Origin of the sequence: Actinomadura luzonensis (genome assembly GCF_022664455.2) — a bacterium.
In the GTDB taxonomy this organism is placed as follows: Bacteria; Actinomycetota; Actinomycetes; order Streptosporangiales; family Streptosporangiaceae; genus Nonomuraea; species Nonomuraea luzonensis.
In genome coordinates, this window is the sequence record NZ_JAKRKC020000001.1 from 5,423,132 (window position 1) to 5,480,802 (window position 57,671).

Genomic DNA, 57,671 nt, shown 5'->3' on the forward strand with positions numbered 1-57,671 from the left:
GGGATGGGGTCGAACCACTGGCAGGGCAGGTCGTGGTGGAGCGGCGCGGCCAGGACGGGCGCGATGTGGGAAGGTGCCCAGATCTGGGTGCCCTCGACCTCGCGCAGCAGCGGCATGCCGGCCACGTGGTCGTCGTGGTAGTGGGTGGGCACGGCCACCTCGACGTCGGTGACGCCGTAGCGCTCGCGCAGTGCGGGCAGCGAGGCCAGCCAGGGACGGCGGGCGGCCCGGGAGGTGTTGCCGACCAGGCCGGTGGACATGTCGTAGCCGAAGTCGAAGACCATGGCTGCGCCCGACTCCGACAGCAGCACGTAGCTGTAGGACTGGGCGCTGCGGTTCATCAGCAGGTGGGTGGTGACCTCGACGAACGGGTTCTCCAGCAGGCCCTTGACGTCCCACGGGTGGGGGCGGCGGAAGTCGACGTAGCGCTGCATCGCCGCCGACAGCTCGCCGAGCGCACCGGCCGGGTCGGTCATCGGGTCGCCGTGCGAGGGCAGCAGCAGGGCGAGGTCCTCGCGCCGCAGCAGCTCGCAGCTCAGGACGACCATGGCCGGGCCCTCGTTCTCGGTGTAGGACCACTGGGTGGCGGCCAGCGACCACACCTTGCCTGGGGCGTAGATGAGGTCGCCGGTGAACGCCGTCCGGCCGACCACGTACGTCACCGAGCCCATGGTGTGACCGGGGGTGGGCAGCACGCGCACCTCGACGCCGCCGAAGTCCGCGGTGCGGTACTCGGGGACCGTGCCCGCCACCGGCACCGGGTCGAGCAGCGAGAAGCGGTCGTCGCGCAGGTCGTAGTCGTTGCCGAGCTGCCGGCCCGACCACATCTCGCCGACGTCGTCGAACAGCTCGCGCTCGACCGGCGGCACGTGGATGGGGATGCCCGCCGCGGCCGCCCGCGCCAGGCCCTGCGCCTGGTCGCGGTGGTGGTGCGTCATGAGGACGTGGGTGAGCCGGTCGACGCCGATCTCGCCGAGCAGGTCGAGCACGCGGCCCGAGCCGAAGTCGATCGCTATCCCCGTGCGCTCCGCCCCGTCGCGCGCGGGGGCCGTCACGACATAGACGTGACAGGTGTCCTCCACGCGGAAGACGCCGGGCGCAACTTCGGCCACATCCTCACTCACAAGGCTCTATTCTATCCGGTATCGTTCCCACAATGGATGTCCTCCAGTGGATCGTTCCCTGTCCCAAGAAGGCCGCCATCGGGTCTTCCCACGTCGAGCTGGGCCACTGCCTGCCGCAAGGCGACGTGCCGGCCGCCTTGGCCCCTCTCCTCGCAGAGCGGCCGGCCGGCGGCCCGGATACCACGGTCGAGGTGCGCGTCGACGCCGCCGCCGGGCTGCCGGCCGAGGGCTACACGCTGAGCGCCGGGCAGGGCCTCGTGGTCATCGTCGGGGCCGACGCGGCGGGGGCGTTCTACGGGGCGCAGACGCTGCTCGCGCTGGCCGCCGCCCCCTGCCCCGAGCACGCCAGGTGCGTGCCGGAGTGCGAGGTGCGCGACTGGCCCGACCTGCCGCTGCGGGGCACCATCGAGGGCTTCTACGGCACCCCGTGGAGCCACGCCGCCCGGCTGGACCACCTGCGCTTCTCCGCCCGGCACAAGCTCAACGCCTACGTGTACGCCCCCAAGGACGACCCCTTCCACCGGGAGCGGTGGCGGGAGCCGTACCCGGAGGAGGAGCTGGCCCGGCTGGCCGAGCTGGTGGCCGAGGCGGCCCGGCAGCACGTGCGGTTCGTCTTCGCGCTCAGCCCCGGCCTGTCGATGGTCTGCAGCGACCCCGCCGAGCGGGCGGCGCTGCGGGCCAAGGCCGGGCAGGTGTGGGAGGCGGGGGTGCGGGAGTTCGCGCTGCTGTTCGACGACATCCCGCCGGAGCTGCGGCACGAGGCCGACCGGGAGGCGTACGGCACGGCGGAGGGCGCGAGCGCGAGCGCGCACGCGGCCGTCTGCCGCGACTTCGCCGCGGAGTTCCTGGCCCGGCGCGGCGCCGAACGCCCGCTGACCATGGTCCCCACCGACTACGCGGGCACCGCCCGCTCCGCCTACCGCGACCGGCTGGCCGACGAGCTGCCGCCGGACGTGCTCGTCTGGTGGACCGGCCCGGACATCGTCGTGGGCGCGATCCCGGCCTACGACATGACGGCCGCCGCCGCCTCCTACGGCCACCGCCTGGCGCTGTGGGACAACTTCCCGGTCAACGACTTCGACTTCTCCCGCGTCTTCCTCGGCCCGCTGGTGGGCCGGGCGACCGACCTCGCCCACGTGCCGCTGGCGGGCATCACGGCCAACCCGATGGTCGAGGCCACCGCCTCCCGGCTGGCGCTGACGACGGTCGCCGACTACGCCTGGCACCTGGCGGCCTACGACCCGGCGCGCTCGCACCGCGCGGCGGTGCGGCTGCTGCCGGGGGCGGCGGAGCTGCTGCCGCTGGTGGAGGCGTGCTCGTCCTGGCCGCCCGGCGACGACCAGAGCCCGGCCCTGACCGCCCTGTGCGCCTCCGTCCTGCTGGGCGAGGGCGCGGCGCGGCTCAGGGCCGAGCTGGAGCGGCTGGCGGGGCTGCCGGTGGACGTGCCGGGGCCCTTCGCCGCGGAGCTGGCCCCGTGGGTGGCCGCCGCGAGGGACATGGGCGCCGCGGGTCTGGCGGCGCTCGACCTGCTCGCCGGCGGCGACCCGCAGGCCGCGCGGCAGGCGCTCGAACGGGCCGAGGCGCACGAGAAGAACGTGCTGCGCGGCGTGATCCCGCCGTTCGCCCGCGCCGTCCTGGAACGCGCCAACGCGCAGGACGCACCCCAGGAGTAGCGCGGCGTTCAGAGCGACAGCACCTGGCCGGCGGCGGCCAGCTCCTCCTGGAGGGCCGCCACGTCCACGTCCTGCACCGCCTGGCCGCCGGCCGCCGCCCGCGCGGCGGCGAGCCCGGCGGCGTGGCCCAGCATCTGGTACTGCACCTCCATCCGGATCGACGAGAACGCCACGTGCGAGGCCGACACGCAGACCGGCACCAGCAGGTTCGCGCACTCCTCGCGCCGCGGCACGATCGCCCGGTAGGGGATCTGGTACGGCGGCACCCGCACCGACAGGTAGCCCTCGGTGACCACCATCGGCACCGGGTCCGGGTGCTCGTACACCCAGCGCCAGGTGCGCTGCACCTCCCGGACGTCCAGGTGGTAGGAGCCCATCGCGACGGCGTCCGGCCAGGGCCGCGCGCCGCGCAGGTCGTGCTCGGTCAGGTGCGCCTCCCCCAGCATCCGGCGCGCCTCGCGCACGTAGAGCTGGTGCGGCAGGTGCCCGGTGCCGGCGAACTCGTCGGCCGGCAGCCCCCACCGTCCCAGCTCGGCCCGCACCCGCGCGGGCACCTCGGGGTCGGTGGCGAGGAAGTACAGCAGGTCCTGGGCGTGGTGCAGGTGGTGCAGCCGGATCCGCTCGCGCTCCTCGGGGCCGGCGTCGGGGTAGGCCCAGGCGGAGCGGTCGAGCACGCTGAGCGAGAACGGGCCGAGCGAGTTGCCGTCGCACTTGCCGTTCGGCAGGTTGGGCTCCAGGCCGACGAGCCGCCCGGCCGGCACCTCGGCGCCCTGGTCGCGCCAGTGCCGGAACAGCCGCCGGCCCAGCTCCCAGTGCTCCTCGTCGTAGCCGGGCCGCCGCTCGAACGGGACGCGGTCAGGGGCGGTGGACAGGCACACGCGGTAGCCGTACGACATGACGCCGCCGTCGCCCGCGCCGACCTCGGCCATCGGCCCGTCGGCGACCTGCGGCAGCAGGCCGCCGTCCGCCCGGAACGGGGAGATCCACGGCGGGAAGTTGTGCCTGCCGGGCACCACCTCGCGCCGCCCGGCGAAGCTCTCCCCGTGCAGCGCGCGGTCCTCCCGCCCGACCCGGTAGCCGACGCCGGCGGCGGCCATGAGGTCGCCCTCGTAGCTCGCGTCCACGAAGACGGCGGCGGCGTGCCGCCCGGCGGAGACGATCCGCCCGCCGGCCGTGACCACCTCGCCGAGCGGGGCCTCGAACACCACCTCCACCCCGGCCCGCTCCAGCCAGCCGGTGAGGATCCGCTCGGCGACGTGCGGCTCGGGGCCGGCGTAGTGGCCGGGCGCGACCCCGTAGGCGTCGGCGACGGCCTGGCGGAACCCGGCCGCCATGCCGCCCAGCACGCGCGGGTCGCCGATGTCGGTGTAGCCGAGCCCGCCCGAGGTCATGCCGCCGACGTGCCGGCCCGGCTCCAGCAGGACGGTGTCGAGGCCGCGGCGGGCGGCCGCGACGGCGGCGCACACCCCGGCGGACGTCGCGCCGTGCACGACGACCTCCGCCTGCCTCATCCCCTGCGCCCCTCGCGCCGCCGCGCGGACCACCAGGCGGCGACCCGGCGCAGGTCGTCGCCGGTGATCTCCTCCAGGGAGCCGTCCACGCGCTCGGCGTAGTAGAGCGCGGGCACCCCGAGCGCGGGTTGCGCCGCCGAGTAGGCGAGCCAGTCGGCGCGGGTCGGCATCGGCCACTGGTCGGTGTCGATGAGGTGCCGGGGCATGGCGTGCGCGGCGACGGCGTGGCGGTAGCGGAGCTGGTCGGCGGCGGGCACCCGCTCGCCGCGGGCGTCGTACTCCAGCACGTCGTTGAGCCGGATCATGTCGGTGACGCCGCCGAACGCCGGGTGCGGGGTGTGGGTGATCATCAGGGCGTCCGGCTTGACGGCCTTGGCGGCCTCGTACAGGGTGGCCAGCAGCTCGTGCAGCAGCGCGAAGCCCCACGTGGAGCCGTGCGCCTTGAGGTGCGAGCCGCTGGGCGACCACTGCGTGAAGTCGACCTTGAAGCCGTCCGCGTCCAGTTCGCCGAGCAGCCGCTCCATGACGGCCCGCACCCGCCGCCGGTAGGCCGGGTTGGACGGGTCGGCGGCCACCGCGTTCCCGCCCGCGTCCAGCACGCACTCCTCGACCGGCAGCCCGTCGGCCGACCAGGCCCGCCACCACAGCAGCACCCGCTGCCCGCGCGCGTGCCGGGCGGCGACCCAGCCGCGCAGGTCGGGCCACTTGTCCGGGTCCGGCTCCGGGTCGCCGTAGGTGAGCTGCCAGCGGTCGTCCACGACGATCGTGCCGGGCACGACGCCGTGCCGCTCCAGCCGGTCCAGCCACTCGTCGTAGAGGTCCTGCCGGGAGAGCTGGACGGGGCTGACCCGGCCGTTGGCGCGGGCGCACTGGGCGCCCCAGCCGCAGAAGATGGGCTCGCTCCACCAGGCGTGCCGCTCGCGGGACGGGCCGGCCGGGGCGAGGTTGCGGGTGAGCAGGTCCTGGCGGTGCTGGGTGATGGCCTCCCAGGGCGAGCCGGCCAGCCAGAGCACGAGGGCGGGCGAGGTCCACGAGCCGCGCACCTCGGTGTGGCACTCGTAGTCGAGGCGCAGCAGCGCGCCGCCGTCCACCGGCTCGTAGGTCAGCTCGGTGAAGGTCAGCTCGGCGATCCCGGCGCGCACGGCCGCCGCCAGCCAGGTGCCCTCGGGCACGTCGGCGGGCCCGGCCGGCTCCTGCTTGGTGAAGGCCAGCAGCAGCGGCGGCGGCGAGAAGACCGCGTGCAGCCGCCCCGGCGAGGCGTCGCCGACGACGGTGAGCGCGACCGCCGCCGACAGCGGCCGGACGACCTGCACGGGGTGCGCGGGCGTGGGGCTGAAGACGCCCTGGGCGTGCAGGCCGCTGCGGAACGTTCCCGCGGCCCGGGAGTTGAGCACGGCCCGGCCGCCGAGCAGCGTCACGTCGGACAGCACGCCGTCGCCCTCGACCCGCACCTCGACGGCCAGCGTCTCGGGGGTGCAGGTCAGCCGGACGGTCTTGGCCTCCCACGCGGTGCTGCGCTGCGGGAAGTCGAAGATCACCTCCCCCTCGCGCTCGGCGAGCACGGGCGGCAGGGTCTCGTAGGTCTCGTCGCGCCCGGCCGCGGTGCCCACCGAGGCGAGGAGGCTGAGGCTCGCCCAGCCTTCCAGCTCGGCGCTGGCGTCGGTGCGCGAGACGGTCAGCCGGTAGTGGCCGGTGTCCAGGTGGTACGCCTGGTCGGTGGTGGTGATGCGCATGGTCTAGCCGAATGCCTCGATCCTCGGCGGGCCGGGAGGCGTGCCGCCTCCCGCGATGAGCCGGGCGTGGAACCGCCCGGAATCCTTGATCACGCGCCTTCCGGTCGCGTGGTCGACGTGGACGAGCCCGAACCGGGGCCGGTGCCCCAGGGCCCACTCGAAATTGTCCATCAGCGACCAGTGGAGGTAGCCGCGCACGTCGGCGCCCGCCTCCAGGGCCTGCCGGACGGCCTCGACGTGGTCACCCGGGTGGCCGGCGCGCCCGGCCGGGCCGGAGACGCGCCAGGGGGACGGGCCGGGGGGCGCGGCCGCCATGACCCGGCGCGTGTAGGAGTCGACGCCGAGGAAGTCGCCGCGCCCGCCGATGGCGGCCTCGTCGCCCTCCTCGTTGACGCCGAGGCCGGCGCCGAGCGCCCGTTCCCAGTGCCCGCGCATGCCGGCCGGGTAGCCGTCGCCGAGCGGCGCGATGATCCGATCCGGTACGCGGAGGCGCCCGCGCCCCACAGGAAGCCCGCCGGGAAGCTCATCCCTTGCTCCCGGTGGTGGCGATGCCCCTGACGAAGTGCTTCTGCCCGAGGAAGAACAGGATGATCATCGGGACGGTGGTGATGACGCTGGCCGTCATGACGATCTCCCAGTGCCACTCGCCGCCGAAGCCGAACTGGTCGAGCAGCGCCTTCAGGCCGCGCGGCACGGTGAAGGTGCTGGAGTCCCGCAGGTAGATGAGCGGCCGCATGAGGTCGGTCCAGGCGGCCTGGAACTCGAACAGCAGCGTCACCACGACGGCCGGCTTGCACAGCGGCAGCGCGATCCTGGTGAAGATCTTCCAGTTGTTCGCGCCGTCGATCTTGGCGGCCTCGAACGGCTCGCGCGGCAGCCCGAGGAAGAACTGCCGCAGCAGGAAGATGTAGAAGGCGCTGCCGAACAGGTTCTGCGCCCACAGCGGCGTGAGCGTGCCGACCATGCCGAGGGAGTTCCAGATGAGGAACACCGGCACCATCGTGACCACGCCCGGCAGCATCATCGTGGCCAGCACCACCCCGAACAGCGCGTTCCTGCCGGGGAAGCGGAAGTAGGCGAACCCCCAGGCCACCATGGCGCTGGTGATCGTCACCGCGACCGCCGCCAGCACGGTGACGAACAGCGTGTTCGCCATCCACAGCGCGAGCGGCGCCTCGTTCCACACCTTGATGTAGTTCTCGAAGGTGAAGGTCTCGGGGATGATCCGGTGGTCGAACACCTCGCTGCGCGGCTTGAAGGAGGCGCTGAGCAGCCAGACGAACGGGTAGATGAAGGCGATCGCGAAGCCGCTGAGCGCCGCCCAGGTCAGGATCAGCCGGATGCGCCGCCTCACGGCTGCCCCCCTTCGTAGTGCACGAACCGCCGGGTGACCAGCATCTGCACGCCGGTGATGGCCATGATGACGAGGAACAGCAGCCAGGCCAGCGCCGAGGCGTACCCCATGTGCAGGAACTCGAAGGCCTGCTGGAAAAGGTAGATCGCGTAGAACAGCGCGGCGTCGTTGCTGTAGGTGGTGTTGCCGGAGCCGAAGAAGGCCGTGTACGCCTCGGTGAACGACTGCAGCGCGTTGATGGTGTTGACGATGAACAGGAAGAACAGCGTGGGGCTGATCATCGGCACGGTGATGCGCAGCGTGCGCCGCCACCAGCCGGCGCCGTCCACGAGCGCGGAGTCGTAGAGCTCCTGCGGGACGGCGCGCAGCGCGGCCAGGATGATCACCACGGAGGAGCCGACGGTCCACAGGCTCATCAGCACCAGGCCGGGCTTGACCCAGGCCGGGTCGGTGGTCCAGGCGGGCCCGTCGATGCCGAAGACGCCGAGGAAGCCGTTGATGAGGCCGTTCTGGCCGTTGAAGAGCAGCAGCAGCAGGATGCCGACGGCGACCGGCGGGGTCATCTTCGGCAGGAAGAACGCGGTGCGGAAGAACCCGGTCGCCCGGGTGGCGCCGTTGAGCAGCAGCGCCAGCCCGAGCGAGACGATGATGTGGGCGGGCACCGACAACACCGTGAAGACGAAGGTGTTGCGGAGCGCCAGCCCGACCTTCGGGTCCTCGAAGAGCTGCGCGTAGTTGTCGAAGCCGACGAAGTTCGGGTCGTTGATGACGTCGTAGTCGGTCAGCGACAGGTACGCGCTGTTGATCACGGGCCAGGCGGTGAAGACCAGGAACCCGATGATCCAGGGGCTGATGAACAGCAGGGCCGCGCGGGTCTCGATCCACTGCGCGCGCCGCCGGCGCGGCGCCTTCGTGCGGGACGCGGACATGTCAGTTCGTGCGCTTCGTCCAGCCGGCCCACGCCTTGTCGAGCGCCGCCTGGGCCTCCTGCTGGGCCTTGTCCATGGAGGACTGCGGCTTGTCCTGGCCGTTCAGCACCCGGTTCACGCCGTCCTGCCAGGCCTTCTTGAACTCGTTGTCGGCGGGGTTGGCCGGGAGGCTGAAGGTGTGGTCGTTGGCCTCGTAGAAGGCCTTGACACCGGAGTCCCAGGGCTCGCCGCCGGAGGTCAGCATGGCCTTGATCTCCTCGTCGGCCTTGACGTTGCCGGTGAGGATGCCGGTGAACGGCTTCTTGTCGGCGTTGCGCTTGTCCAGGCGGGCCTGGGCGGCGGCCTTCCAGGTGTCGACCAGCGTCATGGTCTTGGCGAAGCGGCAGGCCGCGCCGGGGTTCTTGGCGCCCTTCGGGATGGCCCAGGCCGAGCCGGAGGAGTAGGCGAGCGGCTCGCCCTGCGGGGTGCGGAAGGTGTCGAAGGCGAGCGGCGCCTTGGGCGAGACGTCGTTGAGCACGTTGACGTACCACTGCTCCATCGGCATCGCGCCGAGCGCGTCCGTGGCGAACTGGTTGCCCTTGCCGAAGAAGTCGGCCGAGTCGCGCAGGGCCTTGACCTTGGCGAAGCCGCCCTGGGCGTCGTAGATGCCGACCGCGAACTCCAGGGCCTTGACCACCTGCGGGCTGTTGAGCTGGGCGGTCCTGCCGTCGGCGGACAGCAGGTCGGCGCCGTTGGCCTTGGCCCACAGGGGCAGGAACTCCGGCAGCTTGCTGTCGTAGCCGATGACCTTGAGCTTGCCGCCGGGGGCGCTGAAGAGCTTCTTCGTCGCGGCGGTCACCTTGTCCCAGTTCGAGCCGTTGACGTCCTCGATGGTCAGGCCGGCCTTCTTGAGCAGGGCGGCGTTGGCCATGGTGATCTGCACCTGGTTGAACTCGGGGATGCCCCACACCTCGTCGCCGAAGGTGACCTGGGCCAGCGCGTTCTTGTTGTACATGGAGGTGTCGATCTGCTCGCCCTGGACGCAGGCGGTGAGCGGGATGATGGCGCCGCGCGAGGCGAACGTGCCGATCTGGTCGCGGTTGGCGTAGATGATGTCCGGCGGGTCGCCGGCCGCGACCGCCGACAGGAACTGCTGGATGTCGAGGTCGCCCTCGATGAGCTTGACGTCCGCCCCGCCGAGGGCCGCCTTGGCCTTGTCCACCCGGGTGGTGCCGATCTCGTCGGTCGCGCCGAAGCCCATGACGGAGATGGCGCCCTGGTACTTGGCGCCCGGGTCGAACTGGCCTGGCGACTGTGAGGGAGCCGCCGCGCCGCCGCCGGTGCCCTTGGCGCACGACGTGAGCGCGAGAGCCAGCGACACCGAGACGACGGACCAACGAACGAGGGGGGACTTCATGGGATATCTCGCCTCCACACTGAAAAAGCGGGCATCAGGCATGCTGATGACGGCCACGCGGCGCCAAGGCAGTGTGGCAACGTTCACACATCTGAGAACGTACCCATACCGCTGAAAGCCCGTCAACCACTCATTTCACTGCGTTTCCCTGTCGTTAAGATCCCCAGCGGTGTGGGACGCGCCGGGTCTTCTTCCCAGGTAGGCGCTTCCAAACCTGCGCCGGACGCGAAGAAGGGCCCGGCCTCGCGGACGAGACCGGGCCCTTCGGCGCGGAAGGCGCCCGGGCGGGGGTGGGCGCCTCCGGCGGGGAGGCGCCCTCAGGGCAGGTGGCGCCTCGGCTTCTGCGTGCGGTGCTGGAGAGCTAGTGCTGGGGGTCTAGTGCTGGGTGGCCTTCTCCGCCCCGACTCCGGTCAGCGAGCGGACCTCGATCTCGGCGTACTTGGCCTCGTTGTGCTCCTTGCTGAGGATCGTGCCGAGCCAGCCGCACAGGAAGCCGACCGGGATCGACACGATGCCCGGGTTGCTCAGCGGGAACCAGTGGAAGTCGGCCGTGGTGAACAGCGCCGTCGGCGCGCCGGACACGACCGGCGAGAAGATCACCAGCACCAGGGCGGAGATCAGGCCGCCGTAGATGGCCGCGACCGCGCCGGCGGTGTTGAAGCGCCGCCAGAACAGGCTGTAGAGGATCGCGGGCAGGTTGCCCGAGGCCGCCACCGCGAAGGCCAGCGCCACCAGGAACGCCACGTTCTGGCCCTGGGCGAGGATGCCGAGGCCGATCGCGACCGCGCCGATGATCAGCGCGGAGACCCGGGCCACCACGACCTCCTGCCGCTCGGTGGCCTGGCCGCGCTTGAAGACGTGCGCGTACAGGTCGTGCGAGAAGCTGGAGGAGGAGGCCAGGGTGAGGCCGGCGACCACGGCGAGGATCGTGGCGAAGGCCACCGCGCCGATGAGCGCGAGCAGGATCGTGCCGCCGACCGAGCCGAAGATCTCCTCACCGATCTTCTGCGCCAGCAGCGGCGCGGCCGTGTTGCCCGCCTTGTCGCCCTTGGTGATCGCGTCCTTGCCGACCAGCGCCGCCGCGCCGAAGCCGAGGACCAGGGTGAGCAGGTAGAACACGCCGATGATGCCGATGCCCCAAAGGACCGACTTGCGGGCCTCCTTGGCGGTCGGGACGGTGTAGAAGCGGATGAGGATGTGCGGCAGGCCGGCCGTGCCCAGCACCAGGGCGAGGCCCAGGCTGATGAGGTCGATCTTGCCGGCCAGGCCCTGCGCCTCGGTGCCGTACTTCAGGCCGGGGCTGAGGAAGCTCTCGGGGTTGGCCTTGGGGCCGCTGACCGTGGCGGCCTGCCCGAGCAGCCCCGACAGGTTGAAGCCGAACTTGCCGAGCACCAGCAGCGTCACCAGCGCCGCGCCGCTCATGAGCAGCACGGCCTTGACGATCTGCACCCAGGTGGTGCCCTTCATGCCGCCGAACACCACGTAGATGATCATCAGCGCGCCGACGCCGACGATCGTCCACGCCTTGCCGGCCGGGCTGGTGATGCCGAGCAGCAGGCCGACCAGCGCGCCCGCGCCGACCATCTGGGCCAGCAGGTAGAAGATGCTGACCACGATCGTGGAGACGCCGGCGGCGGTGCGGACCGGGCGCGGGCTCATCCGGAAGGCCAGCACGTCGGCCATGGTGAACTTGCCGGAGTTGCGCATCAGCTCGGCCACCAGCAGCAGCGCGACCAGCCAGGCCACCAGGAACCCGATCGAGTACAGGAACCCGTCGTAGCCGGACAGCGCGATGATGCCCGCGATGCCGAGGAAGGACGCGGCCGACATGTAGTCGCCGCCGATGGCCAGGCCGTTCTGCACGCCGCTGAACGAGCGGCCGCCCGCGTAGTAGTCGGCGGCCGTCTTGGTCTGACGGCTCGCCCAGAAGGTGATCCCCAGCGTGGCGGCGACGAAGGTGAGGAAGAGGATCATCCCCAGGGTGGTGGAGCTCACTGGGTCTTCTCCTCGACCTCGTGGCGGAGCTTGTCGGCGATGGGGTCCAGCTTCTTCTCGGCGTGCCGGGCGTAGGCCCAGGCGATGAGGAAGGTGGACACGAACTGCAGCAACCCGAAGATCAGCCCGACGTTGATGTCGCCGAGCACCTTCGTCGCCATGAACCCGCGTGCCCAGCCCGACATCACCACGTAGAGCAGGTACCACACGAGGAACGCCACGGTCATGGGGAACGTCCAGGCCCGGAAGCGGCGTTTCAGCTCCTGGAACTCGCTGCTTCCCTGCACGGTTTCATAGACCGAAGCGTCATGTTCTTGAGTCGTCACGAGACCTCCACTGTGATGCGGATCACGCTCAACGTAAGAGCGCAACCTACCCCGCGTGGAGGTCCCTGGAGGGGTTCTTCGCCGAGCCGCCGCCGGGCGGCGATTAGTTGGGACGGGCCTGCGGTGAAAGGTCCTTCTTGCGCGACGAGCGGTAGGTCATCCCGTTCATCCCTTGACGGCTCCGGCGGTCAGCCCCTCGGCGAGATCCTTGATCAACGTGTCCGCCGGCTCCAGGCCGACCGACAGGCGGACCAGGCCGGCCGGGATGCCCATCGTGGCGCGGACGCTCTCCTCGGTGGACAGGGCCGGGGCGTTGACCAGGCTCTCGAAGCCGCCCCAGGAGACGCCGATCCGAAAGTGCCGCAGCTTGTCCAGAAATTTCGCGACTTGGCGGGTGTCGTCCGTCGCCAGCTCGATGCTGAACAGACTGGAGAACCCCGACATCTGCCGCGACGCGATCCCGTGCCCCGGATGCGACGGCAACCCCGGATGGTTGACCGCCCGCACCCCCGGATGCCCGGCCAGGAAGCGCGCCACCGCCAGCCCCCGCTCCTGGTGCGCAGCCATCCGCACCGGCAGCGTCCGCAGGCCCTTGATCACCTTGGCCGCGTCGTGCGGCGACATCGCCGCCCCGTAGAGCTGGTACTCGGTGCGGGCGAGCGGCCTGATCAGCCGGGCCGGCCCGGCGACCACGCCGCCGACCAGGTCGCTGTGGCCGCCGACGTACTTCGACAACGAGTGCACGACCAGGTCCACGCCCAGGGTGAGCGGCTTCTGGAACAGCGGCGTCGACCACGTGTTGTCCATCACCGTCACGAGCCCGCGCGCCCGCGCCCAGGCGGCGACCCCGGCGATGTCCACCACCTCGTACGCCATGTAGGACGGCGACTCGAAGTACAGTAGGCGGGTCTCCTCCCTGATAGCGCTGTCACACTCCGCGAGGTCGCCGGCATGCGTGTGCGTGACCCCGAACTTCTCCAGGTAGCGCAGGAACTGCGTGGTCGGCCCGTACACCGCGCCCAGCACCAGCACGTGGTCGCCCGCCGACACCAAAGACGAGATCGTCGCCGAGATCGCGCCCATCCCGGAGCCGAAGCACTTGGCCCGCTCCGCCCGCTCCAGCGCGGCGAGCTTGCGCTGGGCGAGGTCCACCGTCGGGTTGGTGCCCCGCCAGTAGACGTAGCGCTCGTCCTCGTTCCTGATGGCCTCGCCCAGCTCCTCCGCGGTCGCGAACGTGAACAGCGAGTTCTCGAACACCGGCGGGTTGACCGCGCCCAGCGCCCACGGCTCGTCCTCGCCCAGCCGGCCGCAGATCCAATCGTCATCCATGGGGGCAGACTATGACAGCGCGTAAGCCCACCATGGCGGACGTGGCCCGGCACGCGGGCGTCAGCCTGAAGACCGTCTCGCGGGTGGTCAACCAGGAGCCGCACGTGCGGGCGTCGCTGCAGCGGCGGGTGCAGGCGGCCATCAGCGCGCTCGGCTACCGCCGCAACGAGGCCGCCGCCCGGCTCGCGCGCGGCGCGAGCATGCTCACGCTCGGCCTGGTGATGGAGAACATCTCCAACGAGTTCTACGCGCGGCTCGCCGCGGCGGTCGAGGCCGCGGCCGCCGAGCACGAGGCGCTGGTGGTGTTCGGCTCGTACGAGGAGAGCCCGGACAAGGAGCGCATGCTCATCGAGTCGATGGCGGCGCGGGGCGTGGACTCGCTGATCGTCGTCCCGTCGGCGGCCGACCACGCCTGGCTGGCCGAGCACGCGAGCCTCCGCCTGGTCTTCGTCGACCGGGTGCCGCGCGGCCTCGCCGCGGCCGACGTGGTGATGCTCGACGACGAGCGGGGCGGGCGGGATGCCACCGGGCACCTGCTGGCGGGCGGGCACCGGCGGATCGCGCTCATCTCCGACGACGACGGGCTCAGCTCCGTCCACGACCGCGCCACCGGCTACCGCGCCGCCCTCGCCGCGGCCGGACTGCCGGTGGACGACGGCCTCGTGGTGCGCGGCGTCTTCGACCCGGGGCTGGTGGCGCGGGAGGTCACGCGCCTGCTGGGCCTCGCCGACCCGCCGACCGCGTTCTTCGCCACCAACAACCGGGCGGCGATCGGCATCCTGCAGGCGCTGCGGGAGCGGGCGGCGCGGCCGGAGCGGGCGGCGTACGCAGGACCGGCGGACGTGGGGCCGGCGTACGTGGGGTTCGACGACTTCGCGCTGGCGGACGTCTTCAGCCCGGGGGTGACGGTGGTGCGCTACGACGTCTCGGCGCTGGCGCGGAGCGCGGTGGAGCTGCTGCTGCGTCCGCAGGAGGGGGCCCGGCGGGTCCGCGTCCCGGTCGAGCTGGTCCCCCGCGGCTCCGGCGAGCTCCCCCCGCCTCTCTCCCCCTGACCCGCCCCCTGCCGGTCTCCGTTCGGCCTGCTCGTTGTCGGCGGCGCTCGCTAAGCTCGGGCCGTGCTCCGCACTGCCGCCGAACTCGCCGCGCTCATCGAGCACCGCCCGGAGCTGGCCATGGCTCCCTCCGTCGCGGTGGTCGAGCGCCTGCTGGCCCGGCCCGAGCTGGCCGTCCCCGCCCTGCTCGACCTCGACGCCGACTGCCACGTGGTCAGCCAGGCCGTCCAGGCGGCGGGCGGCGCCACCACCCGCCCCGCGCTCGCCGCCGCCCTCGACGACCCGAAAGGCCGCCTCGGCGAGGTGCTGGCGACGCTCGCCTCCCGCGGCCTGCTCCTCCTCGACGGCGAGTCCGTACGCTCCCCGCACCGCCCCGGCCTGTGGGAGCACCCGCTGGCCCTGGGCCGGCCGCTGCGGGAGCTGGCCGAGGAGCTGACCGCCGACGCGCTGCGGGCGCTGGTGGTCTCGCTCGGCGGCCGTCCGCGCCGGCGCAAGGCCGAGCTGGCGTCCCAGGCCGAGGAGCTGCTGCGCGACGGCGCGGCCGTCCGGGCCCGCGCCGCCCGCCTCCCCCGTCAGGCCGCCGACCTGCTGCGCCTGATGGCGACCGAGCAGCCGGTGCTGGAGAGCGAGCAGATCCATCACGGCGGCCCCTGGGCCCGCGCGCACCCGCTGCGGCGGCTGGTCGAGGACGGGTTCGTCGTCTCCGACGGGTGGGCGTACGAGATGCCGCGCGAGGTCGCACTCGCGTTGCGCGGCGACGGGTGGAAGCCCGCCCTGACCGGCCCGCCCGACGTCACCACCCGCCCCCTGCACACCGCCGTCCCCCTCCCGTCCGCCCCCAGGACCGGCGCCGGTGGGACGAAAGCCGACGAAACGAAAGCCGAGGAAACGGAAGCCGACGGGACGGAAGCCGACGGGACGGGGGCCGCGCTGGTCGCGCTCGATCGGGTCGAGGCCCTGGTCGAGCTGGCCACGACCGCGCCCGTCAGCGAGCTCAAGGCGGGCGGCGTGGGCACGCGCGAGCTGCGCCGGGTGGCCAAGGCGCTGGGCGTCACCGACCAGGAGGCGACCCTGTGGCTGGACGTCGCGCACGCCGCCGGTCTCCTCGCCTCCGACGGGGGCGAGCGCCTGACCGGCACCACCCTGGCCGACGACTGGCTGTCCCGCTCCCCCGCCGCCCGCTGGCGGGCGCTGGCCGCGGCCTGGCACCGGCTTGCGCAGGCTCCCACGTTCCGGGTGGTGGGGTGCTGCGAGGGGCACATGGACGCGCTGGCTCCTCCGTACCCGTTCGACAGCGGCGCGGGGGCGATCCGCCGTGCCGTCCTCGACACGCTGCGCACCCTGCCGCCGGGCGTGGCGACGGACGCGCCGGGCGTGATGGCGGCCGTGCGCTGGCGCACCCGCGCGGCCGCCGAGTCGCCGCCGGCCGCCGAGTCCTTCGCGGCGGCGGCCCTGCGCGAGGGCGACCTGCTCGGTCTCACGGCCGGCGGCGCCCTGACCCTCCTCGGCCGCACCTACCTGACCCTCACCGACACCCCCGACCGTGACGCCCCCGACCGTGACGGCGGCGATCCGCTGGACGGCCTGTTCCCGGTCCCCACCCGCACCGCCACCCTCCAGAACGACCTCACCGCCATCGTCCCCGGCCTGCCCTCCCCCGGCCTGGCCGCCCTGCTCAACGCCTGCGCCGACCTGGAGTCGCGCGACCGGGCGAGCGTGTGGCGCTTCTCCGAGCGCTCCGTCCGGCGCGCCCTCGACACCGGCCTCGACGCCGAGGCGCTGCTCGACGGGCTGGCCAGGCACAGCACGAAGGCGGTCCCCCAGCCCCTGCGCTACCTCGTCACCGACACGGCGCGCAAGCACGGCACGCTGCGGGTGGCCGCCGCCCCGTCCGTGGTGGTCGCCGCCGACCCGGCCACCCTCGCCGGGCTGTGCCGCGCGAAGGCCCTCCGCAAGCTGGCCCTGCACCAGGTCGCCCCGACGGTCGCGCTGTCCGCGCTGCCGCCGGAGGAGACCCTGCGGCTGCTCCGGCAGGCGGGGCACGCGCCGGTGGGGATGGCCGCCGACGGCACGATCAGGGCCGAGGCGGCCCGGCGGCACCGGCTCCCGGTGGACGCCGAGCCCGTCCCCGACCCGGCGGCGACGGCGGCCGCGATCCTGCGGGGCGACGCCGCGCCCGACGGCACCGCCGAGGCGCTGGCCCTGGCGGCGGCGACCGGCGGGTTCGTCGTCGTCACCTGGCAGCGCCGCGAGCACGTCATGGACGCCGTGACGGTGACGGGCGGCACGGGCACGGGCGGCACGGTCTCCGGCTTCTGCCACGACTGCGGCCGCGGCCACACCTTCGACCGGGCCCGCGTCAGGCGGGCGTACCTGCCCTAGCGGGCTCAGGAGGAGCGGGGCCGCCAGTCGCCGCGGTCGAGGTCCAGGTTCTCGGGGGTGTGGAGGCGCACCATGATGCGGGCGACGCCGGCCGGCACCCGGTGCGGCGTCAGGAACGACACCGACACCATCACCACGAACGCGATGGGCACCGTCCAGGCCGCCGGCTGGGCCAGCAGCGCGGCGGTGAAGCCGTCGTACGGCGCCCCGGTGATCGTGGCGAGCACCGCGCCGCAGGCGAGGCCGCCGCCGACGAGCAGCCCCGCGAGGGCTCCCGTCGTCGTCAGGCGGCGCCACCAGATGCCGAGCACCAGCAGCGGGCAGAACGACGAGGCCGCCACGGCGAAGGCGAGCCCCACGACGTCCGCCACGGGCAGCTCGCGGGCCCACAGCGCCAGGCCCAGCGGCACCGCCACGGCCATGAGGGTGGCGATCCGGAACGAGCGGACCGACCCCTTCAGCAGGTCCTGGGCGATCACCCCGGCCACGGAGACGGTCAGCCCGGACGAGGTGGACAGGAACGCCGCGAACGCCCCGGCCGTGAGCAGCGCCGTCAGCAGGTCGCCGAGGGTGCCGCCGATCATGCGGGCGGGCAGGGTGAGCACGACCGTGTCGGTGCGGGTCAGGTCGGGGGCGTAGAGCCGGCCGAGCCAGCCGTACGCGGCGGGCAGCAGGTAGAACGCGCCGAGCAGGGACAGCACGACGAGCGTGGTGCGGCGGGCGGCCCGCCCGTCGGGGTTGGTGTAGAAGCGCACGAGCACGTGCGGCAGCCCCATGGTGCCGAGGAACGTGGCCAGGATCAGCGAGTACGTCGAGTACAGCCCGTACTCCTTGCCGCCGGACAGCGGCACCTGCCAGGTGGCGGCGTCCGCCGGGCTGATCCCGGGGGCGCCGCCGGAGCGCCAGGCCATGAGCAGGAACACCAGCGGCACGGCCAGCGCCGTCAGCTTCAGCCAGTACTGGAACGCCTGCACGAACGTGATCGACCGCATGCCGCCGGACAGCACGTTCACCGCCACGACCAGCGCCACCAGCAGCCCGCCGGTCCAGCCGGGCGCGCCGGTGATCTCCCGCAGCACCAGCCCGGCGCTCTGGAACTGCGGCATCAGGTAGAGCCAGCCGATGAGCACGACCAGCACGCTCGCCGTGCGGCGCACGGCCATGGACTCCAGCCGGGCCTCGGCGAAGTCCGGCAGCGTGTACGCCCCGGAGCGGCGCAGCGGTGCGGACACCAGCACCAGCAGCACCAGGTAGCCGCCGGTCCACCCGACGGGCAGCCAGAGCATGTCCACGCCGAAGGACAGGATGAGCCCGGCGATGCCGAGGAAGGACGCCGCCGACAGGTACTCGCCGCCGATGGCGGAGGCGTTCCAGAGCGGGCTGACCGTGCGGGAGGCGACGTAGAAGTCGGAGGTGGTGCGCGAGACCCGGATGCCGAACGCGCCGATGAGGACGGCCGCCACCACGACGACCAGCACCGCTGTCAGGCTCATCGGCGCTCGACCAGCTCGGCGAAGTGGCGTTCGTTGCGCTCGGCCTGGCGCACGTACAGCCAGGCCCCGAGGACGAAGGCGGGGTAGATGAGCCCGGCGAGCACCGCCCACGGCAGCGGCACGCCGAGCAGGTCCACCTCGCGCAGCTCGGGGATGAGCAGGAACAGCAGCGGCAGGCCGCCCACCACGCAGGCCAGCACCGTGCAGACGAACAGCGCCAGCCGGAACTGGGTGCGCAGCAGGGAGCGCATGTACACCTCGCCGAGCCCGGTCTGCTCGTCGATCTCGCGGGTGGCGGGGTAGCGGGGGCGGCGCGCGGCGGTGGCGCGGGGGCTGGTCACGGCGACCCGCCGCGGCGCCTCGGCCGCCCGGCCGTCGCGGGCGGCTCCGCGCGGGGCGCGCCGGGCCGGACGGGACGGTTCGGCGGTCATTCGGGCCTTCCCTTGCGCGCGCGCCGCACCAGCAGGTCGCGCAGCTCCCTGGTGTGCCGGCGGCTGACCGGGATCTCGGTGCCGCCGACCCGCACCGTGCACCGGCCGGAGTCGATGTGCAGCTCGTCGATGTGCTTGACGGCCACGAGGTGGCTGCGGTGCACCCGGACGAACCCGGCCGGGGCCCACCGCTCCTCCAGCGTGGCCAGCGGGATGCGGACGAGGTGGGAGCCGGCCGCGGTGTGCAGCCGGGCGTAGTCGCCGTGCGCCTCGACGTAGACGACGTCGGCGCTGGAGACGAACCGGGTCACCCCGCCCAGCTCGACCGGGATCGTGTCGCTCTCGCCGCCCTCGGCCGGGACGTCCGCCGAGACCGCGACCCGCCGGATCGCCTCGGCCAGCCGCTCCGGCCTGACCGGTTTCAGCAGGTAGTCCTCGGCCTTGATCTCGAAGGCGTCCACGGCGTGCTCCTCGTACGCCGTCACGAACACCACCCGGGGCGGGTTGGCGAACTGCGACAGCAGCCGGCCGAGCACCACCCCGTCCAGGCCGCGCATGCGGATGTCGAGGAAGACCGCGTCGATGGGCCGGCCGTCGGCGATGGCCCGGTCCAGCAGCCGCAGCGCCTGGGAGCCGTCGCGGGCGGTCGCCACCTCGCCGATGCGGGGGTCGGCGCGCAGCAGGTACGACAGGTCTTCGAGCGCGGGCAGCTCGTCGTCCACCGCGAGGACCCGGAGTTGTGCCATAGACAGTGATGAAACCGACAACAAAGATCGAGGTCAACGGGCAGAGACGCCCGGGTGATATTTCGGCAACCTGATGTTGACCTTCGTGCCCGCGCCCTGGCCGGTCTCGACCACCAGGCCGTACTCGTCGCCGTAGACCTGGCGCAGCCGCTCGTCCACGTTGGCGAGCCCGACGCCGCCCTCGGGGACGATCTCACCTGCGAGGATGCGCCGCAGCCGCTCGGGGTCCATGCCGAGGCCGTCGTCCTCGACGCTGATGCGGCACTCGGCGCCGGCGTCCTCGGCGACGATCGTGATGCGGCCGACGCCGTTGCGGCTCTCCAGGCCGTGCCGGACGGCGTTCTCGACCAGCGGCTGCAGGCACAGGAACGGCACCGCGACGGGCAGCACCTCGGGCGCGATGCGGAGGGTGACCTGGAGCTGGTCGCCGAACCTGGCCCGCTCCAGGATCAGGTAGCGGTCGATGGAGCGCAGCTCCTCGGCGAGCGTGGTGTACTCGCCGTGCCGCCGGAAGGAGTAGCGGGTGAAGTCGGCGAACTCCAGCAGCAGCTCCCGGGCCCGCTCCGGGTCCGTGCGGACGAAGGAGGCGATCGTGGTGAGCGAGTTGTAGATGAAGTGCGGCGAGATCTGCGCCCGCAGCGCCCGCACCTCGGCCTCCATGAGCCGGGTGCGGGAGCGGTCGAGCTCGGCCAGCTCCAGCTGGGAGTCCACCCAGCCGGCGACCTCCTGCGCGGCCCGCACCAGCCCGGCCGACGCGCTCTGGCTGTAGGCGATGAGCGCGCCGACGACCCGGTCGTCGGTGGTGAGCGGCACCACGACGGCCGTCCTGATGGGGCATTCGAGCAGGTCGCAGTCGAGGGTGAGGACCTGGGTGCGGCCGTCCTCCAGAGTGGCGGCGGCGTGCTGGAAGGCCTGGTCGGCGTGGTGGTCGTCGCCCTCGCCGTCGTAGACGAGCAGCCGTTCGGCGTCGGCGACGGCCACGGCGGGCGCGTTGAGCAGGGCGCGCAGGTGCCGCGAGGCGCGCTCGGCGCCCTCGCCGGTGAGCCCGGCGCGCAGCGGCGGCCCGGCCAGCGAGGCGGTGTGCAGGGTCTCGAACGTGGCGCGCTCGGCCGGGCCGGTGCCCAGCTCGCGGCGGCCGCGCATGACGCGCCAGAGCACGATCGCGGGCACGCCGACGAGCACCGCGACGACGGCGCTGCCGACTACGTACTCCACGGGCACCTCACGCGGCCGAAGCCTAGCCTCCCGGGGCGAGTGCGCTCAAAGGCCGCCGTTCACACGCTGGAGAGGGCCGCGGCGATCCTGGCCGCGTACGAGCCGGCCTCCTCGGCGGAGTCGTACGTGGTGCGCGGCCAGAAGAAGCCGCGCAGCCCGTCCTTGCGGTGCCGGGGCACCACGTGCACGTGCAGGTGCGGGACGCTCTGGCTGATCCGGTTGTTCATGGCGACGAACGTGCCGCCCGCCTCCAGCCCTTCCTCCACGGCCCGCGCCATGGCCTGCACCCGGGCGAAGAACGGCCCGACGTCGCCGAGGTCGGTCAGCGTCTCGGCGTGGGCGCGGGGCACGACCAGCACGTGCCCCTTGAACACCGGCCGGGTGTCGAGGAACGAGACCGCCACGTCGTCGGAGTGCACGAGGTGCGCGGGCCGCTCGCCCGCGACGATCTCGCAGAACAGGTCTGTGCTCACCCGTCCGACCCTATCGGCCCGACATTTGGCGACATGTTGTTGCTATGTTGGAGACATGGTGTCGCTAAACGAGCGGACCCGGCAGAGCTGGCTCCCCCTCTTCGTGCTCGGCGTCGGCATGTCGATGATCATCATCGACGCGACCATCGTGAACGTGGCCGTCCCCTCGATCATGGGCGACCTGCGGCTGTCGGCCACCGACGTCGAATGGGTGAACTCGATCTACTCCCTCACCTTCGCCGCCCTGCTGGTGCCGCTCAGCCGCATGGGCGACCTGCGCGGCCGGCGGCGGACGTTCACCGCCGGCCTCGTGGTCTTCCTCGCGGCCAGCGTCCTCGCCGCGCTGGCGGGCACCGGCGCGCTGCTCATCGGCGCCCGCGTGCTCCAGGGCGTCGGCGCCTCGATGGTCGTGCCGATGACGCTGGCGATCATCAACGCGCTCTACGCCGGGCCGCGCCGCACGGTCGCCTTCGCCGTCTGGGGCTCGATCATCGGCGGCATGGCCGCGCTCGGCCCGCTGCTCGGCGGCTGGCTGGTCACCGGGCACGGCTGGCGCTGGGCGTTCTGGGTGAACCTGCCCATCGGCCTGCTCGTCCTGCTCGGCACGGCCAAGGTGCCCGAGTCGCGCGACCCGCACGCCCGCGGCTCCGACCTGCCCGGCGTGCTGCTGTCCGTCATCGGCACCTCGGCGCTGGTGTTCGGGCTCATCGAGGGCCAGCGGTACGGGTGGTTCACCCCGGTGGGGGACCACGCGCTCTCGCCGATCCCGTTCGCGTTCGCGCTGGCGGCGCTGGCGCTCACCGCGTTCACGCTGGCCGAGCGGGCCCGGGCGCGGGCGGGCCGGCCGGTGATCCTGGACCTGTCGCTGCTCCGCATCCCCTCCTTCCGTTACGGCTGCCTGACCGCGATGATCGTCACGCTCGGCGAGTTCGGCATGATCCTGGTGCTGCCGCTGTTCCTGCAGTCCGCCATGCGGTTCACCGCCTTCGAGGCGGGGCTGGTCATCGCCGCGCTGGCGGCCGGGACGTTCCTCGCCGGCGGCGTGGTGCCGAAGCTCCGGCTGGCCCCGCGCCTCATCGTCCGGCTCGGCCTCGGGCTGGAGGCCGCCGGCGCGGTCGCCGTGGGCCTGTCGGTCACCCCGTCGCTCGGCCACTGGACGCTGGTGCCCTGGCTCGTCCTCTACGGCGTCGGCGTCGGCTTCGCCTCCGCCCAGCTCCCGAACCTCACGCTGGCCGACGTGCCGCCCCGCCAGTCCGGCGTCGCCTCCGGGCTGCAGAGCGCGATCCGGCAGCTCGGCGCGGCCGTCGGCATCGCCGTGCTCGGCTCCGTCCTGGTGACCGGCCTGGACGCGGCCATGGCCCACCGCCTGCCCGCCGACCGCGCGCTCGGGCAGGCCGTGCGCGACAGCGCGGGCGCGGCCGTCGCCGGGATCAGGGACCCGGTCAGGCACGCCGCCGCGGTGGCCGCCGCCGCCGACGCCACCCGCCGGGTGACCGTCTTCACCGGCCTCGTGCTGCTCGGCGGCGTCGGGGTGACGCTGCTGCTGCCCGATACTGGGGTGGGACGACGCGAGGAGGAGTGAGGTTCCGGTGCCGAGGATCAGCGCGGCCACGGTGGCCGACCACCGCGCCGGCCAGCACGCGGCCCTGCTGGCGGCGGCGATGGAGATCCTGGTCGCCGAGGGCGCGGCCGGGCTCACCCCGGCCGCCGTCGGGGCGCGCGTGGGGCTGGCCCGCTCCAGCGTCTACCGCTACTTCTCCTCCACCGCCGACATCCTCGCCCAGCTCGTCGAGGCCGCCATCCCGCGCTGGGCCGCTCGCCTGGCCGGCGCGGCGGCGGCCGACGGCGGGGCCGAGGCGCGGGTGCGGGCCTTCGGCGAGGTGACGCTGTCGTTCGCCGCGCACCCCGACTACGCGCTGCTGCGCGCGCTGAGCGCGGTGGACCTGCCGCCGAGCTGCCGCGACCGGCTCGACCAGCTCCACGAGACGATGATCGGCCCGCTGCGCGGCATCCTCGCCGACGCCGGGCACGACGACCCCGACCTCGTGGCCCATCTCGGGTGGAGCCTGCTCGGCGAGGGCCACCGCCGGCTCGCCGCCGGGCCGCCCGACCCGGCCGCCGTCAGCCGCACGGTGCTGGACGTGCTGGTCCGCGCCGTGCTCCCGCGCGGCACGCCGTCCTGACGGGCTCCCTCAGGACGGCGGCTGATCACGGCCGAGGCTGGTCCGTCACGACGGCGGCTGGTCCGTCACCGTGAGCGTGAAGACCGCCTCGCCGGACTGCCGCTCGCTCTCCTCGCCCTGTGGTGTGCGCTGCGACCCGCAGCGCCAGCAGTCGAACAACCGGACCTCGGTCGTGCCCGGCCCCTTGGCGTTGAAGACGAAGTAGCTGGTGCTCCCGGAGCCGGGCTGGTCGCCCTCGCCGCGGCGCTCCTCGCTGATGAACGAGGCCACCTTCGCGTCCGGCACCGCCACCAGCGACCAGCTGTCGCCCACCGACGCGTTGCCCGTCACCGCCAGCGAGAAGCGCTGCCCGGTGCGGAGCTGCACCGGCACGGTCGTGCCCTTGGCGCCCTTGACGACCGTGCCGAAGTCGCTCACCGCGGACCCGGCGCCGCATCCCGCGAGGAGCAGCAGGCCGAGCCCGGCGGCGACCGTTCGAAGTGTCATTCCGGCAGGTTATCGGCCTTCGGCGGATCGCGGGGCACGGCGTACGGCTCCCGCTCGGCGGGCCGGCCCTCGGCGATGGCCCGCTGCCGCATCAGCTCGGCGTCCAGCTCGGCGCCGAGCAGCAGAGCCATGTTCGACAGCCACAACCAGACCAGGAACACCACGATCCCGGCCAGCGCCCCGTACGTCTTGCCGTAGGACGCGAAGTTCGCCACGTACAGGGCGAAACCGCCGGAGACCGCCACCCACAACACGATGGCCAGCACGCTGCCCGGCGAGATCCAGCGCAGCCCGGGCTGGCGCACGTTCGGCGCGGCCCAGTACAGCAGCATGATCAGCCCGGCGGCGACCACCACCATGAGCGGCCATTTGAGGATGTCCCAGGCGACCACCGCGGCGTCGCCGAGGCCGAGCGCCCTGCCGACCCCCTCCGCCAGGTCGCCGGTGAGGGTGACGGCGATCGCGCCGAGCGCCAGCAGCACGGTGGTCACCAGGGTGAGGCCGATCCGCAGCGGCGTGGTCTTCCAGAACGGCCGGCCCTCGTCGATGTCGTAGATCGCGTTGCCCGCCCGGATGAAGGCCGCGATGTAGCCGGAGGCCGACCACAGGGCGACCAGCACACCGGCGATCGCCACGGCGCCCGCCGCGCCGGCGCCCTGCTGCGCCGCCTCGATGCTCTTGACGATCAGGTCGCGCACCTCGGCGGGCACCAGCACCAGGATGCTGCCGAGCTGGGCCGAGGCGTCGCCCCGCCCCAGCAGGCCGAACACCGCCACCAGCACGATCAGCGCCGGGAAGATCGACAACACGGCGTAGTAGGTGAGCGCGGCCGCGAGGTCCTGGACCCGGTCGTCCTTGAACTCGATCAGCGTGCGCTTCAGCACCGTCCACCAGGCCCGCCGGGGGAAGCCGCCCGGGCCCTCGGGGACGTCGCCGGGCCCGCCGGCCCGGCCGGGTGACGCGCCGGGCAGGTCTCGGGAGGTCGTCACCTCACAGGCCCCGGCGGCGCCCGGTCACGCGGAGCTTCACCGTGGGACGGCCCAGCAGGCGGCCCCGCACCAGGCGTCCCCGTACGACGCCGCGCGGCAGGCGGCCCTTGACCAGCCGGCCCTGCGCCTGGCGGCCACGGGTCATGCCGCCCCGCACCAGGCGGTCCATGGCGGTGCGGCCGGCCGTCACGCCGCCCGTCACGCCGGCCGTCACCTTGCGGCCCACCACCTGGCGGCCCGTCGCCACGCGCCCGGCGAACGTGCGGCGGGCGGCGGCGCGGCGCGGCCTGCGGCGCACGAGGAGGGCGGCCACGGCGCCGGCGGCGGCCATGAGCAGCACCGGCTTGCGCCTGGCCTCCTCGGCGACGGCCCGCATCTGGTCCGGCGCGTGCTCGCCGACCCGGCCGGCCACCTCGGACGTCTTGTCCTTCACGGCGACCGCGGCGTCCGCCGCGCGGGCCTTGACCGTCTCGGCGGCCCCGACCGCGCGGCCCTTGGCCGCCTCGGCGGCGTGGCTCGCCCTGGACTTGACGTCGGCCTTGCCGGCCAGCGCGCTCACCGTCCGGCCGAGCTGTTCGCGCGTCTCCTCGATGTCCCTGCGCACGGCGCGTTTGCCGGCGTCCTCCTCGTCGTCCGCCTGCTCCCGGCGGACCGCGTGCGCGCCGCCCTCGCGGGAGGTGCCCATGCCCGTGCCGGCACTGGTGCCGGTGCTGGTGCCCGTGCTGGTGCCGCCCTGGCCCGCCTGGTTGGTGCCCTGCATGGAACGTTCCTCGGCGCGGCGGCTCTCGACGGCGTCGGTGCGGTCGTCCTCGATGGGCGGCTGGGGGACGAAGGTCTCGTGACCCAGCCGGTGGGCCTCCTCCTCGCGCGCGTTCTCCGCCGCCCCCGGCCTGGTGGGCGGGACGTTGACGGACTCGCGCTCGGTCGGCGTGCCCACTGTCGCCCGGTGGGCGCCGACGTCACCGGCGTGCTGCTCGCTGTATCCGGGATTCGTCTCGCTCATCGGCGTGCCCTCTCCTTGACCATGTCGATATCGGCCTTGACGCTCGCGATGGTCTCCTCGGGGACCGGCGGCGTGGCGCGTTGCACCTGGTTCTTGCCGACCAGGCCCAGCACGGCGGCGGCGGCGAGCAGGACGCCGCCCACGATGGCGGCCGCCGCCCAGCCGGGCATGACCAGAGCGAGGAGCAGGACCACGGCGGCCACGACGGCGGCCCCGCCGTAGAAGGCGGCCGTCCCGGCCGCGCCGAACAGGCCCGCGCCGAACCCGGCGCGTTTGCCTTTCTCCGTGAGCTCGATCCTGGCCAGGCGGAGTTCGTCCTTGACCAGCCTGGTGACCTGCTCGGAGAGATCGCTGACCAGTTTCTGGGTGTCGTTCACGATCGTTCGCCTCCTCCGTCGAGTGAGGCGACTACCCAGGCACTTGGCCTTCTATCACGCGCTATTTCCGTCTTGCGGACTTCAGCACGAAGTCAAGGACCTTCAGCACGGGGTCCTTCGGCAGGTCGCACCAGTTGTCAGGCTGCTTCGGCTTGCTCCACGGGGACGGGAGCTCGCACGGCGGAGCCTGCGGCTTGGGCCGTTCACACCACGATCCGGGAGTTCTGTCCATGAATCCATTTTACTACTTCAGGGGTTGCTTATATAAGCCTCAGGGCAACCGGGGGGCCGCTGGGGTGGCCGGAGCGTGGCCGGGCGGGGGTAATCTGCCCTGGTGCTGGTCGTACACGGGGTCTGGGCGGGGGACGGGCTCGCCTTCTGGGCCGAGCAGCCCGAGCCGTCCCCGGATTCCGCCGCCAAGGGCCCTGGAAGCGCCTCCCGACGGGCCGGCGGCTCCGCCCCACGCCCGCACCCCCACGCCGCCCCACCCGGCGCCCTCACCACCGCCCTGGGGCTCAGCGAACCGGCCGCTTCCTCCTCCCAGCCCGGCGCGCTGGGCAGCGATGGGGTGGAGGTGCGGGTGCTGGAGTTGTTGTTGCCGGGGTCGGTCGCGGAGCCGGTGCCGTCGCCGGAGACGGGGCGGCTGGCGGAGACGGCGCGGCCGCGGTTGCGGTTGTGGCGGGTGCCGGCCGTCGTCCCGCCCGCCGCCACGGCCCTGGCGCTGCTGGCCGGGCGGCAGGACACCGGCACGCTGCGGCACTGGGCGGCGGTCGCGGACCTGGCCCGTGACCTGGTCCGCAGGGGACGCGTGCTCCCGCAGCTCGTGCCGGACGGCGAGGCCGCGCGGGCGGTGTGGCGTCCGGTGGTGAACGGGCTGGACGCCGCCCACGTCCGCGAGCTGGCCCTGGCCATGCCGCCCGCCTGCCGCACCGCCCGCGCCGAGCGGCCCTCCATGGACGTCCTCCGCGAGGCCCTGGAGACGTTCACGGACGCACTGGTCCGCCGGGCGCTCACCGAGCCGCTGGTGACCCGCCCCGCGACGCCGCGCGAGCGCTGGCTGGCCGCCCTGACCGGCCCAGAACCGTCCTGCCAGGACGTCCCTGAGCTGCGGCGCGAGCTGACCCGCTGGTACGACGCCGCCACCGCCGCCGAGGGCGCGACCCGCGTGTGCTTCCGCCTCCTGGAGCCCACCGGAGCCCCGGACCGCGCTGACGACACCGGCGGGTGGCGGGTGGAGCTGGCGTTGCAGGCGGCCGACGACCCCAGCCTGTACGTCCCCGCCGCCGCCCTCTGGGCCGGCGAACGCGCCCCCGGCCTGCCCCCGGCCCCCGAACGCGAGCTGCTGACCGGCCTCGGCCGCGCCGTCCGCCTCTACCCGGAGCTGGATCGCGCCCTGCGCGTCCCGGAGCCGTGCGAGCTGCCGCTGGACACCGCGGGCGCCTTCGGGTTCCTGCGCCAGGCCGCGCCGCTGCTGCAGGCGGCCGGGTTCGGCGTGCAGCTCCCCCGCTGGGCGGGCCGCACCCGGCTCGGGCTCAAGCTCACCACCAGGACCAAGGCGCAGACGGCGGCCGTGAGCCAGGGCTTCGGCCTGCGCGAGCTGGTCGACTTCCGGATGGACCTGGCGGTCGGCGAGGACACCGTCACCGAGGAGGAGCTGGCCGAGCTGGCCCGGCTGAAGGTGCCGCTGGTGCGGGTCCGCGGCCAGTGGGTGGAGCTGGACGAGCGGCAGCTGAAGGCGGCGCTGCGGGCCGTGGAGGGCTCCAGGGCGGGGGAGGCGAGCGCGGCCGAGGTGCTGCGGCAGGTGGTCGCGGACGACGGCGAGCTGCCGCTGCTGGAGGTGGACGCCGACGGCGTGCTCGGCGACCTGCTGTCCGGCCGGGCCGAGCGGCGGCTGCGGCCGATCGCGACGCCGCCGGGGCTGGACGCGGTGCTGCGCCCGTACCAGGAGCGCGGCCTGGCCTGGCTGAGCTTCCTGTCGGAGCTGGGCCTCGGCGGGGTGCTGGCCGACGACATGGGCCTCGGCAAGACGGTCACGACGCTCGCGCTGCTCGTCCACGAGGCGGCGGGGACGCCGACGCTGCTGGTGTGCCCGATGTCGCTGATCGGCAACTGGCAGCGGGAGGCCGCCAGGTTCGCCCCGGGCCTGCGCGTGTACGTCCACCACGGCGGCGGGCGCGACGCCGCGCACATCCCGGGCGCCGACCTGGTGATCACCACGTACGGCACCGCCCACCGCGACCTGGAGACCCTGCGGCGGCACGAGTGGCGCCGGGTGGTGTGCGACGAGGCCCAGGCGATCAAGAACAGCGGCACCCTGCAGGCGCGGGCGGTCCGCGCGATCCCGGCCCCCACCCGCCTGGCCCTGACCGGCACGCCCGTCGAGAACCACCTGGCGGAGCTCTGGTCGATCATGGAGTTCGCGAACCCGGGCCTGCTCGGGCCGCGCGCCCGCTTCCGCACCCGCTACCAGGAGCCGATCGAGGCCCGCCAGGACGACGAGGCCGCCGCCGCGCTGAAGCGGGCCACCGGCCCGTTCATCCTGCGCCGGCTCAAGACCGACACCTCCATCATCTCCGACCTGCCGGAGAAGCTGGAGGTCAAGGAGTGGTGCCCGCTCACGCCCGAGCAGGCGAGCCTCTACCAGGCGGTCGTGGACGACATGCTGGCGAAGATCGACGACAGCGAGGGCATCGAGCGGCGCGGCCTGGTGCTCGCCACCATGGCCAAGCTCAAGCAGGTCTGCAACCACCCCGCCCACCTGTTGAAGGACGGCTCCCGCCTGGCGGGCCGCTCCGGCAAGCTGGCCCGCCTGGAGCAGCTCGGCGAGGAGATCCTGGCCGAGGGCGAGAAGGCGCTGCTGTTCACGCAGTACGCCGAGTTCGGCGCGCTCCTGCAGCCCTACCTGGAGCGGCGGCTGGAGCGCCCGGTGCTGTGGCTGCACGGCGGCCTGCCGAAGAAGACCCGCGACCGCCTGGTGGACCGGTTCCAGCACGACCCGGAGCCGATGTTGTTCGTGCTGTCGCTGAAGGCGGCCGGCGTCGGGCTCAACCTGACGGCCGCCAGCCACGTCGTGCACGTGGACCGCTGGTGGAACCCGGCCGTGGAGGACCAGGCCACCGACCGCGCCTTCCGCATCGGGCAGCGCAAGAACGTCCAGGTCCGCAAGCTGATCTGCGCCGGCACCCTGGAGGAGCGCGTGGACGAGCTGATCGAGCGCAAGAAGGCCCTGGCCGAGCGGGTGGTCGGCACCGGCGAGGAGTGGCTGACGGACCTGTCCACCGGCGAGCTGCGCGAGGTGTTCCGGCTGACGGCCGAGCCGGCGCAGGGGGCGGTGGGCTGACGATGGCGTGGTTCGACGACTTCGAGCACGGCTACGGCCATCCGGGCCCCATCCGCGTGGAGGGCGGGCTGCGGGCCCGGTCGAAGCGCGGCTCGATCGGCTCCACCTGGTGGTCGCGGCGCTTCATCGACATCCTGGAGCGCGTCTGCGACAAGGGCCGGCTCTCCCGCGGCCGGGCCTACGCCCGGCAGGGCCAGGTCCTGTCGATCGACCTGGAGGCCGGCGAGGTCAGGGCGGCCGTGCAGGGCTCGCGGCGCACCCCGTACGCGGTGGTGGTCAGGATCGAGGCGTTCGGCGAGAGCCGGTGGGCCGAGCTGGAGGCGGCCGTCGCGGCGCAGGCGGTGCACCGGGCCCGGCTGCTGGCCGGGGAGATGCCGCCGGAGATCGAGGAGTTGTTCGCCGCGGCGGGGGTGGACCTGTTCCCGCGCGACCTCGACATGGACTGCTCCTGCCCCGACTGGGGTTTCCCGTGCAAGCACCTGTCGGCGGTGCTCTACCTGCTGGCCGAGGCGTTCGACGACGACCCGTTCCTCGTGCTGGCCTGGCGGGGGCGCACCCGGGAGCAGCTGCTGGGGTCGCTGGCGGCGGACCGGCCGGCGGAGCCGCCGGCCGTGGCGGACGTGCCGTTCGCCGAGCGGCTGGCCGACTTCTACGCCCCTGGCGCGAGCGTGCACCGGCCCGAGCGGCGCCCGGCCGCGGCGGCTCCCGGCCTGCTGCTGCGCGTCTTCCCGCCGCCCGCCGACCTGGGGCAGGCGCTCGCCCCCGCCTACGACCGGCTGGGCGAGCGCCCGGAGGAACCCTGACGCACGCCCCCTCCGCACGCATCACACCCGTGACGCCGGGCGCTCATTCGCCTACGGTGAGTGAGCTGTCGAGAGAAGGGACGCAGGTGATGGGGATCTCCTGGCGGTGTGGCTGATCAGCGGTCCTCGAAGGAGGCCGGCACCATGACGCGCACCCCGTTCGGCACCACGCGGAGCCGGATGGGGGTGCGCAGCCGCACCTCGCCGTCCACGTCGGCGGCCATCGGCGGGTCGGTCTCCAGCAGCATCTCCCGCCCCACGACGAACGGCCCGCCCGCGAGGCTGCGCCAGCGGCCGGTGGTGGCCCTGATCAGGGTCTCGCCGAGCAGGCGGAGCTTCTTGCCGGAGCCGAGCTGGTAGGCCACCAGCATGCCGTTGTCGATGCTGATGTCCCTGGCCACCTGCCAGCCGCCGTGGAAGCGGCCGTTGGCGATGTTGAGCTGGTGGGTGAGCAGCTCGTGCCGCTGCCCCTCCACCGTGATGTAGGCGCGGAAGGGCCGGTGGCCGGGCAGCACGGTCAGCGCCGTCAGCGGGTAGGCCGGGCGGCCCACCAGGCGCTTGAACCACGGCTTGACCTTGCCCGCCACCTCGACCGACACCCCGAAGCTGGCCAGGTTGGCGAACGGCCGGTCGTCGGCCATGCCGAGGTCGATGTCGGCCACCTTGCCGCTCTGGAACACCCGGATCGCCCCGGCCAGGTCGAGCGGCAGGCCGAGGCTGCGGGCGAAGTTGTTGGTGGTGCCGAGCGGCAGCACGCCGAGCGCCACGTCGCGGTGGGCGACGTGGCGCACGGCGGAGGACAGGGTGCCGTCGCCGCCGCCCACGATGAGCAGGTCGGGGTCGGTCGCCAGCGCGGTGTCGAGCAGCTCGCGCAGCCGCTTGGGGTTGTAGACCGACAGCTCCGCCAGCGGTTCGAAGCCCGAGTTGTGGAGCTGCTCGATGACCTCGAAGTAGTGGCGCCGGCCCCGGCGCGAGCGAGTGTTCACCACCACGGCCACCCGGCGATCCCGCTGGATCGCCGCGGTGTGCTCGGTCTTGGTGCGCAATTCGCTCATGGTCACCAATGGTAGGGCCGCCGGGAGCCCCCGGCGGCCCATGATCTACTTCTTCGGCGGGACGACCTGGACGATGGCGCCCAGGTTCCCCGGCAGCGGGCTGATCAGCTTGAACTGCACGCCGAGCGCCTTGCCCTCGTCACCCGGGTTGCCGGTGCCGAGCACCGAGCCGGCGACCACCTGGCCGTACAGCTCGGGGGCGGGAGTGCCGTCCGCGTGCACCGCGCGGGTGGTGTACGCCTGGTCGCCCTTGGAGGGCACGACCGCCGAGGCGTCGAAGTCCCGGTAGGCGAGGCGGCCGTTGAGCAGCTCCACGCCGGGGTACCAGGTCTTGGCGTCGGTGAAGGCCGACACGCCCTTCTGCGCCGGGAAGTCGGTGCAGTAGGCGCTGAACGGCTCGTCGGGGCCCTCCACGCACTCCTTGAACGGGTAGGTCTTGCCGAAGCCGAACGCCGCGTTGGACGTCTGCACGCGCCCCTGCAGGTTCTTGTTGGCCGTCGGGTCCTTCTCGGCCGCGACGCCGGTGCGGCGCAGCGGGTCGAAGTGGGAGTCCACGACGAGCAGGCTGCCCTTGGAGCCGAGGCTCGGCGGCAGCGTCAGGTTGTTGCCGATCGAGTTGTTGGTGAAGGTCGAGTCGCGGTACCAGACCAGCAGGCCGGGCGCGTTGTACTTGATCTTCTGTACCTTCCACGCCCCTTCGCGGGAGTAGTCGGTGTCGTAGGTGTAGGCGAGGCCCTTGTCGAAGCCGTCGAAGTTGCGCCACTCGGCCAGGTAGAAGCGCTGGATCTCGCGCTCGCCGTTGTTGCGGGTCCAGCCCTGGCCGCTGGTGTTGGTGAAGGTGCCGCCGGTGGCCTTCCAGCCGTTGTCGCCGCCCTCGACGTCGTCGCTCCAGACGGTCTCGGCGCCGTTGGTGAGCGCGAAGTCGTCCACGTGCCAGCCGCGCGGGGTGTAGGCCGCGTCGGTGTTGTACGTGAGGCGCAGCTTGACGGTCTGCCCGGCGTACGCGGTCAGGTTGACGTAGTCGTGCCGCCACTGGTTGCCGGTGTCACCGGTGAGCCCGTACTTCTTGTTGCCGAACGTCTTGAGGTTCTTGTTCGGGTCCGGGTAGCCGTCGGGCGTGGTGACCTCGTTGCCGGCCTCGTCGTAGACCTTCTGCTGCGTCCAGGTCTGGCCGCCGTCGGTGGAGACTTCGACGAAGCCGAAGTCCCAGTCCTGCTCGATCTCGTAGTTGTTCCACATCCACAGCCGCACGTCGGCGCCGGACGGGACCGGCAGGTCGCGGGTCAGGTGGACGTTGGCCCATTCCTGGTCGAGGTTGGTCCACCAGGCGTTGGAGCCGCTGTGCGGGTCGACCATCTTCAGCGGCGTGGAGGCCAGGTTGACCCGGACGCCGTCGGCGGTGAGCTTGGGCGTGCGCGAGGACTGGCCGACGGTGACGAGCTTGGCCGCGTCACCCGGCTCGAACGTCTTCGGGTTCGCCCAGCCGAGCACCCACTTGTCCCACAGGCCCATGTGCGCCGGCATCGACTGGAAGATGGGCCCGGAGTGCGAGCCGCTGGACATCAGGTCCCAGAAGTCGACGGCGGAGCTGGCCGCGCCCGAGGTGTCGTACAGGTCGGGCAGGCCGAGGTCGTGGCCGTACTCGTGGGCGAAGACGCCGACGCCGGAGTCCTCGGGCTGCACGATGTAGTTGGAGATCTTCTTGTCGGTGCCGGGGACGGCGTAGCCGCCGGCGACCGCGCTGGAGTGCGCCCAGATCGCGTAGGTGCCCTCGGTGCCGCCGTCGGAGGACTTGTCCTTGCCGGCGTGCACCAGCACCAGGTGGTCGATGACACCGTCGGGCTCCTGGAAGTTGCCGTCGCCGTCGGCGTCGGAGGTGTCCTCCAGGTCGTAGTCGGCCCACGGGAAGCCCGGCTGGGCCTTGGCGAGGGCGTCGACGGTGTCGATGGCGAGCTGCTGCGCGCCGAGCTGGTTGTCCGGGTGACCGGACATGTCCTGGGGCGCGCCGCCGCAGGCCGCGGCGCCGTACCAGGCCTCGGAGTGCGGGACCTTGATCCAGCCGACCGCCGCGCCGGTGACCGAGTAGGCGCCCTTCGACATCTCCTCGTACATCTTCTTCATCGTGAAGCCGGAGATGTCGATGCCGGGCCTGCCGTCGCGCGGGTCCTTGAGGTCCTTGCGGACGCGCTCGGTGATGCCCTGGTCGGTGTAGAGCATCTTGTTGAAGTGGTCGGTGCTGAAGTCCTTGACCCAGAAGGAGTTGTTGTCCTCGTGCGGCAGGGTCGCCGGGTCGGGGATGTTGTTGTGCAATGGGCCGTTCTTCAGCGTGCCGGGCGGCTCGACGACGCAGTCGTCGGGGTCGCTGTCGACGGTGCGCAGCCGGTTGAAGCCGGAGAAGTCGTCGTTGGCCTGCTCGTTGAACTCGACCAGGACGGTGAGGAGCTTGGCGGTGCGGGTCTGCTTGGAGTTCTTGAAGATCCACTCAGCCGGGTTGCGGCCGGTCCTGATCGCCTCCTGCTCGCGGGCGGCGAGGATGCGGCCGGCCACCGGGTTGCCGCTGCTGAACTTCCGGTCGAACTTCTGGGCCGGGGTCAGCGAGCGGGCCTTCGCGTTGGTGAGGCCCGGCTCCGCGGGGTCCTTCTCGACGCGCGGCGGAGCGTAGTTGATGTAGTAGTCCGCGGCCGTGGGCGCGTAGGCGGCGACGGAGGCCGCCTGAGCGGTGGGCACGGACAGGGCGGCGCCAAGCAGGGCGACCGCCGGGAAAGCTGCCAATAAGCGCTTTGTGCTGGGCACCAGGAACCCTCTCTGCCCGGGGTCGCCGGGCGCATGGCCATAGGGTGTGCAATGCCGGACGCTAGAGCGTAAATAAACCCATCGTAAAGTGCGTTGTTGAAACGTGATCAAAATACGACATTTAGACCATCAATGTCGCCGCGATCACACCACCGGCGATAGCTCCGCCGTAACACAGCACCGCGATGATCGGGTCGAACCTGGCGATCCCCAGCAGCTCCTCGCTCGTGAACCGGATCCGGTGCGCCGCGTGGAACAGGCACAGCACCACCACGACCAGCAGCACGACCCGCACGACCACGTTCCCCACCAGGGCGCCCAGGTGCCCGGCGGTGGGCCAGTCCACCACGCCGAGCGGCATCAGCACCCCGAACAGCAGCACCAGCACCGGCAGCACCAGCGCCGCCACCACTCCCCCGCCGCTGAACAACAACCACAGGTACGGCTCCGGCGTGCGCCTCACGGCGACCCCCTCACGGTGTCCTGAGCACCAGGTAGGCGACGAGCAGCGAGACCAGCGCCCAGGCCGTGTGGTTGCCGCCCTGGATCATCCAGGCCGGCACCCGCCAGCCGTCCAGCCGGACGACGGTCGCCTTGGGCGCGAGGTTGAGGAAGGTGACCGCGTGGAAGACGGTCGCGGCCAGCGCGACCACGTTCAGCGCGATCATCCACGGCCGCGCGGCCAGCGCCGCGAACTGCGGCAGCGTGCCGCCGAGGACCGCGGCCAGCAGCATGAGCGTGAACGCGACCGCCCACGCCACGAAGACGCTGGTCAGCTCGCGCAGCACGAACAGGGTGTAGGAGCGGGTGCGGGCGAACCACAGGCGGTCGCGCCGGGGGCGATAGGCGACGGTCATCGCCGCCCCCACGGCAGCACCGACCGCATGGCCGCGGTCACCTTGTAACGCTGGATGGCCTCGGCCGGGTCCACGTGCTTGGGGCACACCCGGGTGCACTCGCCGACGAACGTGCAGCCCCAGACCGCCTCCTCGGCGTTGAGCACGTCGAACCGGTCGCCCATGTCGCGCGAGTCCAGGTTGTAGCGCTGGGCCAGGGCGATCGCGGCCGGGCCGAGGAAGTCGGGGTCGAGCACGTACACCGGGCAGGCCGAGTAGCACAGCAGGCAGTTGATGCACTCGCTGTACTGCTTGTACGCCTCCAGCTGCGCGGGCGTCTGGGCGTACTCGGTGCCGAGCGGCAGCTCCTCGCCCTCGCGCACCAGCCACGGGCGCACCGACGACAGCTTGGCGAGGAAGCCCTCGATGTCCACGATCAGGTCCCTGATGATGGGGAAGCCCTTCAGCGGCTCGATCCGCACCGGCCCGCCGCCGTACTCGGTGAGGAACGTGCCGCAGGTCAGGCGGGGCTCGCCGTTGACCGTCATGCCGCACGAGCCGCACACCCCCATCCGGCACGACCAGCGGAACGACAGGCTGCCGTCCAGCCGGTCCTTGACGTAGGTCAGGCCGTCGAGCACCGCCCAGTCGGCCATGAGCGGCACGTCGTAGCCCTCGAACACCGGCTCGGCGTCGCGGCCCGGCCGGTAGCGGGCGATCTCCATCCTGATCGTGCGCGTGCCCGCCTCCCGCCGGAGCTCGCGCGTGGTGTCAGTCACGGCCGTACACCCTTTCTCCCGGAGGCCACCGGGTGATCGTCACGGGCAGCAGCGTCACCGACGGGCTGCCGTCGGGCGCGCGGTGCACCAGCGAGTGGGCCAGGTAGCCGCGGTCGTCCCTGGCGACGTGGTCGGTGCGCTGGTGCGCGCCGCGCGACTCGCGCCGGTTGAGCGCGCAGGCGGCGATCGTGCGCGCGACGTCCAGCATGGCGTGCAGCTCCTGCAGCGCGATCAGCTCGGTGTTGAACGCGCTGCTGGTGTCCTCGACGAGCGCGTCGTCGGCGCGTTCGCGCAGCTCGGCGAGGGTGTCGGCGGCCTCGGCCAGCGCGGCGCCCGACCGGTAGATGCCGGCCGCGCCCTCCAGCGTGTGCTGCATGCGCTCGCGCAGGTCGGCGATGCGCTCGCCGGCGCCCGGGCCGGCGCGCTCGCCGGCGCGGGCCCTGGCCAGCCGCCGCTCCTCGTCGGCGCCCTGGCTGCGCACCGCCGGGGACTCGGGACCGCGGTGCGCGCGGGCGAAGCCGGCGGCGGCCTCCCCGGCGCGGCGGCCGAAGACCAGGCACTCCGGCAGCGAGTTGGAGCCGAGCCGGTTGGCGCCGTTGATGCTCACGCACGCGGTCTCCCCGGCCGCGTAGAGCCCGGCGACGGGGGTGGCGCCGTCGAGGTCGGTGTGGACGCCGCCCATCATGTAGTGCACGACCGGCCGCACCGGGATGAGGTCGGTGGCCGGGTCCAGGTTCTGGTAGCTGCGGCACAGCTCGCGCACGAACGGGATGCGGGCGTCGATCTTGCGTTCGCCCAGGTGGCGCAGGTCCAGGTAGACGACCGGCCCGTACGGCGTGTCCACGGTGCGCCCGGCCCGCTGCTCGTGCACGAACGCCTGGGAGAGCCGGTCGCGCGGCCCCAGCTCCATGCTGCGCAGCGTCGGCGTGAGCGTGGGCTTGCCGAGGTCGTAGTCCTGGAGGTAGCGGTAGCCGTCCTTGTTGATCAGCCAGCCGCCCTCCGCCCTGGCCGCCTCGGTGATGAGGATGCCGGTGAACGGCAGGCCGGTCGGGTGGTACTGGACGAACTCCATGTCCTTCAGCGGCGCGCCCGCGCGGTAGGCGAGGGCCATGCCGTCGCCGGTCTTGATGGCGGCGTTGGTGGTGAAGGGGAAGACCCGGCCGCAGCCGCCGGTGGCCAGGATGACGGTCCTGGCGGGGATGGTCTCGACCCGGCCGGTCCTGATCTCCATGGCGACGACGCCGTGCACCCGGCCGTCGTCCACGACCAGCTTCGTGACGTACCACTCGTCGTAGCGGACCAGCTCGCGGTACTTCAGCGTGGTCTGGAACAACGTGTGCAGCAGGTGGAAGCCGGTCTTGTCGGCGGCGTACCAGGTGCGCATCTTCCTCATGCCGCCGAACGGGCGGACCGCGACCCGCCCGTCGGGCTCGCGGCTCCACGGGCAGCCCCAGTGCTCCAGCCGCATCAGCTCGCGCGGCGCCTCGCGCACGAACACCTCGACCGCGTCCTGGTCGGGCAGCCAGTCGCCGCCGGAGATCGTGTCGTAGCAGTGCTCGTCGTGCGAGTCGTCGAGGCCGATCACCCCCGCCGCGCCGCCCTCGGCCGAGACCGTGTGGCTGCGCATGGGGTAGACCTTCGAGACGACCGCCACCTTGGCGGCGGGGTCGCTCTCGGCGACGGCGACGGCCGCGCGCAGGCCCGCCGCGCCGCCGCCGACGATCAGCACGTCGATCATGCTCAGCTCCCGTGGTCGGGCTGGAGAAGGTCCTTCACCCGCTTGCCGTCGCAGCGGACGGCGGACAGGTGGATGCTCCCGTCGTGGTACTCGTGCCGGATGCGCCGGCAGCCGCAGTCGAAGAACTGGTCGCGGATCACCATCCCGTAGCCGTCGTCGTCGACCAGGCGCTGTCCCCCGGCGCTCCGGCCGCAGGGGGCCGTCTCGGGGTCGAAGGGGATTTTCGTGCCGCTCATCGCCGATCTCCCTAGATAGGCGAAACAGATGGGCGAAACGTCACCTCCACCCAAGCACCGGGGCACCTGGCGTGAAAGGTCAGTCGGATGTGTCCTCAGGAGCCGTCTCGCGCGGGCCGACGGCCGGCTGGTCCGCCTCGTCCGCCGACGGCTCCCGCTGGCCCGCCTCACGCGGGTAGTGCAGGTCGAAGGCGGGCCGCTCGGAGCGGATGGGCGGGATGCTGACGAAGTTGTGCCGGGGCGGCGGGCAGGAGGTGGCCCATTCCAGGGAGTTGCCGTAGCCCCAGGGGTCGTCCAGCGTGACCTTCGGCGCGCGCCTGGCCGTCTTCCACACGTTCCAGAGGAACGGCAGCGTGGAGGCGCCCAGCAGGAACGCGCCCACGGAGGAGATCTCGTTCAGCGTGGTGAAGCCGTCGCCGGCGCTGTAGTCGGCGTAGCGGCGCGGCATGCCGATCTGCCCCAGCCAGTGCTGGATGAGGAACGTGGTGTGGAAGCCGACGAACAGCAGCCAGAAGTGCAGCCGCCCGAGCCGGTCGTCCAGCATCCGCCCGGTCATCTTCGGCCACCAGAAGTAGAAGCCGGAGAACATGGCGAACACCACGGTCCCGAACACCACGTAGTGGAAGTGCGCGACGACGAAGTAGGTGTCGCTGATGTGGAAGTCGAGCGGCGGCGAGGCCAGGATGATGCCGGTGAGCCCGCCGAGCAGGAACGTCACGAGGAAGCCGACGGCGAACAACATCGGCGCCTCGAAGCTCAGATGGCCCCGCCACATCGTGCCGATCCAGTTGAAGAACTTCACCCCGGTCGGCACCGCGATGAGGAACGTCATGAACGAGAAGAACGGCAGCAGCACCTGCCCGGTCGGGAACATGTGGTGCGCCCACACCGTCATCGACAGCCCGGCGATCGCGATCGTGGCGCCCACCAGCCCCATGTAGCCGAAGATCGGCTTGCGGCTGAAGACCGGGAGCACCTCGGTGATGATCCCGAAGAACGGCAGCGCGATGATGTAGACCTCGGGATGGCCGAAGAACCAGAACAGGTGCTGCCAGAGCATCGGGCCGCCGTTGGCGGCGAGGAAGACGTGCGTGCCGAGCTTGCGGTCGGCCTCCAGCACCAGCAGCGCCGCCGCCAGCACCGGGAACGCCATCAGCACGAGCATGCTGGTCAGCAGCACGTTCCAGGTGAAGATGGGCATGCGGAACATGGTCATGCCGGGCGCGCGCAGGCCGATGATCGTGGTGATGAAGTTGACCGCGCCGAGGATCGTGCCGAGGCCGGACAGCGCCAGCCCCATGATCCACAGGTCGCCGCCGACGCCGGGCGAGTACGTGGCCGACGACAGCGGCGTGTAGGCGAACCAGCCGAAGTCGGCCGCCCCGCCGGGCGTGAAGAACCCCGCGAAGGCGATGATCCCCCCGAACAGGAACATCCAGTACGCGACCGCGTTCAGCCGGGGGAAGGCCACGTCCGCCGCGCCGATCTGCAGCGGCATGATCACGTTGGTGAACCCGGCGAACAGCGGCGTCGCGAACAGCAGCAGCATGATCGTGCCGTGCATGGTGAAGAGCTGGTTGTAGGCCTCCTGGCTGACCACCTGCAGCCCCGGCTGGGCCAGCTCGGCCCGCATGATCATCGCCATCACGCCGCCGACGAGGAAGAACGCGAACGAGGTGATCAGGTAGAGGTAGCCGATGACCTTGTGGTCCGTCGTCGACAGCCAGGACGCGATCACGGTCCCGGTGCGGCGGCGCCTGACCTGCTCGATCGTGGTCTCGCGAACGGTCGTCACGGCTGCTCCCTCCGGCGCGGAGTGTGGCTGCCCCCGATCCCCCCATTCCACGCCATGGATCGCCGCTCGGGAAGGCGTTCGCCCACATTCGCCCCCGCGCGACCCGGCACCTCGCGGGTTCTTCTATCCTTGGGCGGGCACCGGACGACTCGGAGGAGAGATCACTCGTGACCGCACAGGCTGACTACGACGCCCTCGTCCAGCGCGGGCTCTCGCTCGACCTCACCAGGGGCAAGCCGTCGCCGCGCCAGCTCGACCTCTCCGACGACATGCTCAGACTGCCGACCGGTCACCGGGCGGCCGACGGCACCGACGCCCGCAACTACGGCAACCTGCAGGGCCTGGCCGAGCTGCGCGAGCTGTTCGCGCCGCTGCTCCAGGTGCCCGCCGGGCAGCTCGTGGTGGGTGGCAACGCCAGCCTCGCGCTCATGCACGACACCGTGACGCACGCGCTGCTCAGCCCGGTGCCGGGCGCGGCCCGCCGCTGGGTGGAGGAGCCGACGATCACGTTCCTGTGCCCGGTGCCCGGCTACGACCGGCATTTCACCATCTGCGAGCGGTTCGGGATCACGATGGTCGCCGTCCCGATGACCGCCGACGGCCCCGACATGGACGTCGTCGAGCGCCTGGTCGCCGAGGACGCGAGCGTCAAGGGCATGTGGTGCGTGCCGAAGTACAGCAACCCGTCCGGCGTCGTCTACAGCGACGAGACCGTGCGGCGGCTGGCCGCCATGCCCGCGGCGGCCCCCGACTTCCGCATCTTCTGGGACAACGCCTACGCGGTGCACCACCTCACCGACTCCCCCGCCGAGCTGGCCGACCTGCTGGCGCTGGCCGCCGCGGCGGGCAACCCCGACCGGGTGTTCGTCTACGCCTCCACCTCCAAGGTGACGCTGGCCGGCGCCGGGGTGTCGTTCTTCGGCTCCTCCCCGGCGAACGTCGAGTGGTTCCTGTACAACACCGCCAAGCAGTCCATCGGTCCCGACAAGCTCAACCAGCTCCGGCACGTGGAGTTCCTGCGCGACCCGGCGGGCGTCGAGGCGCACATGCGCAAGCACGCCGCGCTGATCGGGCCGAAGTTCGAGCTGGTCGACAAGGTGCTGACCGAGCGGCTCGGCGGCCTGGCGAGCTGGACCAGCCCCAAGGGCGGCTACTTCATCAGCCTGGAGGTGCCGCACGCCGCCGAGGTCGTGGCCAGGGCCAAGGCGGCGGGCATCGCGCTCACGCCGGCCGGGGCCACGCACCCCTACGGCAAGGACCCCGACGACCGCACGATCCGCATCGCGCCGACGTACCCGGAGCTGGAGGAGCTGGAGCAGGCCATCGAGGGCCTGGCCGTCTGCGTCCGGCTGGTGGCCGAGGAGCGGGGGCTCGCCTAACGCCCCGGGCGGAAGCCGAAGATGTACTCGCGCGTCTCGCTCGGGTGGAACGAGACGCCGACCCCCGGCTCGTAGACCACGTTGTCACGGGCGCAGTAGTAGAGGCGTTCCCATACGGCCAGGGCCTTCTCCCTGGCCGGCGCCTCCTGCGCGTCGCGCTTGCGGGCGCCGCGCGCGCCGAGCACGTTCAGCAGGCCGAACCCCCAGAACAGGCCGGTCAGGCAGAACGGGGCGAGCAGCACCTCGCCCCACTGGGGGTCCTGGCCCATCGCGATCACCAGCGAGACGACCAGGTGCACCAGGGCCGCGGCGAGCAGCAGCAGGTAGCCCTGGTTCCTGGTCCAGGCCGTGTAGTGGCGGCTCGGGAAGGACAGCCAGACCGCGAGCTGGGTGCGGCTCATCACGTGCTTGGACGCGCCCAGCATGGCGGCGGTGGGCAGGTCGGCGACCTCCCGGGTGCCGGGTAAGCGCACCCGCCCGATCTTGTACGTCGTCCCGGCGGCGACCGCCCCGGGGACCGCTACGACCTGGTCAGTCTCCGAGCACACCGGGCACCTGACTTCCACCCGGGCAGTTTGTCCTTAAGCACCGACATGCGCAAACCGTAGGCTGCTGTCCGTGAGACCGATTGATGCCCTGGTGCACTCGCTGTCCGAAGCGCGGGTCGTGACCGACCCCGACGTGATCGACTCCTACGCCCGCGACCGCACGTTCCTGGAGCCCGGCAAGCCGCTCGCGGTCGTGCTCGCCGCCTCCCGCGAGGACGTCGTCACCACCCTGCGGTGGGCCACCGAGCACCGGGTCCCGGTCGTGCCGCGCGGCGCGGGCACCGGCCTGGCCGGCGGGGCGGTCGCCGGCGACGGGGCGCTCGTCCTGTCGCTGGCCGGCCTGACGGCCGTCAGGGAGCTGTCGCCGGCCGACGAGATCGCCGTCGCCGAGGCCGGCGTCATCACCGCCGACCTGGACCGGGCGGCCAGGGAGCACGGCCTCATGTACGCCCCCGACCCCTCCTCGTACGAGATCTCCACGATCGGCGGCAACCTGGCGACCAACGCCGGCGGGCTGCGGTGCGTCAAGTACGGCGTCACCCGCGACTCCGCGCTCGGCCTGGAGGTGGTGCTGGCCGACGGACGGGTGCTGGAGACCGGCCGGCGCACGATGAAGGGCGTCACCGGCTACGACCTGACCGGGCTGTTCGTCGGCTCCGAGGGCACGCTCGGCGTGATCACCGCCGCCACGCTGCGGCTGCGGCCCGCGCCGGACGGGCCGCCCGCGACGTTCGCCGCCGAGTTCGGCTCGCTGCGGGAGGCGGGGGCCGCGGTGTCGGCGATCATGGCGGCCGGCTGCCGGCCGTCGCTCATGGAGCTGCTCGACCGGGCCACCCTCCAGGCCATCGACGACTGGCGCAACATCGGGCTGGAGCCCGGCACGCAGGCCATGCTCATCGGCCAGTCCGACGCGGGCGACGGGCAGGCCGCGGTCGCCAGGATGGAGCGGATCTGCGCCGACCACGGGGCCACGTTCGTGGCGGTCTCCGCCGGGCCGGCCGAGACCGAGGAGCTGGTGGGGCTGCGGCGGCTGGCGTACCCGGCCAAGGAGCGCCTCGGGGCGTGCCTGGTCGAGGACGTGTGCGTGCCGCGCTCGGCGCTGCCCGACATGATCGGCGCGATCGAGGCGGCCGGCGTCCGGCACGGGGTGCGGATCTGCACGGTCGCGCACGCCGGGGACGGCAACCTGCACCCGGTCTTCATCTTCGACCGCGGCGCCGCCGAGCCGCCCGCCGAGGTGTGGGCGGCGGCGGACGAGGTGTTCCGGCGGGCGTTGGAGCTGGGCGGCACGCTCACCGGCGAGCACGGGGTGGGGCTGCTCAAGCGGCGATGGCTCGCGATGGAGTCGGGGCCGGTGGCGGCCGAGGTGCAGCGGGGCATCAAAGCCGTGCTCGACCCGCTGAACCTCCTCAACCCGGGCAAGGCGATCGCCTGACCTGACCGGCCGGTAGAACTGTTCACCAAGCCGTGACCTTGCGTTTCGCCGTGCACACGACCTGCGACGGAAGCTGACTTGTCCCGTCAGAACGTGAAACTTCTGACAGGTACGGCAGACGTCCCCGACGTCACGCTGGTAGCGTTTTGCCCCATCTATCGGGTTGTAATGGGGGTCCGGGTGAATCAGTTCCAGCCGTTGGCGGCGGACGACCCGCGACGGCTGGGGGCGTACGACATCGTCGCCCGGCTCGGCGAGGGCGGCCAGGGCGTTGTCTATCTCGGCAAGAGCGAGTCCGGGGAGCAGGTGGCGGTCAAGCTGCTGCACCACGCCCTCGTGGCCGACGCCGACGCGCGGACCCGGTTCCTGCGCGAGGTCGCGGTGGCGCAGCGGGTGGCCCGGTTCTGCACCGCGCCCGTGCTGCACGCCGACCTCGACGGCAGCCGGCCGTACATCGTGAGCGAGTTCGTTCCCGGGCCGTCGCTGCGCGAGCTCGTCCTCACCGAGGGGCCGCGGCGCGGCGCCGCGCTGGAGCGGCTGGCCATCAGCACCGCCACCGCGCTCGCCGCCATCCACCGGGCCGGGATCCTGCACCGCGACTTCAAGCCCGCCAACGTCCTCATGGGCCCCGAGGGGCCGGTCGTGATCGACTTCGGCATCGCACGCGCCCTCGACTCGCCCGGCGCGACGGCCACGGGGATGGCGATGGGGACGCCGTCGTACCTGGCGCCGGAGCAGCTCAGCGGGGCGGCCGTGTCGGAGGCGGCCGACGTGTTCGCCTGGGGCGTCACCATGGTCTTCGCCGCCACCGGCAAGCCCGCCTTCGGCGCCGACTCGATCCCCGTCGTCATGAACCGGATCCTCAACGAGGAGCCGGAGCTGGGCGGGATGAAGGGTGAGGGCGAGCTGGGCGAGCTGGTGGCCGCCTGCCTGTCCAAGGACCCGTCGCAGCGGCCGACGGCCGACGACCTCGTCGTCCGCCTCACCGGCCAGCCCGCGCCCAGGGCGGCCGTCGAACCGGTCACGGGACAACACCTCACCGGCCACGCACCCGCCACCCCCGCCCCCCACCCGAGCCACCCCGGCCAGCCCGGCCAGGACGCCTACCCCGGCCCCTGGGCCCAGCCCGGCTTTCCGCCGCAGTCCGGCCCCTTCCCGCACCTCGCCGCGGCCATCCAGAACGGGCCCGCCCAGCCCGGCGCGGGCAGCCCGCCCACGGGCCCGGGCGCCCCCAGCGGCCCCCAGGCCGGCGCCCCCGCCTCCTACCCCACCGCCCAGGGCCACCCCGGGCAGGGCCACCCTGGCGCCCAGGGCCGGCCCGGCGTGGCCGCCGGTTCGCACCAGCCTTCCCCCGGCAACGCCGCCCAGCACCAGGGCGGCCCGCACGCTCACCCCCATGGCCCCGCGAGCGGCCCGCACGCCGGAGGTCCGGCTCAGGCCGGGGCCGCGGCGTCCGGTCACGGCGTGGCCGGTCACGGCGGGCCCGGGGCCCCTGCCGGCGGCGGGCGCCGGGCCGCGGGCGGGCAGGACGGCGACGGGGCGCCCGCCAAGCAGCGGCGCACCATGACGCTGGCCCTGTCGGGAGCCGCCGCGGCGGCCCTGCTCGTGGTCGCGGGCGCGGTCGTCGTCCAGGCCAACAGCAAGGACGTGCCGGTCGTGGCCGTGGGCGACTCCTCCCGCGCCACGCAGGACGGCGGCTCAGGCGCGGGCCAGCCCGGCGAGCCCCCGTCCGGCCAGCCCACCGCCGACCCGGTCGTCCCGACGGACACCCCCGTCCCGGTCGGCACCCTGGACATCGAGGAGCCGGGCAAGACCGGCAAGAAGAAGCCCACGGAGCAGCCGGTCGCGCAGATCCCGACCTATCCGGCGACCGCCCAGCCCCGCCCCCAGACCAGCACCAAGCGCCCGGAGCCCACCCCGACGCCGAAGCCGACGCGTTCGAAGAAGAAGTCGACGACGTCGGTGGACCCGGAGATGGAGCCCACCGCGCCGGCCGCCACCGACACCGCCAACACCGGCAACCCCCCGGCGACCCCGAGCAAGAAGCCCACCGCCAAGACGACGGTCGCCCCGAAGCCGAACCCGTACAACGCGGCAGCGGTGTGCGGCTCCGGCTACAAGATCGTCGATTCGCACGCGATCGGCGAGTCCGACCGGGTCTACCTGCTGTACAACGCGAGCGCGGGCAAGAACTGCGTCGTCACGATGTCGCGCCTGCTCTATCCCGGCAAGGTGAAGATGAACGCGATCCTCCAGGTCAAGGGCGGGTCGAGCGCGAGCAACCCGGGCATGTTCAGCGCCTACGCCGGTCCGGTGCGCCTGCCGGCCAAGGGCAAGTGCGTCATCTGGGGCGGCTCCATCGGCGCTGCGGCCTGGAAGTCGGGCTGGAGTCACTGCAGCTGAGGTCCGGCCGCCCGGGCAGCGAGCCCGCCGTTGCCCGGGCGTCGCGCTCCCGGTTACCGTACTCGGATGATCGTCAGCAGGCTGGACACCGGCGGCGCCGAGTACCGGGCGCGGCGGGAGGCGATGCTGGTCAAGCTGGGTGAGCTGGACGCCGAGCAGGCCAAGGCGGTGGCCGGGGGCGGGCCGAAGTACGTCGAGCGGCACCGGCGGCGCGGCAAGCTGCTCGCCAGGGAGCGTGTGGAGCTGCTGCTGGACGCCGACTCGCCGTTCCTGGAGCTGTCGCCGCTGGCGGCCTGGGGCAGCGAGTACCCGGTCGGGGCCGGCGTGGTGACCGGGATCGGGGTGGTCGAGGGCGTCGAGTGCGTGGTCAACGCCAACGACCCGACGGTGCGGGGCGGCGCGTCGAACCCGTGGACGCTGCGCAAGTCGCTGCGCGCGGCCGAGATCGCGTTGCGCAACCGGTTGCCGTACCTGAACCTGGTCGAGAGCGGCGGCGCGGACCTGCCCGCGCAGAAGGAGATCTTCATCCCGGGCGGGCAGGTCTTCCGCGACCTGACGCGGCTGTCGGCGGCCGGGGTGCCGACGGTCGCGCTCGTGTTCGGCAACTCGACGGCGGGCGGCGCGTACGTGCCCGGCATGAGCGACCACGTGGTGATGGTCCGCGAGCGCGCCAAGGTGTTCCTGGGCGGCCCGCCGCTGGTGCGGATGGCGACCGGCGAGGAGTCCGACGACGAGTCGCTGGGCGGCGCGGAGATGCACGCCCGGGTGAGCGGCCTCGCCGATCACCTGGCCCAGGACGAGCACGACGCGCTCCGCCTCGGCCGCCGCATCGTGCGCTCGCTGAACTGGCGCAAGCGGGGCGTGACGCCGTACCCGGCCGAGGAGCCGCGCTATCCGGCGGAGGAACTGCTGGGCATCGTGCCGGAGGACCTGAAGGTGCCGTTCGACCCGCGCGAGGTGATCGCCCGGGTGGTGGACGCGAGCGTGTTCGAGGAGTTCAAGCCGCTGTACGGCGCCTCGCTGGTGACCGGCTGGGCCCGGGTGCACGGCTATCCGGTCGGGGTGCTGGCCAACGCCCAGGGGGTGCTGTTCAGCGAGGAGTCGCAGAAGGCGACGCAGTTCATCCAGCTCGCGAACCAGTCGCGGACCCCGCTGGTCTTCCTGCAGAACACCACCGGCTACATGGTCGGCAGGGACTACGAGCAGCGCGGCATCATCAAGCACGGCGCGATGATGATCAACGCGGTGTCCAACTCGACGGTCCCGCACCTGACGATCGTCATGGGCGCCTCGTACGGGGCCGGCAACTACGGGATGTGCGGGCGGGCCTACGAGCCCCGGTTCCTGTTCTCCTGGCCGAGCGCCAAGTCGGCGGTGATGGGCCCCGCGCAGCTCGCCGGGGTGTTGTCCATCGTGGGCCGGGCGGCGGCCGAGGCCAGGGGGCAGGTCTACGACGAGGAGGCGGACGCGGCCATGCGCGCCATGGTGGAGGCGCAGATCGAGGCGGAGTCGCTGCCGTTCTTCCTGTCGGGGCGGCTGTACGACGACGGGGTGATCGACCCGCGCGACACGCGTACGGTGCTGGGGATGTGCCTGTCGGCGGTGAACAGCGCGCCGGTCCCGGAGCCGGCCGGGTACGGCGTGTTCCGCCCATGATCGGCCGGCTGCTGGTGGCGAACCGGGGGGAGATCGCCCGGCGCGTGTTCCGCACCTGCCGGGCGCTCGGCGTCGAGACGGTCGCGGTCTTCGCCGACCCCGACGCGGACGCGCCGTACGTGGCGGAGGCCGACCTCGCGGTACGCCTGCCGGGCGCCCGCCCCGCCGAGACCTACCTGGACGCCGGCCGCCTCGTGGCCGCCTGCCGCGCCTCGGGGGCGGACGCCGTCCACCCGGGCTACGGGTTCCTGTCGGAGAGCGCGGAGTTCGCGCGGGCGGTGCTGGCGGCCGGGCTGACCTGGGTGGGCCCGCCGCCGGAGACGATCGCCGCCATGGGGTCGAAGATCGAGGCCAAGCGGCTCATGGCGGCGGCCGGGGTGCCGGTGCTGCCCTCGCTCGACCTGGCCGCGCCCGGGGAGTTCCCGCTGCTGGTCAAGGCGTCGGCCGGGGGCGGCGGGCGGGGCATGCGGATCGTCAGGGAGCCCGGCGGCCTGGCCGGGGAGGTGGACTCGGCACGGCGGGAGGCGGAGGCGGCCTTCGGCGACCCGGCGGTGTTCGCCGAGCCGCTGTGGGAGCGGGCCAGGCACGTCGAGGTGCAGGTGCTGGCCGACGCGCACGGCACCGTGTGGACGCTGGGCGAGCGCGAGTGCAGCGTGCAGCGGCGGCACCAGAAGGTGGTCGAGGAGTGCCCCTCCCCCGCTCTCGCGCCGGAGGTGCGGGAGCGGCTGGTGGCGGCGGCGCGGCGGGCGGCGGCCGCGATCGGCTACGTCGGCGCGGGGACGATGGAGTTCCTGGTGCGGGGGAACCGGGTGGCGTTCCTGGAGATGAACACCCGGCTCCAGGTCGAGCATCCGGTCACCGAGCTGGTGTACGGGGTGGACCTCGTCCGGCTGCAGCTGGAGGTGGCCGAGGGCGGCCGGCTGCCGTCCGGGCCGCCCGGTCCGTCGGGGCACGCGGTGGAGGTGCGGCTCTACGCGGAGGACGAGCGGTACCTGCCGCAGTCGGGGGTGTTGCGGCGGTTCGAGATCGGCGGTGACGTGCGGGTCGACTCCGGGGTGGAGTCCGGTTCGACGGTCTCGCCCTACTACGACCCGATGTTGGCGAAGGTGATCGCGCACGGGGCGTCGCGGGCGGAGGCGGTGCGCAAGCTCGCGGCGGCGCTGCGGCGGGCCCGGCTGCACGGCCTCACCACCAACCGGGACCTGCTGCTGCGCGTCCTGACGCACCCGGACTTCCTGGCCGGCGACACCCACACCGGCTTCCTCGACCCCGGCGGCCCCCTCGCGACGGGCGCGCCGCCGGCGCCCCGGCCCCAGGAGGAGCCGCCGGCGGGGCTGGCCGCCGCGCTCGCGCTGGCGGCGGGCAACCGCCGGCGGGCCCCCGTCCTGGGCGGCCTGCCGGCCGGCTGGCGCAACGTCCGCTCCCAGCCCCGCCACGCCTCCTTCACCGACCCGTCGGGGAACGTGACCGACGTCGTCTACGACCCGCTGCCCGAGGGCGTGGCCGTGGTCAGCGCCGCCCCGGACCGGGTGGTCCTGGAGCGCGACGGCGTCCGCCACGCCTTCGACGTCGCCCGCTACACCGCCGATGGCCCGCTGTACGTCGACCACGCGGGCGGCCACGCCGAGCTGACCCCGCTGCCGCGCCTGCCGGAGCCCGCCGGGCACGTCGTCCCCGGCTCCCTGCTGGCTCCCATGCCGGGCAGCGTGCTGCGCGTGGAGGTGCGGGCCGGTGACCGCGTCGTCAAGGGGCAGGCGGTGCTGGTGCTGGAGGCGATGAAGATGGAGCATCGGATCACCGCCCCGGCCGACGGCGTGGTGTCCGGCGTCCACGTCGAGAGGGGCCGGCAGGTCGAGGCCGGCGCCGTGCTGGCCATCATCCAGGAGGGGGACCCATGACGAGCCTCGTGCACCGCGACCTGAAGGACGGCGTCGCGACCGTCACGCTCGACTCGCCGCACAACCGCAACGCGCTGTCGACGCGCCTGCTCGCCGACCTGAGGGACGCGCTGACCTGGGCGCTGGCCGAGCCCTCCTGCCGGGTGGTCGTGCTGACCGCCACCGGCACGGTCTTCTGCTCGGGGGCCGACCTGAAGGAGCAGCGCGCGGCCGAGGGCAGGCCGGCGGCGCCCGTGACGGCGGCGCTGCCGGAGATCTTCACGCTGCTGTGGGACAGCCCGAAGCCGGTCGTGTGCCGGCTCAACGGCACCGCGCGGGCGGGCGGGCTCGGGCTGGTGGCCTCGTGCGACTTCGCGGTCGCGCCGCTGACGGCGTCGTTCGCGTTCACCGAGGTGCGGCTGGGCGTGGTGCCCGCGATGATCGCGGTGCCCGTGCTGCGGCGGCTCGGCGGGCGGGCCGCCGCCGAGTACCTCATGACCGGCGAGGTGTTCGACGCCGCGCGGGCGGCCGAGATCGGGCTGCTGTCGCGGGCGGTGCCGGAGGAGGAGCTGGACGCGGCGGTCGCGCACTACGCGGACCTGCTGGTCAAGGGCGGCCCGGAGGCGCTGGCGATCACGAAGCGGCTGGTCCGGGAGGTGCCGGGGCTGCCGTTCGGCGAGGGGCTGCGGCGGATGACCGAGCTGTCGGCGGAGCGGTTCGCCTCCGAGGAGGGGCAGGAGGGCATCGCGGCGTTCTGGGAGAAGCGCCCGCCCAGGTGGGCGGCGCGATGACGACGCCGGCCGAGGGTGGGGCGGGCGCGCGATGAGCCTGCGCGTCGCCAACTGCAGCGGCTTCTACGGCGACCGCCTCTCGGCCGCGCGGGAGATGGTCGAGGGCGGCCCGATCGACGTGCTGACCGGCGACTGGCTGGCCGAGCTGACCATGTTCGTCCTGGCCGGCAACCGGTTGAAGGGCCGGCCCGGGTACGCGCCGACGTTCCTGCGGCAACTGGAGGACGTCCTCGGCACGTGTCTCGACCGGGGCATCAGGATCGTCTCGAACGCGGGCGGCCTCGACCCCGCGAGCTGCGCCGAGGCGGTGCGGGAGCTGGCCGATCGCCTCGGCCTGCCGGCGAACGTGGCGCACGTCGAGGGCGACGACCTCACCGGCCGCGACCTCGACCTGGTCAACGCCGACACCGGCGAACGCCTCACCGCGACGCCGCTGACCGCGAACGCCTATCTCGGCGGCCGGCCCATCGCGGCCGCGCTGACGGCGGGCGCGGACGTCGTGGTGACCGGGCGGGTGACGGACGCGGCCCTGGTCACCGGGCCGGGCATCTGGCGCCATGGCTGGGGCCCGGATGATCTGGACGCGCTGGCCGGGTCGGTGGTGGCCGGGCACGTCATCGAGTGCGGCTGCCAGGCGACGGGCGGCAACTACGCCTTCTTCCAGGACGTCCCGGACCTGGCGCACTGCGGCTTCCCCCTCGCCGAGCTGCGCGCCGACGGCTCGGCGGTGATCACCAAGCATCCGGGGACGGGCGGGCTCGTGTCGGTGGGCACGGTGACGGCGCAGCTCGTGTACGAGCTGGGCGCGCCCCGCTACCTGGGCCCGGACGCGGTGGCCAGGTTCGACACGATCACCCTGACCGAGGACGGGCCCGACCGGGTGCTGATCTCCGGCGTGCGCGGCGAGCCGCCGCCCGCGACGCTGAAGGTCGCGGTGACCGTCCCGGGCGGCTACCGCAACACCATGACGCTGGTGCTGACCGGCCTGGACGCCGAGGCGAAGGCGCGGGTGGCGGAGGAGGCGATCTGGGCGCGGATCCCGAAGGAGTCGTTCGACGCGGTGGACGTGACGCGCACGGGCTCCGGGCTGCTGCGGATCACGGTCATGGACGCGGACCGGCGCACGGCGGGCCGCGCCTTCTCCTCGGCCGTGGTGGAGACGGGGCTGGCCGGCTACCCGGGCTGCTACGCGCTCTCCCCGCCGGGCGACGCCTCGCCGTACGGGGTGTACTGGCCGGTGCTGGTCCCGGCGGGCGAGGTGCGGCCGCGGGTCTTCGTGAACGGCGTGGAGCTGCCGCCCGGCGCCCCCTGGACGGACGCCGCCCCGCGCGGGCGCGAGCAGGCCCGGGCCGTCCCGCCCCCCGCCGCCGGCCCGGGCTCCCAGGTGGGCGTCCCGGTGCTGCTGGAGCGCTCCGCGATCCCGGTCCCGCTGGACCGGCCGGACGTGCGGATCCCGCTCGGGCGGGTGGCCGGGGCCCGGTCCGGGGACAAGGGCGGCAACGCCAACCTCGGCGTCTGGGTGGACACCGGCGAGCGGTACGCCTGGCTGGCGGCGTACCTGACGGCGGAGCGGCTGGCCGCGCTCCTGCCCGGGCTGGCGCCGTACCGGATCGACCGGTACGAGCTGCCGAACCTCAGGGCGCTCAACTTCGTCGTCCACGGCCTGCTCGGCAGGGGCGTGGCCGCGAGCCCGCGGATGGACCCGCAGGCCAAGGCCCTGGGCGAGGAGCTACGCGCCTGCGTCGTGGACGTCCCCGGCGAGCTCGTCCAGGCGCCGCCAGGCGAGCAGCGCCGCGCCGAGGAGCCCGGCCCGGACGCCGAGGCGTGAGGCCCGCACCTCGGGCGGCGGCCGGAAGGCGAGCCGGCCGGCCAGCCGGTCGCGCAGCGGGCCGAGCAGGAAGCCGCCCGCCAGCGACAGCCCGCCGCCGATGACCACCGCCTCCGGGTCCAGCACCAGCGTGTACGTGGCCAGCGCCACCGCCAGCGCCTCGACCGCCTCCGCCCACACGGCCGCGGCCGCGGGGTCGCCGGCGCGGGCGCGGCGCACCACGTCCTCGGCCGAGCGCTCGCCGCACCGCGCCGCGACGGCCGAGGCGGAGGCGTAGGCGGCCAGGCAGCCCCGCTGCCCGCAACCGCACGGCTCGCCGTCCGGCCACACCGGGACGTGCCCGATCTGCCCGGCCCAGCCCCGTTCGCCGCCGTACAGCTCGCCGTCCAGCACGACCGCGCCCGCGATGCCCGTGCCGATGGGCAGGTAGAGCACGTGCCGGCCGCCGTCGCCGTAGGCCAGCTCGGCCTCCCCCGCGGCGCGCACGTCGTGCCCGAGGGCCACCGGCAGGTCCAGGCCGGCCGCGAAGGCCGGCGCGGGCACGTCCCGCCAGCCGAACGCGGCGGAGAACACCGCGTGGGTGGGCGTGACCAGCCCCGGCACCGCCACCCCGGCCGCCACTACCCGCACGCCACCACCAGACCGGTCCGCCCCGGCGGGCGTGCGGCCCGGGTCGGCGGGCAGGCGGGCCAGGTCGGCGGTGAAGGCGGCGATCGCGGCGATCACCCGCTCGGGGCCCTCGGCGCGCGGGGTGGGCCGCCGTTCCTGGTGCAGGACGGTGCCGTCGCGGGCGACGAGCCCGCCCTTCAACGTCGTCCCGCCGGCGTCCACCGCCACCACGCACTCCATGGGACCCATTCTCGCCGGGTTGACCGGGTGCGCGGCGCTCTCGTAGGGTCCCACCAGAATATGATTCTGTCGAAGAGGTGACCATGACCTCCACGCACATCGACGTCGGCGCCGTCGACCTCGGCGCGCTCGGCACGTGGATGGACGCCCAGGGGCTGCCCGGCGGCCCGATCACCGGCGTGGCCCCGGTCCTCGGCGGCACCCAGAACGTCATGGTCCGCCTGGAGCGCGGCGGCCGGTCGTACGTGCTGCGCCGCCCGCCCCAGCACGCCCGCAGCAAGAGCAACGAGGTGCTGCGCCGCGAGGCGCGGCTGCTGGCGGCGCTCCGCGGCACGCCGGTGCCCGCGCCGGTGCTGGTGGCCGCGCAGACCGAGCACGAGCCGGTCTTCTACCTCATGGAGCCGGTGGACGGGTTCAACCCGTCCACGGGGCTGCCCGAGCCGCACGCCTCCGACCCGGCGATCCGGCACCGGATGGGGCTGGAGGCCGCCGCGGCGCTGGCCGAGCTGGGCCGGGTCGACCCGGGCGTGCTGCCGGGGTTCGGCCGGCCGGAGGGGTTCCTGGAGCGGCAGGTGCCGCGCTGGCTGAAGGAGCTCGACTCCTACGCCGACCTCGACGGCTACCCCGGCCCCGACATCCCGGGCCTCCAGGAGACGGCCGAGTGGCTGAGCCGCCGGCTGCCCCGCTCGTTCACGCCGGGGATCATGCACGGCGACTACCACTTCGCCAACCTCATGTTCGCCTGCGACGGCCCGCGCGTGGCGGCGATCGTGGACTGGGAGATGTGCACGATCGGCGACCCGCTGCTCGACCTGGGCTGGCTCCTGGCGACCTGGCCGTCGAACAACGGGCACGTGCCCGGCCTGCCCGCGCCGCAGGAGCTGGTGTCCTACTACGCGGCGCTGTCGGAGCGCGACCTGTCGGCGATCGACTGGTACGCGGTGATGGCCTGCTTCAAGCTCGGCATCGTGCTGGAGGGCACGCACGCCAGGGCGTACGCCGGCAAGGCGCCGAAGGACATCGGCGACCTGCTGCACGCGACGACCCTGGGCCTGTTCGAGCGGGCCCGCGCGTTCATGGGAGGCGCCCTCGACTGAGCCATACTGCTCGAAATCGGGATTTCCGGAAAAACGATCACTTATCAGGCCCCGGGTCGTACAATTGCGCGCAATTGCACTTCTGTTTCGGGGAAGGATCGTCATGCGCATGAAATTCCTCGGCTCCACGTCGGAAGCCGGCGCCTGTCCCACCCTGTACGAGACCGACCGCGGCACCATCGTGGTCCAGGGCCTCGCGGTCACCGACGCCGAGGCGCTCGCGGACCTCCGCGACGTGCTCGACGGGGAGGCCGCGGTCGAGGTCCCCCGCGAGCTCATCACCGAGATCGCCCGCCGGGTGCTCCCCGACGGCTCAGCAACCGCTTTCCCGACCAGCGGGACGACACCGACGGCAACCGGTTGATCACAATTGCGGCCGGCCCTGGCTTGATCGGCGCAACCGGAGCTAGCCTCTTGCGGCGTGACCTCGTTTCAGCAGGCGCGCATCGACCTCGGTGGGCAGCTCCGCCAGCTCCGGGAGGCCGCACACCTGTCGGGCAAGGACCTGGCCGAGCGGCTGCACTGGCAGCCGTCCAAGGTCTCGCGCCTGGAGAACGCCCGGCAGACCCCCACGGAGGATGACGTGGTCGTGTGGGCGCAGGCGGTGGGCGCCGCGCCCGACACGACGGACGACCTGATCAGCCAGGCCCTCGCGCTGGCCGAGCGGCACGACAGCTGGAAGCAGCGCTACCGCAGCGGCCTGGCCGCCATCCAGGAGGACATGCGCGACCTGGAGGCCCGCACCAAGCTGTTCCGCGCCTTCGAGCCGGGCATCGTCATGGGCCTGCTGCAGACCGCCGAGTACGCCCGGCACGTCTTCCGCAAGGTCAAGCGCCTCTACAGCGCCGCCGACCAGATCGACGCGGCGGTCCGGGTGCGCATGCAGCGCCAGGAGATCCTCTACGACCGGAGCCGCACGTTCCGCTTCGTGGTGCCGGAGGCCGCGCTGCGCACCATGCTGGCCCCGGCCGACGTCATGCGCGGCCAGATCGACCGCCTGCTCGCGGTCAGCACGCTGCCGAACGTCGAGTTCGGCGTGATCCCGTCCGGCGCCGAGCTGCCGGCCGCGCCGATCAACGGCTTCTGGATCTACAACGACGCCATGGTCGGCGTGGCCACCATGACCAAGGACCTGGTGCTGCGCGACCCCGACGACATCGCCTTCTACGTGCAGGCTTTCGACGACTTCGCGAAGGTGGCCGCGTTCGACGACGACGGGCGGGAGGTGATGATCCGCATTCTGCACACGTACCGGAAACAAACTCCACATTAAACGCAGCAATTGCTTGCCTCTCACCACAAGATCGTGCAATTCTGGCGCGAGACGTTGCGGAGGTGACGCATGATGCTTGATACCGCGCTCTGCCTCGAGCGGTTCGCCTGGCACGCGGGTCGCCACGCCGACCTGTCGGTCCAGAGCCTGGCCCTGGCCAGCGACCCGGCCTACGTGTCGGTCCGCAACCGGTTCTCGGCCACCCTCGCCGAGACGGTCACCTGCTCCGACGAGGGCGCCTTCGTCACCTCCTGGGGCTACCGCCTGGGCACGACGGAGGACGTCGAGTCCGCCGCCGCGCGCCTCGCCTTCCTCCTCGCCGCCCTGCCCGCCTGAACCCCCGCCTGATCCCCCCGCCGCGGGGTCAGCAGCCGGCCCGGTAGAGGACCTTCCGCACGTCGGGCTGGTCCACGTTCCGCGCGGTGACGATCGTGGCGTCGGTCGGGATCGACGGCGTCACCTGCCGCCCCTTGACCGCGGCGACCGCCTGCTCCACGCCCTTCGCCCCGATCTCGCCCGGCAGCTGCGCGACGAGCGCCTGCACCACGCCGTCCTTGAGCTGCTTGACCTGCGCGGGCCCGGCGTCGAAGCCCACCATCTTGACCCGGCCGAGCTTGCCGGCTTGCTGGAGCGCGGAGCCCGCGCCGGTGGCCGAGTTGAGGTTCGTGGCGAACACGCCCGCGAGGTCCGGGTCCTTCGCCAGCGCCGCGTTCATGATCTTGGACGCCTCGCCGACGTCGTTGTGCGAGTACTGCACGCCGAGATCGACGACGTCCGGGTGGCTCGCCTTCATCTCCCGCCCGAAGCCCTCGATGCGGGCGTCCACCGTGCTCACGCCCGGGTCGGTGGAGATGACCAGCACCTTGCCCTTGCCGCCGATCTGCTCGGCGAGGGCCCTGGCCGCCGCGGCCCCGCCCTTGACGTTGTCGGTGCTGATCCTGGACAGCCCGATGCCCGGGTCGTCCACCACCGTGTCCACCAGGATGATCTTGATGCCCTGCTGCTTGGCCTGCGTGAGCGGCGCGATCATCGCCTTGACGTCGGTCGGCGCGACCAGCATGGCGTCCGGATGACTCGCGGTCACCGAGTTGACGATCGGCGTCTGGAGCGTCGGGTCGAACTTCTGCGGCCCCTGCACGTCGAGCGTCACGCCCAGCTCCTTGGCCTTGGCCTTCGCCCCGCAGGCCATGGTCTCGTAGAACTCCTCGCCCGCGAGCCCCTGCACGAGCGTCACCCGGACCTGGCCCCCGCCGGCGGCCCCATCCCCCTGCCCATCCCCCTGCCCACCGCCCTGCCCGCCGCACGCGGCGATCAGCATCAGCGTTCCGAGAGCGGCTGCGGCCTTGCGCATGATGTGCCTCCTATCGGTCGCGGGTCCTGCGCCTCCACTGGTCGGCGTACACGGCGGCGATCAGCACCGCGCCGACCACCACCTGCTGCCAGAACGGCCGCACGCCGAGGATCTGGAAGCCGTTCTGCAGCACGACCGGGATGAACACGCCGATGACCGTCCCGCCCACCGTCCCCACCCCGCCGAACAGCGACGTGCCGCCGATCACCACGGCCGCGATGGCCTGGAGGTTGTCGGTGGAGTGCGCGGAGACGCCGGTGATGCCGTACTTGGCCAGCGACAGGTGCCCGGCCAGGCCCGCCAGCAGCCCCGCCAGGCCGTAGACCAGGACCAGGTGCCGGCGCACCGCCACGCCGCCGCGCCGGGCGGCCTCGGCGTTGGAGCCGATCGCGTACGTGTGCCGGCCGAAACGGGTGACGGCCAGCGCCAGCCCCAGCACGGCGGTCACCGCGGCGCAGATCCACGCGATCACCGGCACGCCCAGCCACCGCGCCAGCCCGAGCCCCAGGTTCAGCGCCGCCGGGGCGCGCAGGTCCACGCCGCCGGTCAGCAGCAGCGCGCCGCCGAGCGACATGCCGAGCGTGCCCAGCGTCACGATCAGCGCCGGGATGCGGCCGTACGCGACGAGCCCGCCATTCAGCAGCCCCCAGCCGAGCCCGGTCGCGACCGCCGCGAGCAGGCCGAGCGCGGACGACCCCGCCGCCTCCATGACCTGGGCCGCCACCACCGCCGCGAACACCAGCACCCCGCCGACCGACAGGTCGATGCCAGCCGTGATGATCACGTACGTCATGCCGGTGGCCAGCAGCAGCAGGATGGCGGCGTCGCCGACCAGGTTGAGCAGGTTGAACGCGGTCGGGAACGTGCGCGGCGCGAGCACCGAGAAGGCGGCCAGCAGCACGACCAGCACCAGCCCGATCCACACGACCTGGAGGCCGGCCACCCGGGGGGCCCTCACGCCTGCCCCTCCTGCCCGAGCGCGCCGGTCATCGCGCCGACCAGCTCCTCCATCGTGACGCGGGCGGTGTCGAAGCAGGCCACCCGGCGGCCGAGCCGCAGTACCTCCACCCGGTCCGAGACCGCCCTGACGTCCTGCATGTTGTGGCTGATGAGCACGACCGACACGCCCGAGTCGCGCACGCTCCTGATGAGGTCGAGCACCCGCCGGGTCTGGACGACGCCGAGCGCGGCGGTCGGCTCGTCCATGAACACCGCGCGCCGCGCCCAGGTGACCGCGCGCGCCACCGCCACGCCCTGCCGCTGCCCGCCGGACAGCGTGGAGACGGGCTCGCTCTGGGAGGCCAGCCGCACGCCGAGCCGTTCGCACGCCTGCCGGGTCTCGCGCCGCATGGCGGCGTTGTCCAGCACGCCGAGCAGGCCCAGCAGGCCGGGCCTCAGGCGCTCGCGGCCGAGGAAGAAGTTGGCGGCCGGGGTGAGGTCGGCGCAGAGCGCGAGGTCCTGGTAGACGGTCTCGACGCCGGCCGCCCTGGCCTCCTCCGCCGAGCCGAAGCTCGCCGGCGCGCCGTCGAGCTCGATCACGCCCGCGTCCGGGCGTTCGACGCCGGACAGGATCCGGGCGAGGGTGGACTTGCCGGCGCCGTTGTCGCCG

At 73.1% G+C, this 57,671-nt stretch carries 50 protein-coding genes (2 of these 50 running past the window's edge); 18 read left to right on the forward strand and 32 right to left on the reverse strand.

Annotation, left to right across the window (positions count from 1 at the left end):
* Positions 1–1,124, reverse strand: the 5' portion of a protein-coding gene (locus tag MF672_RS25805) for an MBL fold metallo-hydrolase (RefSeq protein WP_242374732.1). Its footprint begins 724 nt before the window's first position; the window shows 1,124 of its 1,848 coding nt (coding positions 1–1,124); its start codon is at positions 1,122–1,124; its stop codon lies beyond the left edge, outside the window.
* A gap of 32 nt (positions 1,125–1,156) precedes the next feature.
* Here MF672_RS25805 and MF672_RS25810 point away from each other — a divergent pair, with 32 nt between their 5' ends.
* Positions 1,157–2,797, forward strand: a complete 1,641-nt coding sequence (locus MF672_RS25810; protein WP_242374731.1) for a glycoside hydrolase family 84 protein — start codon at positions 1,157–1,159, stop codon at positions 2,795–2,797.
* An 8-nt stretch (positions 2,798–2,805) separates the two neighbouring features.
* Here MF672_RS25810 and MF672_RS25815 read toward each other — a convergent pair whose 3' ends face one another.
* The 9 genes from MF672_RS25815 to MF672_RS25855 all read right to left on the reverse strand — a co-directional run bounded on the left by MF672_RS25815 (position 2,806) and on the right by MF672_RS25855 (position 13,370).
* Positions 2,806–4,308 carry an FAD-dependent oxidoreductase gene (locus MF672_RS25815; RefSeq protein WP_242374730.1) on the reverse strand — a complete coding sequence of 501 codons (1,503 nt, stop codon included), beginning with the start codon at positions 4,306–4,308 and terminating at the stop codon, positions 2,806–2,808.
* Entirely contained in the window at positions 4,305–6,041 is a 1,737-nt protein-coding gene (locus MF672_RS25820) for an alpha-amylase family protein (RefSeq protein ID WP_242374729.1), read from the reverse strand. The genes MF672_RS25815 and MF672_RS25820 overlap by 4 nt, the downstream gene beginning before the upstream one ends.
* A gap of 3 nt (positions 6,042–6,044) precedes the next feature.
* The gene (locus tag MF672_RS51830) at positions 6,045–6,545 is read right to left on the reverse strand and encodes a family 1 glycosylhydrolase (protein ID WP_308210515.1); all 501 of its coding nucleotides are present in this window, start codon (positions 6,543–6,545) and stop codon (positions 6,045–6,047) included.
* Positions 6,546–6,564: 19 nt separating this feature from the next.
* Complete coding sequence (locus MF672_RS25830; protein WP_242374728.1) at positions 6,565–7,395, reverse strand: carbohydrate ABC transporter permease; 831 nt, start codon at positions 7,393–7,395, stop codon at positions 6,565–6,567.
* Positions 7,392–8,324, reverse strand: a complete 933-nt coding sequence (locus MF672_RS25835) for a carbohydrate ABC transporter permease (RefSeq protein ID WP_242374727.1) — start codon at positions 8,322–8,324, stop codon at positions 7,392–7,394. Before MF672_RS25835 ends, MF672_RS25830 begins: the two co-directional genes overlap by 4 nt.
* A gap of 1 nt (position 8,325) precedes the next feature.
* On the reverse strand, positions 8,326–9,720 hold the full coding sequence (locus MF672_RS25840; RefSeq protein ID WP_242374726.1) for an ABC transporter substrate-binding protein: 1,395 nt from the start codon (positions 9,718–9,720) through the stop codon (positions 8,326–8,328).
* 375 nt (positions 9,721–10,095) lie between these two features.
* Complete coding sequence (locus MF672_RS25845; RefSeq protein WP_507161374.1) at positions 10,096–11,715, reverse strand: monocarboxylic acid transporter; 1,620 nt, start codon at positions 11,713–11,715, stop codon at positions 10,096–10,098.
* The gene (locus tag MF672_RS25850; protein WP_242374725.1) at positions 11,712–12,002 is read right to left on the reverse strand and encodes a DUF485 domain-containing protein; all 291 of its coding nucleotides are present in this window, start codon (positions 12,000–12,002) and stop codon (positions 11,712–11,714) included. Before MF672_RS25850 ends, MF672_RS25845 begins: the two co-directional genes overlap by 4 nt.
* Positions 12,003–12,206: 204 nt before the next feature.
* Positions 12,207–13,370, reverse strand: a complete 1,164-nt coding sequence (locus MF672_RS25855; RefSeq protein ID WP_242374724.1) for a trans-sulfuration enzyme family protein — start codon at positions 13,368–13,370, stop codon at positions 12,207–12,209.
* A gap of 11 nt (positions 13,371–13,381) precedes the next feature.
* Here MF672_RS25855 and MF672_RS25860 point away from each other — a divergent pair, with 11 nt between their 5' ends.
* Positions 13,382–14,422: a LacI family DNA-binding transcriptional regulator gene (locus tag MF672_RS25860; protein WP_242374723.1), complete on the forward strand. Its 1,041-nt coding sequence runs from the start codon at positions 13,382–13,384 to the stop codon at positions 14,420–14,422.
* A 63-nt stretch (positions 14,423–14,485) separates the two neighbouring features.
* A complete protein-coding gene (locus tag MF672_RS25865) occupies positions 14,486–16,804 on the forward strand; it encodes a helicase-associated domain-containing protein (protein ID WP_242374722.1) in 2,319 nt (772 codons plus the stop codon).
* Between the two features lie 5 nt (positions 16,805–16,809).
* Here MF672_RS25865 and MF672_RS25870 read toward each other — a convergent pair whose 3' ends face one another.
* Genes MF672_RS25870 through MF672_RS25890 form a run of 5 tightly spaced genes read right to left on the reverse strand, consistent with a single transcriptional unit; the run spans position 16,810 to position 21,162 of the window.
* Positions 16,810–18,297 (reverse strand): sodium/solute symporter, encoded by a 1,488-nt coding sequence (locus MF672_RS25870; protein ID WP_242374721.1) that lies wholly within the window; start codon positions 18,295–18,297, stop codon positions 16,810–16,812.
* Positions 18,294–18,728, reverse strand: a complete 435-nt coding sequence (locus MF672_RS25875; protein WP_242374720.1) for a hypothetical protein — start codon at positions 18,726–18,728, stop codon at positions 18,294–18,296. The genes MF672_RS25870 and MF672_RS25875 overlap by 4 nt, the downstream gene beginning before the upstream one ends.
* Positions 18,725–19,474 (reverse strand): LytR/AlgR family response regulator transcription factor, encoded by a 750-nt coding sequence (locus MF672_RS25880; protein WP_242374719.1) that lies wholly within the window; start codon positions 19,472–19,474, stop codon positions 18,725–18,727. The genes MF672_RS25875 and MF672_RS25880 overlap by 4 nt, the downstream gene beginning before the upstream one ends.
* A 33-nt stretch (positions 19,475–19,507) precedes the next feature.
* Positions 19,508–20,689 (reverse strand): sensor histidine kinase, encoded by a 1,182-nt coding sequence (locus MF672_RS25885; RefSeq protein ID WP_242374718.1) that lies wholly within the window; start codon positions 20,687–20,689, stop codon positions 19,508–19,510.
* A 59-nt stretch (positions 20,690–20,748) separates the two neighbouring features.
* Complete coding sequence (locus MF672_RS25890; protein ID WP_242374717.1) at positions 20,749–21,162, reverse strand: HIT family protein; 414 nt, start codon at positions 21,160–21,162, stop codon at positions 20,749–20,751.
* Positions 21,163–21,217: 55 nt separating this feature from the next.
* Here MF672_RS25890 and MF672_RS25895 point away from each other — a divergent pair, with 55 nt between their 5' ends.
* Together MF672_RS25895 and MF672_RS25900 are read left to right on the forward strand one after the other, a co-directional pair.
* The gene (locus MF672_RS25895) at positions 21,218–22,744 is read left to right on the forward strand and encodes an MFS transporter (protein WP_242374716.1); all 1,527 of its coding nucleotides are present in this window, start codon (positions 21,218–21,220) and stop codon (positions 22,742–22,744) included.
* A gap of 7 nt (positions 22,745–22,751) precedes the next feature.
* The gene (locus MF672_RS25900) at positions 22,752–23,345 is read left to right on the forward strand and encodes a TetR/AcrR family transcriptional regulator (protein ID WP_242374715.1); all 594 of its coding nucleotides are present in this window, start codon (positions 22,752–22,754) and stop codon (positions 23,343–23,345) included.
* Positions 23,346–23,390: 45 nt separating this feature from the next.
* Here the strand turns inward: MF672_RS25900 and MF672_RS25905 are convergent, their stop codons facing one another.
* The 4 genes from MF672_RS25905 to MF672_RS25920 are packed head-to-tail and all read right to left on the reverse strand — an operon-like array spanning position 23,391 to position 26,200.
* Complete coding sequence (locus tag MF672_RS25905) at positions 23,391–23,831, reverse strand: protease inhibitor I42 family protein (RefSeq protein ID WP_242374714.1); 441 nt, start codon at positions 23,829–23,831, stop codon at positions 23,391–23,393.
* Positions 23,828–24,820 carry a YihY/virulence factor BrkB family protein gene (locus tag MF672_RS25910; RefSeq protein ID WP_242374713.1) on the reverse strand — a complete coding sequence of 331 codons (993 nt, stop codon included), beginning with the start codon at positions 24,818–24,820 and terminating at the stop codon, positions 23,828–23,830. Before MF672_RS25910 ends, MF672_RS25905 begins: the two co-directional genes overlap by 4 nt.
* A gap of 1 nt (position 24,821) precedes the next feature.
* Positions 24,822–25,823 carry a DUF3618 domain-containing protein gene (locus MF672_RS25915; RefSeq protein ID WP_247815432.1) on the reverse strand — a complete coding sequence of 334 codons (1,002 nt, stop codon included), beginning with the start codon at positions 25,821–25,823 and terminating at the stop codon, positions 24,822–24,824.
* Positions 25,820–26,200, reverse strand: coding sequence for a phage holin family protein (locus MF672_RS25920; RefSeq protein WP_242374711.1), 381 nt, complete (start codon positions 26,198–26,200; stop codon positions 25,820–25,822). The genes MF672_RS25915 and MF672_RS25920 overlap by 4 nt, the downstream gene beginning before the upstream one ends.
* A gap of 334 nt (positions 26,201–26,534) precedes the next feature.
* On the opposite strand from MF672_RS25920, the gene MF672_RS25925 reads away from it, so the two are divergent.
* Together MF672_RS25925 and MF672_RS25930 are read left to right on the forward strand one after the other, a co-directional pair.
* On the forward strand, positions 26,535–29,540 hold the full coding sequence (locus MF672_RS25925) for a DEAD/DEAH box helicase (RefSeq protein WP_242374710.1): 3,006 nt from the start codon (positions 26,535–26,537) through the stop codon (positions 29,538–29,540).
* A 2-nt stretch (positions 29,541–29,542) separates the two neighbouring features.
* The gene (locus MF672_RS25930) at positions 29,543–30,343 is read left to right on the forward strand and encodes an SWIM zinc finger family protein (RefSeq protein ID WP_242374709.1); all 801 of its coding nucleotides are present in this window, start codon (positions 29,543–29,545) and stop codon (positions 30,341–30,343) included.
* A 116-nt stretch (positions 30,344–30,459) separates the two neighbouring features.
* Here MF672_RS25930 and MF672_RS25935 read toward each other — a convergent pair whose 3' ends face one another.
* The 8 genes from MF672_RS25935 to ctaD all read right to left on the reverse strand — a co-directional run bounded on the left by MF672_RS25935 (position 30,460) and on the right by ctaD (position 39,575).
* Complete coding sequence (locus MF672_RS25935; RefSeq protein ID WP_242374708.1) at positions 30,460–31,398, reverse strand: diacylglycerol/lipid kinase family protein; 939 nt, start codon at positions 31,396–31,398, stop codon at positions 30,460–30,462.
* Between the two features lie 45 nt (positions 31,399–31,443).
* Entirely contained in the window at positions 31,444–34,170 is a 2,727-nt protein-coding gene (locus MF672_RS25940) for an immune inhibitor A domain-containing protein (protein ID WP_242374707.1), read from the reverse strand.
* Positions 34,171–34,312: 142 nt separating this feature from the next.
* A complete protein-coding gene (gene frdD / locus MF672_RS25945; protein ID WP_242374706.1) occupies positions 34,313–34,654 on the reverse strand; it encodes a fumarate reductase subunit FrdD in 342 nt (113 codons plus the stop codon).
* Between the two features lie 10 nt (positions 34,655–34,664).
* Positions 34,665–35,048, reverse strand: a complete 384-nt coding sequence (locus MF672_RS25950; RefSeq protein ID WP_242374705.1) for a succinate dehydrogenase/fumarate reductase transmembrane subunit — start codon at positions 35,046–35,048, stop codon at positions 34,665–34,667.
* The gene (sdhB, locus tag MF672_RS25955; protein WP_242374704.1) at positions 35,045–35,806 is read right to left on the reverse strand and encodes a succinate dehydrogenase iron-sulfur subunit; all 762 of its coding nucleotides are present in this window, start codon (positions 35,804–35,806) and stop codon (positions 35,045–35,047) included. Before sdhB ends, MF672_RS25950 begins: the two co-directional genes overlap by 4 nt.
* Positions 35,799–37,544, reverse strand: a complete 1,746-nt coding sequence (gene frdA / locus MF672_RS25960) for a fumarate reductase (quinol) flavoprotein subunit (RefSeq protein WP_242374703.1) — start codon at positions 37,542–37,544, stop codon at positions 35,799–35,801. The genes sdhB and frdA overlap by 8 nt, the downstream gene beginning before the upstream one ends.
* Before the next feature lie 2 nt (positions 37,545–37,546).
* Positions 37,547–37,780, reverse strand: coding sequence for a hypothetical protein (locus tag MF672_RS25965; protein WP_242374702.1), 234 nt, complete (start codon positions 37,778–37,780; stop codon positions 37,547–37,549).
* Between the two features lie 79 nt (positions 37,781–37,859).
* Complete coding sequence (gene ctaD / locus MF672_RS25970) at positions 37,860–39,575, reverse strand: aa3-type cytochrome oxidase subunit I (protein WP_247815433.1); 1,716 nt, start codon at positions 39,573–39,575, stop codon at positions 37,860–37,862.
* A 167-nt stretch (positions 39,576–39,742) separates the two neighbouring features.
* Here ctaD and MF672_RS25975 point away from each other — a divergent pair, with 167 nt between their 5' ends.
* Entirely contained in the window at positions 39,743–40,954 is a 1,212-nt protein-coding gene (locus MF672_RS25975) for an aspartate aminotransferase type Ic (RefSeq protein WP_242383914.1), read from the forward strand.
* Here MF672_RS25975 and MF672_RS25980 read toward each other — a convergent pair.
* Positions 40,951–41,502 carry a hypothetical protein gene (locus tag MF672_RS25980; protein WP_242383915.1) on the reverse strand — a complete coding sequence of 184 codons (552 nt, stop codon included), beginning with the start codon at positions 41,500–41,502 and terminating at the stop codon, positions 40,951–40,953. The two genes, MF672_RS25975 and MF672_RS25980, sit on opposite strands and share 4 nt — an antisense overlap.
* A 70-nt stretch (positions 41,503–41,572) precedes the next feature.
* Between MF672_RS25980 and MF672_RS25985 the strand changes: the two genes are divergently transcribed.
* The 6 genes from MF672_RS25985 (at position 41,573) to MF672_RS26010 (ending at position 51,492) form a co-directional block, all read left to right on the forward strand.
* Complete coding sequence (locus MF672_RS25985; RefSeq protein WP_242383916.1) at positions 41,573–42,937, forward strand: FAD-binding oxidoreductase; 1,365 nt, start codon at positions 41,573–41,575, stop codon at positions 42,935–42,937.
* Between the two features lie 180 nt (positions 42,938–43,117).
* A complete protein-coding gene (locus MF672_RS25990; RefSeq protein ID WP_247815434.1) occupies positions 43,118–45,340 on the forward strand; it encodes a serine/threonine protein kinase in 2,223 nt (740 codons plus the stop codon).
* Between the two features lie 66 nt (positions 45,341–45,406).
* The gene (locus MF672_RS25995; protein WP_242380389.1) at positions 45,407–46,996 is read left to right on the forward strand and encodes an acyl-CoA carboxylase subunit beta; all 1,590 of its coding nucleotides are present in this window, start codon (positions 45,407–45,409) and stop codon (positions 46,994–46,996) included.
* Complete coding sequence (locus tag MF672_RS26000; RefSeq protein WP_247815435.1) at positions 46,993–48,894, forward strand: ATP-binding protein; 1,902 nt, start codon at positions 46,993–46,995, stop codon at positions 48,892–48,894. The genes MF672_RS25995 and MF672_RS26000 overlap by 4 nt, the downstream gene beginning before the upstream one ends.
* Positions 48,891–49,664: an enoyl-CoA hydratase-related protein gene (locus MF672_RS26005; RefSeq protein ID WP_242380387.1), complete on the forward strand. Its 774-nt coding sequence runs from the start codon at positions 48,891–48,893 to the stop codon at positions 49,662–49,664. Before MF672_RS26000 ends, MF672_RS26005 begins: the two co-directional genes overlap by 4 nt.
* A 31-nt stretch (positions 49,665–49,695) precedes the next feature.
* Positions 49,696–51,492, forward strand: coding sequence for an acyclic terpene utilization AtuA family protein (locus MF672_RS26010; RefSeq protein ID WP_242380385.1), 1,797 nt, complete (start codon positions 49,696–49,698; stop codon positions 51,490–51,492).
* Here the strand turns inward: MF672_RS26010 and MF672_RS26015 are convergent.
* Entirely contained in the window at positions 51,394–52,395 is a 1,002-nt protein-coding gene (locus tag MF672_RS26015; RefSeq protein WP_242380383.1) for an ROK family protein, read from the reverse strand. The two genes, MF672_RS26010 and MF672_RS26015, sit on opposite strands and share 99 nt — an antisense overlap.
* A gap of 29 nt (positions 52,396–52,424) precedes the next feature.
* Between MF672_RS26015 and MF672_RS26020 the strand changes: the two genes are divergently transcribed.
* From MF672_RS26020 to MF672_RS26035, 4 genes are all read left to right on the forward strand, one after another.
* Positions 52,425–53,438, forward strand: coding sequence for a phosphotransferase family protein (locus MF672_RS26020; RefSeq protein ID WP_242380381.1), 1,014 nt, complete (start codon positions 52,425–52,427; stop codon positions 53,436–53,438).
* Between the two features lie 103 nt (positions 53,439–53,541).
* Positions 53,542–53,802 carry a hypothetical protein gene (locus MF672_RS26025; RefSeq protein ID WP_242380379.1) on the forward strand — a complete coding sequence of 87 codons (261 nt, stop codon included), beginning with the start codon at positions 53,542–53,544 and terminating at the stop codon, positions 53,800–53,802.
* A gap of 57 nt (positions 53,803–53,859) precedes the next feature.
* The gene (locus tag MF672_RS26030; RefSeq protein ID WP_242380377.1) at positions 53,860–54,711 is read left to right on the forward strand and encodes a helix-turn-helix domain-containing protein; all 852 of its coding nucleotides are present in this window, start codon (positions 53,860–53,862) and stop codon (positions 54,709–54,711) included.
* A gap of 69 nt (positions 54,712–54,780) precedes the next feature.
* Positions 54,781–55,047, forward strand: coding sequence for a hypothetical protein (locus tag MF672_RS26035; RefSeq protein ID WP_242380376.1), 267 nt, complete (start codon positions 54,781–54,783; stop codon positions 55,045–55,047).
* Positions 55,048–55,075: 28 nt separating this feature from the next.
* On the opposite strand, the gene MF672_RS26040 is transcribed toward MF672_RS26035, so the two are convergent.
* The 3 genes in view from MF672_RS26040 to MF672_RS26050 are tightly spaced (at most 10 nt apart) and all read right to left on the reverse strand, a layout consistent with a single transcriptional unit that may run on beyond the window.
* Complete coding sequence (locus MF672_RS26040) at positions 55,076–56,062, reverse strand: ABC transporter substrate-binding protein (RefSeq protein WP_242380374.1); 987 nt, start codon at positions 56,060–56,062, stop codon at positions 55,076–55,078.
* Positions 56,063–56,072: 10 nt separating this feature from the next.
* Positions 56,073–57,020, reverse strand: a complete 948-nt coding sequence (locus tag MF672_RS26045; protein ID WP_242380372.1) for an ABC transporter permease — start codon at positions 57,018–57,020, stop codon at positions 56,073–56,075.
* Positions 57,017–57,671 carry the 3' portion of an ATP-binding cassette domain-containing protein gene (locus MF672_RS26050; RefSeq protein WP_242380370.1) on the reverse strand. It continues 110 nt past the right edge of the window, so the window shows 655 of its 765 coding nt (coding positions 111–765); the start codon falls outside the window, past its right edge; its stop codon occupies positions 57,017–57,019. Before MF672_RS26050 ends, MF672_RS26045 begins: the two co-directional genes overlap by 4 nt.

Coding starts and splice junctions, on each gene's coding strand:
- MF672_RS25820 (WP_242374729.1), bottom strand. CDS start 6,041: ATGCGCATCACCACCACCGACCAGGCGTACCACCTGGACACCGGCCAC.
- MF672_RS25950 (WP_242374705.1), bottom strand. CDS start 35,048: ATGACCGTCGCCTATCGCCCCCGGCGCGACCGCCTGTGGTTCGCCCGC.
- MF672_RS25930 (WP_242374709.1), top strand. CDS start 29,543: ATGGCGTGGTTCGACGACTTCGAGCACGGCTACGGCCATCCGGGCCCC.
- MF672_RS26040 (WP_242380374.1), bottom strand. CDS start 56,062: ATGCGCAAGGCCGCAGCCGCTCTCGGAACGCTGATGCTGATCGCCGCG.
- MF672_RS25860 (WP_242374723.1), top strand. CDS start 13,382: ATGACAGCGCGTAAGCCCACCATGGCGGACGTGGCCCGGCACGCGGGC.
- MF672_RS25875 (WP_242374720.1), bottom strand. CDS start 18,728: ATGACCGCCGAACCGTCCCGTCCGGCCCGGCGCGCCCCGCGCGGAGCC.
- MF672_RS25895 (WP_242374716.1), top strand. CDS start 21,218: ATGGTGTCGCTAAACGAGCGGACCCGGCAGAGCTGGCTCCCCCTCTTC.
- MF672_RS25935 (WP_242374708.1), bottom strand. CDS start 31,398: ATGAGCGAATTGCGCACCAAGACCGAGCACACCGCGGCGATCCAGCGG.
- MF672_RS25965 (WP_242374702.1), bottom strand. CDS start 37,780: ATGAGCGGCACGAAAATCCCCTTCGACCCCGAGACGGCCCCCTGCGGC.
- MF672_RS25880 (WP_242374719.1), bottom strand. CDS start 19,474: ATGGCACAACTCCGGGTCCTCGCGGTGGACGACGAGCTGCCCGCGCTC.
- MF672_RS25870 (WP_242374721.1), bottom strand. CDS start 18,297: ATGAGCCTGACAGCGGTGCTGGTCGTCGTGGTGGCGGCCGTCCTCATC.
- MF672_RS25815 (WP_242374730.1), bottom strand. CDS start 4,308: ATGAGGCAGGCGGAGGTCGTCGTGCACGGCGCGACGTCCGCCGGGGTG.
- MF672_RS25995 (WP_242380389.1), top strand. CDS start 45,407: ATGATCGTCAGCAGGCTGGACACCGGCGGCGCCGAGTACCGGGCGCGG.
- MF672_RS25810 (WP_242374731.1), top strand. CDS start 1,157: ATGGATGTCCTCCAGTGGATCGTTCCCTGTCCCAAGAAGGCCGCCATC.
- MF672_RS25915 (WP_247815432.1), bottom strand. CDS start 25,823: ATGAGCGAGACGAATCCCGGATACAGCGAGCAGCACGCCGGTGACGTC.
- MF672_RS25855 (WP_242374724.1), bottom strand. CDS start 13,370: ATGGATGACGATTGGATCTGCGGCCGGCTGGGCGAGGACGAGCCGTGG.
- MF672_RS25840 (WP_242374726.1), bottom strand. CDS start 9,720: ATGAAGTCCCCCCTCGTTCGTTGGTCCGTCGTCTCGGTGTCGCTGGCT.
- frdA (WP_242374703.1), bottom strand. CDS start 37,544: ATGATCGACGTGCTGATCGTCGGCGGCGGCGCGGCGGGCCTGCGCGCG.
- MF672_RS25905 (WP_242374714.1), bottom strand. CDS start 23,831: ATGACACTTCGAACGGTCGCCGCCGGGCTCGGCCTGCTGCTCCTCGCG.
- MF672_RS26025 (WP_242380379.1), top strand. CDS start 53,542: ATGCGCATGAAATTCCTCGGCTCCACGTCGGAAGCCGGCGCCTGTCCC.
- MF672_RS25835 (WP_242374727.1), bottom strand. CDS start 8,324: ATGTCCGCGTCCCGCACGAAGGCGCCGCGCCGGCGGCGCGCGCAGTGG.
- MF672_RS26010 (WP_242380385.1), top strand. CDS start 49,696: ATGAGCCTGCGCGTCGCCAACTGCAGCGGCTTCTACGGCGACCGCCTC.
- MF672_RS26000 (WP_247815435.1), top strand. CDS start 46,993: ATGATCGGCCGGCTGCTGGTGGCGAACCGGGGGGAGATCGCCCGGCGC.
- MF672_RS26035 (WP_242380376.1), top strand. CDS start 54,781: ATGATGCTTGATACCGCGCTCTGCCTCGAGCGGTTCGCCTGGCACGCG.
- MF672_RS26020 (WP_242380381.1), top strand. CDS start 52,425: ATGACCTCCACGCACATCGACGTCGGCGCCGTCGACCTCGGCGCGCTC.
- MF672_RS26005 (WP_242380387.1), top strand. CDS start 48,891: ATGACGAGCCTCGTGCACCGCGACCTGAAGGACGGCGTCGCGACCGTC.